Annotated in this window: 48 protein-coding genes (2 of these 48 only partly in view); 28 read left to right on the forward strand and 20 right to left on the reverse strand. The window is 60.6% G+C overall.

Annotated features, from left to right (window positions below):
- The 4 genes in view from ACQK2L_RS17035 to ACQK2L_RS17050 are tightly spaced (at most 37 nt apart) and all read left to right on the forward strand, a layout consistent with a single transcriptional unit that may run on beyond the window.
- Nucleotides 1–191 carry the 3' end of a sugar transferase gene (locus tag ACQK2L_RS17035; protein ID WP_425398232.1) on the forward strand. Its footprint begins 520 nt before the window's first position, so 191 of the gene's 711 nt are visible here — the last part of the coding sequence; its start codon lies off the left edge, out of view; the stop codon is at nucleotides 189–191.
- A gap of 37 nt (nucleotides 192–228) precedes the next feature.
- Nucleotides 229–1350 (forward strand): DegT/DnrJ/EryC1/StrS family aminotransferase, encoded by a 1122-nt coding sequence (locus ACQK2L_RS17040; protein WP_425398233.1) that lies wholly within the window; start codon nucleotides 229–231, stop codon nucleotides 1348–1350.
- A gap of 31 nt (nucleotides 1351–1381) precedes the next feature.
- On the forward strand, nucleotides 1382–2203 hold the full coding sequence (locus tag ACQK2L_RS17045) for a transketolase (protein ID WP_425398234.1): 822 nt from the start codon (nucleotides 1382–1384) through the stop codon (nucleotides 2201–2203).
- Nucleotides 2200–3153 carry a transketolase family protein gene (locus ACQK2L_RS17050; RefSeq protein WP_425398235.1) on the forward strand — a complete coding sequence of 318 codons (954 nt, stop codon included), beginning with the start codon at nucleotides 2200–2202 and terminating at the stop codon, nucleotides 3151–3153. The genes ACQK2L_RS17045 and ACQK2L_RS17050 overlap by 4 nt, the downstream gene beginning before the upstream one ends.
- Nucleotides 3154–3208: 55 nt before the next feature.
- Here ACQK2L_RS17050 and ACQK2L_RS17055 read toward each other — a convergent pair whose 3' ends face one another.
- Entirely contained in the window at nucleotides 3209–6619 is a 3411-nt protein-coding gene (locus tag ACQK2L_RS17055) for a S8 family serine peptidase (RefSeq protein ID WP_425398236.1), read from the reverse strand.
- A gap of 351 nt (nucleotides 6620–6970) precedes the next feature.
- Here ACQK2L_RS17055 and ACQK2L_RS17060 point away from each other — a divergent pair, with 351 nt between their 5' ends.
- Nucleotides 6971–7990 (forward strand): methionyl-tRNA formyltransferase, encoded by a 1020-nt coding sequence (locus ACQK2L_RS17060; RefSeq protein WP_425398237.1) that lies wholly within the window; start codon nucleotides 6971–6973, stop codon nucleotides 7988–7990.
- A 373-nt stretch (nucleotides 7991–8363) separates the two neighbouring features.
- Here the strand turns inward: ACQK2L_RS17060 and ACQK2L_RS17065 are convergent, their stop codons facing one another.
- Nucleotides 8364–9323 (reverse strand): bestrophin family protein, encoded by a 960-nt coding sequence (locus ACQK2L_RS17065; protein ID WP_425398238.1) that lies wholly within the window; start codon nucleotides 9321–9323, stop codon nucleotides 8364–8366.
- Nucleotides 9324–9449: 126 nt separating this feature from the next.
- On the opposite strand from ACQK2L_RS17065, the gene ACQK2L_RS17070 reads away from it, so the two are divergent.
- On the forward strand, nucleotides 9450–9857 hold the full coding sequence (locus ACQK2L_RS17070; RefSeq protein WP_425398239.1) for a hypothetical protein: 408 nt from the start codon (nucleotides 9450–9452) through the stop codon (nucleotides 9855–9857).
- Between the two features lie 15 nt (nucleotides 9858–9872).
- Nucleotides 9873–10934, forward strand: a complete 1062-nt coding sequence (locus ACQK2L_RS17075; protein ID WP_425398240.1) for a calcium/sodium antiporter — start codon at nucleotides 9873–9875, stop codon at nucleotides 10932–10934.
- A 34-nt stretch (nucleotides 10935–10968) separates the two neighbouring features.
- On the opposite strand, the gene ACQK2L_RS17080 is transcribed toward ACQK2L_RS17075, so the two are convergent.
- Nucleotides 10969–11664 (reverse strand): PIG-L deacetylase family protein, encoded by a 696-nt coding sequence (locus tag ACQK2L_RS17080; protein ID WP_425398241.1) that lies wholly within the window; start codon nucleotides 11662–11664, stop codon nucleotides 10969–10971.
- A gap of 203 nt (nucleotides 11665–11867) precedes the next feature.
- Here ACQK2L_RS17080 and ACQK2L_RS17085 point away from each other — a divergent pair, with 203 nt between their 5' ends.
- The 4 genes from ACQK2L_RS17085 (at nucleotide 11868) to ACQK2L_RS17100 (ending at nucleotide 15394) form a co-directional block, all read left to right on the forward strand.
- On the forward strand, nucleotides 11868–13202 hold the full coding sequence (locus ACQK2L_RS17085; RefSeq protein WP_425398242.1) for a dihydroorotase: 1335 nt from the start codon (nucleotides 11868–11870) through the stop codon (nucleotides 13200–13202).
- A 75-nt stretch (nucleotides 13203–13277) separates the two neighbouring features.
- Nucleotides 13278–14009: an SDR family oxidoreductase gene (locus ACQK2L_RS17090; RefSeq protein ID WP_425398243.1), complete on the forward strand. Its 732-nt coding sequence runs from the start codon at nucleotides 13278–13280 to the stop codon at nucleotides 14007–14009.
- Nucleotides 14010–14108: 99 nt separating this feature from the next.
- The gene (locus tag ACQK2L_RS17095; RefSeq protein WP_425398244.1) at nucleotides 14109–14684 is read left to right on the forward strand and encodes a tRNA-(ms[2]io[6]A)-hydroxylase; all 576 of its coding nucleotides are present in this window, start codon (nucleotides 14109–14111) and stop codon (nucleotides 14682–14684) included.
- Nucleotides 14685–14707: 23 nt separating this feature from the next.
- A complete protein-coding gene (locus ACQK2L_RS17100; protein WP_425398245.1) occupies nucleotides 14708–15394 on the forward strand; it encodes a DUF1643 domain-containing protein in 687 nt (228 codons plus the stop codon).
- Here the strand turns inward: ACQK2L_RS17100 and ACQK2L_RS17105 are convergent.
- Together ACQK2L_RS17105 and ACQK2L_RS17110 are read right to left on the reverse strand one after the other, a co-directional pair.
- Nucleotides 15369–16556 carry a DUF4419 domain-containing protein gene (locus tag ACQK2L_RS17105; protein ID WP_425398246.1) on the reverse strand — a complete coding sequence of 396 codons (1188 nt, stop codon included), beginning with the start codon at nucleotides 16554–16556 and terminating at the stop codon, nucleotides 15369–15371. The genes ACQK2L_RS17100 and ACQK2L_RS17105 overlap by 26 nt on opposite strands.
- A gap of 212 nt (nucleotides 16557–16768) precedes the next feature.
- The gene (locus ACQK2L_RS17110) at nucleotides 16769–18112 is read right to left on the reverse strand and encodes a BNR repeat-containing protein (protein WP_425398247.1); all 1344 of its coding nucleotides are present in this window, start codon (nucleotides 18110–18112) and stop codon (nucleotides 16769–16771) included.
- 544 nt (nucleotides 18113–18656) lie between these two features.
- On the opposite strand from ACQK2L_RS17110, the gene ACQK2L_RS17115 reads away from it, so the two are divergent.
- The 4 genes from ACQK2L_RS17115 (at nucleotide 18657) to ACQK2L_RS17130 (ending at nucleotide 22830) form a co-directional block, all read left to right on the forward strand.
- Entirely contained in the window at nucleotides 18657–19544 is an 888-nt protein-coding gene (locus tag ACQK2L_RS17115) for a UDP-2,3-diacylglucosamine diphosphatase (protein ID WP_425398248.1), read from the forward strand.
- Between the two features lie 600 nt (nucleotides 19545–20144).
- On the forward strand, nucleotides 20145–21428 hold the full coding sequence (locus ACQK2L_RS17120) for a DUF3419 family protein (RefSeq protein ID WP_425398249.1): 1284 nt from the start codon (nucleotides 20145–20147) through the stop codon (nucleotides 21426–21428).
- Nucleotides 21403–22098 (forward strand): class I SAM-dependent methyltransferase, encoded by a 696-nt coding sequence (locus ACQK2L_RS17125; protein ID WP_425398250.1) that lies wholly within the window; start codon nucleotides 21403–21405, stop codon nucleotides 22096–22098. The genes ACQK2L_RS17120 and ACQK2L_RS17125 overlap by 26 nt, the downstream gene beginning before the upstream one ends.
- A 138-nt stretch (nucleotides 22099–22236) precedes the next feature.
- Nucleotides 22237–22830, forward strand: a complete 594-nt coding sequence (locus ACQK2L_RS17130) for an REP-associated tyrosine transposase (protein ID WP_425398251.1) — start codon at nucleotides 22237–22239, stop codon at nucleotides 22828–22830.
- Nucleotides 22831–22908: 78 nt separating this feature from the next.
- Here the strand turns inward: ACQK2L_RS17130 and ACQK2L_RS17135 are convergent, their stop codons facing one another.
- Nucleotides 22909–23688, reverse strand: a complete 780-nt coding sequence (locus tag ACQK2L_RS17135) for a hypothetical protein (RefSeq protein ID WP_425398252.1) — start codon at nucleotides 23686–23688, stop codon at nucleotides 22909–22911.
- 800 nt (nucleotides 23689–24488) lie between these two features.
- Here ACQK2L_RS17135 and ACQK2L_RS17140 point away from each other — a divergent pair.
- The gene (locus tag ACQK2L_RS17140; protein WP_425398253.1) at nucleotides 24489–25598 is read left to right on the forward strand and encodes a glycosyltransferase family protein; all 1110 of its coding nucleotides are present in this window, start codon (nucleotides 24489–24491) and stop codon (nucleotides 25596–25598) included.
- On the opposite strand, the gene ACQK2L_RS17145 is transcribed toward ACQK2L_RS17140, so the two are convergent.
- The 6 genes from ACQK2L_RS17145 to ACQK2L_RS17170 form a co-directional block, all read right to left on the reverse strand.
- On the reverse strand, nucleotides 25553–26449 hold the full coding sequence (locus tag ACQK2L_RS17145) for a polysaccharide deacetylase family protein (RefSeq protein ID WP_425398254.1): 897 nt from the start codon (nucleotides 26447–26449) through the stop codon (nucleotides 25553–25555). The two genes, ACQK2L_RS17140 and ACQK2L_RS17145, sit on opposite strands and share 46 nt — an antisense overlap.
- 22 nt (nucleotides 26450–26471) lie before the next feature.
- A complete protein-coding gene (locus tag ACQK2L_RS17150) occupies nucleotides 26472–28559 on the reverse strand; it encodes a DPP IV N-terminal domain-containing protein (RefSeq protein ID WP_425398255.1) in 2088 nt (695 codons plus the stop codon).
- Nucleotides 28560–28655: 96 nt separating this feature from the next.
- A complete protein-coding gene (locus ACQK2L_RS17155) occupies nucleotides 28656–29237 on the reverse strand; it encodes a GNAT family N-acetyltransferase (protein ID WP_425398256.1) in 582 nt (193 codons plus the stop codon).
- A 134-nt stretch (nucleotides 29238–29371) separates the two neighbouring features.
- Nucleotides 29372–29872 (reverse strand): acyl-CoA thioesterase, encoded by a 501-nt coding sequence (locus tag ACQK2L_RS17160; RefSeq protein ID WP_425398257.1) that lies wholly within the window; start codon nucleotides 29870–29872, stop codon nucleotides 29372–29374.
- Between the two features lie 13 nt (nucleotides 29873–29885).
- Nucleotides 29886–30872, reverse strand: a complete 987-nt coding sequence (locus tag ACQK2L_RS17165; RefSeq protein ID WP_425398258.1) for a sugar phosphate isomerase/epimerase family protein — start codon at nucleotides 30870–30872, stop codon at nucleotides 29886–29888.
- A gap of 24 nt (nucleotides 30873–30896) precedes the next feature.
- A complete protein-coding gene (locus ACQK2L_RS17170; protein ID WP_425398259.1) occupies nucleotides 30897–32504 on the reverse strand; it encodes a hypothetical protein in 1608 nt (535 codons plus the stop codon).
- Between the two features lie 255 nt (nucleotides 32505–32759).
- Between ACQK2L_RS17170 and mtnB the strand changes: the two genes are divergently transcribed.
- The 4 genes from mtnB (at nucleotide 32760) to uvrB (ending at nucleotide 37118) form a co-directional block, all read left to right on the forward strand.
- Nucleotides 32760–33470: a methylthioribulose 1-phosphate dehydratase gene (gene mtnB, locus ACQK2L_RS17175; RefSeq protein WP_425398260.1), complete on the forward strand. Its 711-nt coding sequence runs from the start codon at nucleotides 32760–32762 to the stop codon at nucleotides 33468–33470.
- A 166-nt stretch (nucleotides 33471–33636) separates the two neighbouring features.
- A complete protein-coding gene (locus ACQK2L_RS17180; RefSeq protein ID WP_425398261.1) occupies nucleotides 33637–34218 on the forward strand; it encodes a 1,2-dihydroxy-3-keto-5-methylthiopentene dioxygenase in 582 nt (193 codons plus the stop codon).
- The gene (gene mtnC / locus ACQK2L_RS17185; RefSeq protein ID WP_425401102.1) at nucleotides 34218–34910 is read left to right on the forward strand and encodes an acireductone synthase; all 693 of its coding nucleotides are present in this window, start codon (nucleotides 34218–34220) and stop codon (nucleotides 34908–34910) included. Before ACQK2L_RS17180 ends, mtnC begins: the two co-directional genes overlap by 1 nt.
- Nucleotides 34911–35006: 96 nt before the next feature.
- Nucleotides 35007–37118, forward strand: a complete 2112-nt coding sequence (gene uvrB, locus ACQK2L_RS17190) for an excinuclease ABC subunit UvrB (RefSeq protein WP_425398262.1) — start codon at nucleotides 35007–35009, stop codon at nucleotides 37116–37118.
- Between the two features lie 5 nt (nucleotides 37119–37123).
- Here uvrB and ACQK2L_RS17195 read toward each other — a convergent pair whose 3' ends face one another.
- From ACQK2L_RS17195 to ACQK2L_RS17210, 4 genes are all read right to left on the reverse strand, one after another.
- Nucleotides 37124–38593, reverse strand: a complete 1470-nt coding sequence (locus ACQK2L_RS17195; protein ID WP_425398263.1) for a sulfatase — start codon at nucleotides 38591–38593, stop codon at nucleotides 37124–37126.
- Between the two features lie 25 nt (nucleotides 38594–38618).
- The gene (locus tag ACQK2L_RS17200) at nucleotides 38619–39182 is read right to left on the reverse strand and encodes a LemA family protein (protein ID WP_425398264.1); all 564 of its coding nucleotides are present in this window, start codon (nucleotides 39180–39182) and stop codon (nucleotides 38619–38621) included.
- A 6-nt stretch (nucleotides 39183–39188) separates the two neighbouring features.
- Nucleotides 39189–39902 (reverse strand): hypothetical protein, encoded by a 714-nt coding sequence (locus tag ACQK2L_RS17205; RefSeq protein ID WP_425398265.1) that lies wholly within the window; start codon nucleotides 39900–39902, stop codon nucleotides 39189–39191.
- 137 nt (nucleotides 39903–40039) lie between these two features.
- Nucleotides 40040–40498: a dihydrofolate reductase gene (locus ACQK2L_RS17210; RefSeq protein WP_425398266.1), complete on the reverse strand. Its 459-nt coding sequence runs from the start codon at nucleotides 40496–40498 to the stop codon at nucleotides 40040–40042.
- Between the two features lie 114 nt (nucleotides 40499–40612).
- Here ACQK2L_RS17210 and ACQK2L_RS17215 point away from each other — a divergent pair, with 114 nt between their 5' ends.
- Nucleotides 40613–41884 (forward strand): valine--pyruvate transaminase, encoded by a 1272-nt coding sequence (locus ACQK2L_RS17215; RefSeq protein WP_425398267.1) that lies wholly within the window; start codon nucleotides 40613–40615, stop codon nucleotides 41882–41884.
- A 12-nt stretch (nucleotides 41885–41896) separates the two neighbouring features.
- On the opposite strand, the gene ACQK2L_RS17220 is transcribed toward ACQK2L_RS17215, so the two are convergent.
- From ACQK2L_RS17220 to ACQK2L_RS17230, 3 genes are read right to left on the reverse strand one after another with little or no spacing between them, the layout of a single operon-like run.
- Complete coding sequence (locus ACQK2L_RS17220; protein ID WP_425398268.1) at nucleotides 41897–43165, reverse strand: tetratricopeptide repeat protein; 1269 nt, start codon at nucleotides 43163–43165, stop codon at nucleotides 41897–41899.
- On the reverse strand, nucleotides 43162–43956 hold the full coding sequence (locus ACQK2L_RS17225; RefSeq protein ID WP_425398269.1) for a tetratricopeptide repeat protein: 795 nt from the start codon (nucleotides 43954–43956) through the stop codon (nucleotides 43162–43164). Before ACQK2L_RS17225 ends, ACQK2L_RS17220 begins: the two co-directional genes overlap by 4 nt.
- A gap of 3 nt (nucleotides 43957–43959) precedes the next feature.
- Nucleotides 43960–45315, reverse strand: a complete 1356-nt coding sequence (locus tag ACQK2L_RS17230; RefSeq protein WP_425398270.1) for an AAA family ATPase — start codon at nucleotides 45313–45315, stop codon at nucleotides 43960–43962.
- Nucleotides 45316–45733: 418 nt separating this feature from the next.
- Here ACQK2L_RS17230 and ACQK2L_RS17235 point away from each other — a divergent pair, with 418 nt between their 5' ends.
- The 3 genes from ACQK2L_RS17235 (at nucleotide 45734) to ACQK2L_RS17245 (ending at nucleotide 51261) form a co-directional block, all read left to right on the forward strand.
- A complete protein-coding gene (locus ACQK2L_RS17235; RefSeq protein WP_425398271.1) occupies nucleotides 45734–47212 on the forward strand; it encodes a B12-binding domain-containing radical SAM protein in 1479 nt (492 codons plus the stop codon).
- A gap of 125 nt (nucleotides 47213–47337) precedes the next feature.
- Complete coding sequence (locus ACQK2L_RS17240) at nucleotides 47338–49056, forward strand: hypothetical protein (RefSeq protein ID WP_425398272.1); 1719 nt, start codon at nucleotides 47338–47340, stop codon at nucleotides 49054–49056.
- Between the two features lie 297 nt (nucleotides 49057–49353).
- Entirely contained in the window at nucleotides 49354–51261 is a 1908-nt protein-coding gene (locus ACQK2L_RS17245; RefSeq protein WP_425398273.1) for a hypothetical protein, read from the forward strand.
- A gap of 87 nt (nucleotides 51262–51348) precedes the next feature.
- Here the strand turns inward: ACQK2L_RS17245 and ACQK2L_RS17250 are convergent, their stop codons facing one another.
- Complete coding sequence (locus ACQK2L_RS17250) at nucleotides 51349–53685, reverse strand: alpha/beta hydrolase-fold protein (protein WP_425398274.1); 2337 nt, start codon at nucleotides 53683–53685, stop codon at nucleotides 51349–51351.
- 213 nt (nucleotides 53686–53898) lie between these two features.
- Here ACQK2L_RS17250 and ACQK2L_RS17255 point away from each other — a divergent pair, with 213 nt between their 5' ends.
- The 4 genes from ACQK2L_RS17255 to purB form a co-directional block, all read left to right on the forward strand.
- On the forward strand, nucleotides 53899–54135 hold the full coding sequence (locus ACQK2L_RS17255; RefSeq protein WP_425398275.1) for a hypothetical protein: 237 nt from the start codon (nucleotides 53899–53901) through the stop codon (nucleotides 54133–54135).
- Between the two features lie 78 nt (nucleotides 54136–54213).
- Nucleotides 54214–55620, forward strand: a complete 1407-nt coding sequence (locus ACQK2L_RS17260; RefSeq protein ID WP_425398276.1) for an HD domain-containing protein — start codon at nucleotides 54214–54216, stop codon at nucleotides 55618–55620.
- 5 nt (nucleotides 55621–55625) lie between these two features.
- Nucleotides 55626–56351, forward strand: a complete 726-nt coding sequence (locus tag ACQK2L_RS17265) for a hypothetical protein (protein ID WP_425398277.1) — start codon at nucleotides 55626–55628, stop codon at nucleotides 56349–56351.
- Nucleotides 56348–57671, forward strand: the 5' portion of a protein-coding gene (gene purB, locus ACQK2L_RS17270; RefSeq protein ID WP_425398278.1) for an adenylosuccinate lyase. The gene runs 101 nt beyond the window's last position; 1324 of the gene's 1425 nt are visible here — the first part of the coding sequence; it begins with the start codon at nucleotides 56348–56350; the stop codon falls past the right edge of the window. Before ACQK2L_RS17265 ends, purB begins: the two co-directional genes overlap by 4 nt.

The raw sequence follows: 57671 nt of genomic DNA on the forward strand, positions 1-57671 counted from the left end.
ACGTCGAGAGTCGCACGTTCGCGGCCGACCTGAAGATCATCGCGGCCACGCTGATTCGCATCTTCAAGAAGAGCTACACGCCCGCGGAGATCAAGAGCTACCCGACGTTCCGACAACTACGCGCGAGTGTCGCCCGCCTGGTCGCCACCGAGCAAATCTACCGCGACGAGCCGAACCACCACGCCGCCTAAGACCCTGCCCTCGAACTCTTCCCGCCAAGGTTTCGCCATGACCACCGCCACACTTCGCAAGATTCCCTTCTTCGACTACCCAGCCCTGTTTGCGGCGGACGAGGCCGAACTGGTTGAGATCTTCAAGGACGTCGGACGCCGTGGCGCGTTCATCATGCAGCGGGACTTGGAAGAGTTCGAGCAAAACTGCGCCAAGTTCGTCGGCGCGAAGTACGCCCTGGGCGTTGGCAACGCCACCGACGGACTGCTGCTGTGCATGCGAGCTGCCGGCATCGGCCCAGGCGACGAGGTGATCTTTGCCAGCCACACGATGGTCGCCACGGCCGCACCGATTCACTTCCTGGGCGCCACGCCGGTGGCCGTGGAGTGCGGTGCGGATCATTTGATCGATCCGGCGAGCGTAGCCGCGACGGTGACTCCCAGAACCAAAGCCATCGTGCCCACGCAGCTCAATGGCCGCACCGCCGACATGGACGCCTTGCAGGCGATTGCCGACGAGTACAATCTGTTGATCATCGAAGACGCCGCCCAGGCGTTCGGTGCACGCTACAAGGGCCGCGCGGCCGGCACGTTCGGCCACTCCAGCGCCATCAGCTTCTATCCCGCCAAAACGCTCGGCTGTCTGGGCGATGGTGGTTTGGTGCTCACCAACGACGACGACACCTACCGTCAGATGAAGCTCTTTCGCGACCACGGCCGCGACGAGTCGGGCGACGTGGTCACGTGGTGCCTGAACTCGAGGCTCGACAACCTGCAAGCGGCGTTCTTGGACTACAAACTCAAGAGCTACGACCGGGCCATCGAGCGGCGTCGCGACATCGCCCGAGTGTATCAACAAGAGCTTGGTGAGCTGGCGGAGGTCACCCTGCCGGTCGGTCCCGATGACGATGCCGATCGGTTCGACATCTTCCAGAACTACGAAATCGAAGCCGAACGCCGCGATGAGCTGAAGGCTTACCTGGGCGAGCAAGGAATCGGCACTTTGATCCAGTGGGGTGGCAAGGCAGTGCATCAGTTCCCCAAGCTGGGCGTGAGTGCCACGCTGCCCTTCACCGATGCTTTGTTCCAGAAGATGTTGATGCTGCCGCTGAATCTCGCCCTCTCGGACGACGACGTCCGCTACATCTCGCAGCAAGTTCGCACTTTTTACGGCAAGTAGCCGATCGCGTATTGGACAGGGAGGTCCAACGATGAAACCGAAAGAAGAGCTAGCCGAACTGGCCCGCCGCATCCGCGTGCACGCGGTGCAAATGGCCAACCGCGCCGGCAGTTGCCACGTCGGCAGTTCGCTGTCGATGGCCGAGATTCTGGCCGTCTTGTACGGCGGGGTGATGAATGTCGACCCGACGCATCCCGAATCGCCAAACCGCGACCGCTTCGTGCTGAGCAAAGGCCACGCCTGCGGCGCGCTCTACTCGGTGCTGGCCGAGAGTGGGTTCTTCCCGCTGGAGTGGCTCGAGTCGTTCTTTCAGAACGGCGGCCGGTTGCCGGGCCACGCGACGGCCAAAGGTATCCCGGGCATCGAAGTCTCCACCGGATCGCTGGGGCATGGGCTCCCGATCGCTGTGGGCATGGCGCTCACGGCCAAACGCGACCAGAAGCCGTACCGAGTTTATTGCGTGCTATCGGACGGCGAGTGCGACGAAGGCTCCAACTGGGAAGCCGCCATGTTCGCACCGCATCACAAGCTCGACAACCTGGTTGCCGTGATCGACTACAACAAGATTCAAAGCCTGGGGCACGTCGACGACGTGTTGCCGCTGGAACCCTTCACCGACAAGTGGCAGGCGTTCGGCTGGCAGGTGGTGGAGGTCGATGGGCACTCGATTGACGAGTTGACCTCGACGCTGCGGGCGTTGCCGCTGGCCGCCGGCAAGCCGACCTGCGTGATCGCCCACACTGTGAAGGGTAAGGGCGTCGACTTCATGGAAGACCAACTGCTGTGGCATTACCGCACGCCACGCGGCGAGGAATACACCGCAGCACTCGAGCAACTGGGGGAAGTAGCATGAGAACCACGTTCATCGACACACTGACCGACTTGGCCTACGCCGACCCGCGAATCACGTTGGTGACCGGCGACCTGGGATTTGGCGTCGTGCAAAAGTTCGCCGAGCGATTTCCCGATCAGTTTGTCAACGCCGGCGTCGCCGAGCAAAACATGACCGGCTTGGCGACCGGCATGGCGCTCGCCGGGCGGATTGTGTTTACCTACTCGATTGCCAATTTTCCCACGCTGCGCCCGCTGGAGCAAATCCGCAACGACGCGGCCTACCACAACGCCAACGTGATTGTGGTCGCCGTGGGCGGCGGCATGAGCTACGGAGCGTTTGGCATGACCCACCACGCCACCGAGGATATCGCCATCTTGCGGTCGCTGCCGCAGATGACCGTCATCGCACCCGGCGACCCGGCCGAAACGACAGAGGCCACACGCAAAGTGGGCGAAGGCATCGGACCTGCATATTTGAGGCTCGGCCGTGCAGGCGAGCCGATGGTTCACCAGGGCCCAATCAATTGGCGGTTGGGGAAGGCGTTGGTCACTCGTGAAGGGACCGACGGCACGATCATCTCCACCGGCGCGATGCTTCACACGGCCGTGGCGGCCGCCAATCAACTGGCGGAAACCGCTGGCGTGGAACTGCGTGTGCTGAGCATGCACACCATCAAACCACTCGACAGCGACGCCATTGTCGCCGCCGCCGAAGAGACCGGCGCGGTCATCACGCTGGAGGAACACAGCGTGCTGGGTGGACTGGGCGGTGCGGTGGCCGAAGTGCTGTGCGAAGCCGGAGTGCCCAGCGTGGCGTTCAAGCGAATTGGGCTGCCGTCGCAGTACATCACGGAGGTCGGCGACCAGGACTACCTGCGCGGCGTCCATGGTCTGGACGCGGACAGCGTCGCAGCCACGACTCTGCGGACGCTCGAGAAGAAAAATCGCTCGGCACGTCGCGCGGCGTGAGGGGGTCACGCGAGCCAGACTTTCGCGGACCGCGTGGCGGTCCGGCTAGCATGGTTTAGACCGACACCCAAGCTCCGTAGAGTTTGAAGACGTAGTCGATTGTGTCGCTGCTGGCTTCGTCGTTTCCGGTCTTGTCGCGCCAGCCCTCGACGCGGTCGAAGCCGCGGGCTTCGTTGTAGTAGGTGCTGCCATCGGTGCAGTAAGCACCCCAAGCGGCTGCGTGCACGTCGTCGTCGTTGTACGAATCGTGGAAGATCGCGCGGTCATTGCCATCCGAAGCGTGGGCGATCGTCGTGCCGAAGTCGCGAACGTCGTTAAAGTAGCCGCTGCCCAGCATCACCGCACGCCAGTCCCACGACGCGTAGGTGTCGTCGCCTGCGGTGTCGTAGAACGTGGCGGTGTCGTTGCCCAAGTAGGAGTAGGCCACCGTCGACTCGAAGCTCTGCGCATCGTTCTGGTACCCCGTGCCCGACAGCATGGCGCGGGGGCCCCAAGAGGTGTAGGTGTCGTCGCCGTTGGTGCCGTACAGGTAGGCGCGGTCGTAACCTCCTTCGCCGTACGCAGTGCTGCTACTGAAGTTGCGAACGTCGTGGAAGTAGTTGGTGCTGGTGAGCACCTGGCGGTCGCTCCAGGCGGAGTAGACGTCGGTGCCTGCGGTGCCGTGGAACGTGGCCACGTCGTTGCCGCCGGTCGACCGGGAGAACGTGTAGCCAAAGTCGTGGGCCTCGTTCTGGAAACCAGTGCCAGCCATCGTGGCTTGGTCTTCCCAGCCGGTGAATGTTTCGTCGCCGGAAGTGTCGTAGAAGAATGCCTTGTCGAGCCCGGTCGTCGAGTAGGCGGCCGTGTAGGCGAAGTTGTAGGTGATGTTGTAAAAGCCCGTCGACTGCATGATCGCCCGGTCGCTGTAAGCGGAGTAGGCGTCGTTGGCGACGGAGTCGTAGAAGTAGGCCGCATCGCTGCCGCCGTTGCTGTAGCCGTAGGTGGCGTCGAAGTTGCGACCTTCGTTCGTGAAGCCCGACCCTGTCATGATCGAGCGGTCGCTGTAGGCCAAGTAGGTATCGGAACCGGCGCTGTCGTGGAAGTGCGCCCGATCGGTTCCGGTGCTGGCGATGGCCAGCGTGCTGTCGAAGTCGTAGGTGTCGTTGAAGTAACCGCTGCCGAGCAATACCGCGCGGTCTTCCCACGTGGCGAAGTTGTCGTTGCCCGAGGTGTCGTAGAAGGTCGCATCGTCGTTGCCGCCCGATGCGTAGGTCATCGTACGGTCGAAGCCATTCACCTGGTGCTGGAAGCCCGCTCCAGTGAGCGTCACCTGGTTACTGTAAGCCACCAGGCTTTCGTCGCCGTTGGAGTCGTACAGCCGGGCGGTGTCGTCTCCGCTGCTGGCGTGGACGGTGACGTTTTCGATGTCGCCGGCGGTGGCCGAGTAGCCCGAGCCCGACAGGTTGGTCCAGTTCACACGCACCGTGGCGGTATCGTTGCCGCTGGTGCCGGTGAACGTGATCGCGTCGCTGCCGCTGCCGCCGTTGATGACGAAGTTCGAAACCGCACCGCTGTCGAACGAGTAGTCGACCCCGTTCACCGAGAGCGAATGCGTGCTGCCGGCGGCGAAGCTGTAGGTGTCGCTGCTGCTGGTGCCGCTTACGAACACCTGGTTGCCAACTTGGTTTACCAGATTGGTCAGCTGCACGTCGACGTCGGAGTTGGTGCCCGATACACTCAGGAAGAACTCTTGGCCCGCGGTGCCCAGGTAGTCGACACGCTCGCCGTCGGAAGTCGACGTGCTTTGGTCGACCATCTGCATGCTGCTGTTGTACAGTGCGATGTCGACGTTACCGCTGGCGTGGGCGAAGGCGGCTTCGGCGGTGACGTAGCCGTTCTGCCCGGCCACCACGCGGTACCAAGTGTCGCCCGTGTTACTCATGCCAGTATGCGACTGCTGTCCATCGACGTTGCCCCAGTCGACGTAGGTGAACGTCGACTCGATGGAGACGTCCATGTCATAGTAGCCGAGGCCATCGGACGTGGAGAGGCCCACCGTGTAAGTCTGGCCGGCGGAGACGTTCATCGTCCAGGAATTGCCATCCTGCGTGGCGCTGTGCGCGCCGAAGTCCCATGCGACGTCGAGTTCGTGGCTCTCGCTGGCGCTGAACGTGGCGACGCCGTTGGTGCTGGCGGTGAACGTGAAGTAGTCGCCGTCGGCCAGCGACGAGATCATGCCGGCGATTTGCGTATCGCCAGCGCCCAGCGTGCCGAGATTGTGAGCGGAGCTGCTTCCACCGTAGTCGTCGGTGGGCATCAGCGCGTCGATGGCGGCTTCCATGTTCAGACGCAAGTAGTTCTGACTGGTGGCCGAGTCGTAAAACGAGTCGGCCGTCGCCCGCATGTGATCGTAGATGTCGTCCTGCGTGATATTGGTATAGCCCACCAAATCCATCGCCTGGCGAATGATTGCGCTGGCGCCGGCCACGTACGGTGCGGCCATGCTGGTGCCCGAGGCGTTGCCCCAGTCGTCGTCCAACCCGTTGTTGTTGCCCACGTAGTCGGGCAGCGTGCTGCGGATGAAGCGACCCGGTGCCGCAATGGCGCTAGAGTGGCGCTGGCTGAAGTAGCTCAAGGCGCCGCCGTCGTCGGCGCTCATCACCGGCACGACAAAACTGCTGGCCGCGGGGTAGCTGAGCCCCGGCGTGTTGTACGAGGTGAAGTCGTTGCCGGCCGACACTGAGATGAAAATGCCCAGCTGCTCAATCTGGTTGAACTTGCTCTCGATGTAGCTGTAACCCGTTGGCGGCGAGTCGCTGTTCCAACTGGTGCCGAGCGACAAGTTGATCGCGGTGATCGGATTGGCAAAGCTGTCGTGGTTGTCGATCACCCACTGCAACGCACTGTTCACGTAGCCAAAGTGGCCGTAGCCGTCGTCGTCGAACACGCGGAGGCCCACCAGATCGACGCCCGGCGCGACGCCTTCGTTGTTGCCGGAGTTGTCGCCTGTGCTGCCAATGATGCCGGCGACGTGTGTGCCGTGGAAACCTTCGGGGCCGTCGTCGTACGGATCGGCGTCGTTTTCGGTGAAGTCCCAGCCACCGACCACGCGGTAGTTGGAGCCAAAGCCGCCGCCCAACGCGTAGTGGTCGTAGGCGATGCCGCTATCGATGACCACCACGGTCTGCCCGGTGCCGGAGAAACCGTAGTTGTCCCGCACCGTATCCATTCCGGTGGCGCTGTGGGCGCTGTTGAGATTCTGCTCGACCTGTTCGACGTGCGGCGTGAACTCCTGGAACGAGTCGTGCATCTCCATTGCGGGGAACTCGGAGTCCGTCGTCACGACGGGCGATTCGTCCAGGATGCTGTGATGCGAGATGCCGACATCCATCAATCCATTGAACGGATCGACGGCCATCAGTTGTCGGACTTCCAGTGATTCGACGTTGGTGCGACGAACAGGACGAGGTCGCTCTTTGCGTGACATGATCGCTTCCCCAAAGCGCGGCCGCGGTGTGCGACCCTGGCCAAGCAGCTGGCCAGCAGCAAAAAAAGGGTGTGGAAAAGTAGTTTGGACGAGTGGGCCGGGCGGAAAGCCGGTCACTCAAGCGTAGGTCACGTTTTCGCGACGGGGAGCACGGAATCCTCCGCGCCGCTGATTCACTAGGCAGCAGCACGGCGAGTGTGGACAATTCGCCTCACCCAGCACGGAACATGAGGCGCAACGCAAACATGTGGCCGCAGGGAAACACCTTCGAGCAACCGATTGGGCTCCGAATTCTTGCGAATCCGGCTACAATGGGCGGCATTCACTACCGCTCGACCCCGCTAGTCACCCATGCCCAACGCCCCTCGCCTTGTTTTTGCCGGCAGCGTGAACACCTCACGGACCGCGTTGGAGTCGATCATCGACGCCGGCGGCAACCTGGTGGGCGTGCTCGAATTGGCCCCGTCGTCGGCCAAGAACGTCAGTGGTTTTGCCCAGTTGCACGACATTGCCGCGCGGGCCAATGTGCCGGTGGTGCGGTTTGAGAAGATCAACGCACCGGAGGTCGTCGCCGCGATGGAAGCGTGGCAGCCCGACCTGATTTTTGTGGTCGGTTTGTCGCAACTCGTGGCCGACGAGCTGCTCGCCCTGCCCCGCCTGGGCTGCGTCGGATTCCATCCCACGTTGCTTCCTGAAGGGCGTGGCCGCGCTCCGATTGCGTGGCTGGCGCTAGGCCAGGGCCGCGGGGCAGCGACTTTTTTTCTGATGGATGCCGGCGCCGACTCGGGGCCGATTCTGGCGCAGCATCCGTTCGAAGTCGCACCCAACGATTACGCATTCGATATCGAAGAAAAAGTGAACCAGTCGATCCGCGCGGCGCTTGCCGAGTGGCTGCCCCGCCTGAACGCTGGTGAGTGGGATCCTCGCCCGCAAGACCACAGCGCGGCCAGCTATCTCGGCAAACGAACGCCCGCCGATGGGCACATCGACTGGCTCCGTCCGGCCAGTGAGATCGCTCAACTGGTTCGCGCGGCCAGCCGCCCGTTCCCCGGCGCGTATACCTACCTAGGCGATGCAAAACTCATCGCCTGGCAGGCCTCGGTCGTAGAGAATCCAAACATCCTCGGCGTGCCTGGCCGCGTGCTTGAGTTCGACGGTAATTACCCGCTGGTGCAAACCGGCGAAGGCGTGCTGCGTATCGACAAGATGGAGTTGCAGTGCGACGCGCCGGAGCCACCCAAGCTCCGCATCGGTTCGCGACTGGGCTACTCGGCCGAGGACGAAGTGCATCGGTTGCGGAAAAAAGTGGCGCACCTCGAATCGCAGATCGCAGAGATCTGTGAACTAGTGCACCGACGAAATGATGGGTAGTATCGGCGGAAACTACTACCTCTAACGTAGAGCGTATGCACCGCCAGCAAGAGATCTGTTTCGCATGTCCAATACGAACTTTCTTGACCTGCTGACAACGCTTGGACGCGAGACTTGCCAAGTTCTGGGTCCTGTCGTCGGACACGATGACATTGTCCCTAACGACGCTTGTGATCTTTTCATTCCGGTATGCGGAGAGGACTTCGGTGGCGAAAGACTCAGATCCCTTTCACAAAAGGACTTGCAGGCAATCCGCGATTTCGGCCGCCGCTACTTTGAGTGTAGCGAGATCGAAGTCGATCACATTCGCGAAATAGCCTCTCGCACAGCAGCTCACTGGTCGTGACAAATCGGTGATGCTGTCGGAAACGCCCTACAACACCACGCCACCCACCGGCGCCGGTTTCGTGGGCAGGTTGGGGTCGCCGGACATCTCTTTCAGGTTCTCTTCAATCGTCAGGCTGATCGCCGTGAGCGGGGTGTCGCCGGGGCGGTTTTCGAAGGGATCTTCGGCCCGCGTTCCGATCTGTTCCAGCGAAAGGAACACGAAGTTGATCATCAACGACAGCGGGATGTTCCAGATGCCGAGCTGATCGATAAACGCAAACGGCACCAGCGTGCCGTGGATGAACACGAATACCCGGCCGAAGAAGCTGTACGGCCGCGGGAACGGTGTGTTCTTGATTCGTTCGCACATGCCTTGGTGATTGTTGAACTCGTTCAAGGTCTCGTCGAGCCGCACGAAGCGATAGTCCGAAACCCAGCCCATCTCGTAACCCTCCTTCAGGTCGCGTCCCTGCAACATCAGCAGGTAGTTGGGCGGATTCTTTTTTTCCATCACTTCCTGATACTCTTCGGGAGTGATGAAACCTTCTATGTCGCTGTACTCGTTGGGACTCTCCAGCAGTTCCTGGTCGATCTCGTTGTAGGCGTGCCGCTGTCGCAGGAAGACGCGCAGCGCGTGGACGAACGCGATGTGCCGATGGATCATCTTCTGCTGCCACGCGGCCAGCTCATCGCTCACCTGGCCATCCTGGTCCATCGTGAGCGTCAACACTTCTCGGCCCCATGCCCTGCTGTAGTTCACCAGCATGCCCCACACCTTGCGCGCTTCCCACCAGCGGTCGTACGCGGCGTTGTTGTTGAACGCCAGAAAGATGGCCAGCGCCGTACTGAGCGTCGCCACGGCGTCGAACGGCACTGTCAAGTTGTCGATCACGGTGAAGTGGCGGTGCAGCACGAACACGCTCACCGTCAGCACAAGGAAGTACAGCATGCTCTTCCAAGCATAGAAGAAGATGTACTTCCACCTAAGATTCTTCGAGACAATCATCGCAGGGCCCTTGGGTACGCTGACTCGTGACAACCGAGCATGGTATATCGGGTGGAGGGACTTAGCTATGGTCAGCGGGATGGTAGAATACGCGTCAGCCGTTGAAAAGCCCTTGGGCGACGCTCCATGTTATCGCAGTTGAAAATCGCAGAGCAGTTCGCTCGCGCGCTCGACGCCGAGGACTACCAGCAGGCCGAGGTAATGCTAAGCCCGGGCTGCGAATACGTCTGCCGGGGTCGCCGATTCGTCGGGCCGGAGAGCATCATCGACTCGTACCGGCAAAGCGGAGAGGGCGCCAGTCACCAGTTCGACCGCGTCGAGTACGAGAGTAGCTGCGAACTGGTCGGCGAGGATATGGTTCTGATCCGGTTTGTCGACCGCTTGACCAAAGCCGGCCAGAGCTTCACGTTCGAGTGCCAGCAGTTGGTGCAGGTCGACCAGAACGGCCAGATTGTGCGCATCGATCACCAAGATATCCCGGGCGCACGCGAAGCCTTGGAAGAGTTTACGCGGAATACTCGCCAGCGCGAGTAGCAAGGACAACCCATCGTGACAACATTGCAGCTTATTGCCGGCCTGGTGGCATTGATCGTGGGCGCGGAACTGTTGGTTCGCGGGGCGAGCCGACTGGCCGGGGCGATGGGCGTTTCGTCGTTGGTGATCGGGCTGACCGTCGTGGCGTTCGGCACCAGTGCGCCGGAGCTGGCTGTGAGCATCAAAGCGACGCTGGACGGCCAGTCGGGCGTGGCTTTGGGCAACGTGATCGGTAGCAATACGTTCAACGTGCTGTTCATCCTGGGACTCTCGGCCACCATCGCCCCGCTGGTCGTCTCGTCTCAACTGGTGCGGTTGGACGTGCCAGTGATGATCGGCGTGTCGCTGCTCACGATCGCCCTGGCGTGGGACGGAACACTTGGCCGCCTCGATGGGGCGATCCTGTTCAGTGGAATCCTGGTCTACACCGGACTGCTGCTGTACGTCTCCCGGAAGCAGCAGCAGTCGGAGACCGAATCCACCGAAGCTCGCCCACACGGCTTGTTGTGGTCGGGGGTGATCGCGGTGGTGGGTTTCGCGCTGCTGGTGGTGGGTTCGCGACTGCTGGTTACCAGCGCCGTCTCGATTGCCGAGCACTTTGGGGTGAGCAACCTGGTGATCGGACTGACGATCGTAGCGGCCGGCACGTCGCTGCCGGAGGTCGTGACCTCGGTCGTGGCCTCACTGCGCGGCGAGCGCGACATCGCGGTGGGCAACGTGGTCGGCAGCAATATCTTCAACCTGCTATGCGTGCTCGGCGCCACGGCGCTGATAGCGCCCGGCGGCATTCCCATCTCGCCATCGGTGCTGACGTTCGATCTGCCGGTGATGACCGCCGTGGCCGTGGCCTGCCTGCCTATCTTCTTCACCGGCATGACCATTTCCCGCTGGGAGGGTCTGCTGTTGTTGGGCTACTACGTCGCCTACACCACCTACCTGATATTGGCCGCCACAAAGCACGCCGCGCAAGAGTCGTTCGGCACGGCCATGATGTGGTTCGTGATTCCGATCACTGGTGTGACGTTGGTGGTGATGTTTGCACGGGAGTGGCGAGGGAAGCGAAAAGTGGACGAGTGACGCACAGCCGCGTCGGGGAGAGGTGACTCTTACTCTACCCTAAACACTCCGGCGGAGTCGTCATCCGGATGATATGAAACGCTTCTCCGTACCCGAAGCCGGCCTGGCTGCCGCGGAATAGGGCCAGAGCCTTCAAAGCTTCGACGGAGCGTGGTTGGGGAAACTCGTGCACCTGGCTTTCGTAGCAGGCCATCGCTTCGAGTTTGGTCTCGATCGACTCGGTGATGTTGACCACCCAGTTGGGTGTGAAGTTCGGCTCGATGTGCGGGGCATTCCAGTGCGTCTCGCTGATCGTTTCGTAGGCGGCCACTACGCCGATGCCACGGCCCACGCCCACTGGTCGCGAGCAAACCATGGCCGCGTCGAAGATCTGCCGGTGGTCCACGTGGCGATCGGGGTATGGAATCAGCAGCACGTGCGGGCGGACCTGCTCGACCAACTCCATAATGCGGCCGTTGAACTCCGGCACGCGTACGTCGTCCATCAGCGCGGCCGGGTAGTCGAGGAACACCGAACGCTTGGCGCCGACCACCGCGTGCGCCCGATGGGCCTCGGCGACGGTTTGCTCGTGCACGCTCTTGGGATACAACGGAGGCATGTGAGCCGCCACGGTGAGCACGGTGAGCTCGCCCCCCGCGGCCGTGAAACGAGCCATCGTACCGCCAACGCCCAGGATTTCGTCGTCTGGGTGCGGGGCGATAACCAGCATGCGAGCAGGAGAATCGGACATCGAGAAGGTCGCTCCATCGAGGTGAAAGTTGCCAACGCCATTGATGGTACGCTGATCTGGTGGTTTAGCAACTCCCACACGTAGAAGGGTGCCTGGGGTCGAGTGCAACGAGCCCCCAGACGATCGATGAACTGGGGGCTCGCGGAGCTCGTTCCCAGCCACCCCCTCTATGCATATTCAGGAATCCAAAGGAACCCCAAACCTTGCGAACGAAAATCAAAAACGCTCAGGTGGTGCTGCCCGACGGGATCGTGCAGGTCGACGTGATTGTCGACGGTGCGAAGATCGCCGACATCGACGCCGCGTCGCAGATTGCCGCGGATGAAACCATCGACGCGGCCGGGCTGCACCTCATTCCCGGCGTGATCGACGATCAGGTGCACTTTCGCGAGCCGGGGCTGACGCACAAGGAAGACCTCGCGCACGCCTCGCGGGCTTGCGCGAAGGGCGGCGTGACCACGTTTCTCGAGATGCCCAACACCGTGCCGAACGCGATCACGCAGGAGCTTCTGGAAGACAAGCTCCGCCTGGCGGCGGCCAGCTCCATTGTTAATTATGGCTTCTATATCGGCGCGACACCTGAGAACACCGGCGAGCTGAAGCACGCCAGCCGGACGCCGGGGATCAAGATTTTCATCGGCTCGAGTACCGGCGATCTGTTGGTCGACGAGCAAGAGGCGCTGGAGCGGATTTTTGCCGAGACCACGCTACCGCTCACCGCACACTGTGAAGACGAGTCGACCGTCCGCGCAAATCGAGAGCGAATCGGCGCGACTAGCGACGTGGCCGATCATTCGCGGATTCGCGACCATCAGGCGGCCCTGATTGCCACTCGCCGCGCGATGGACCTGGCGGTGCGGCATAAGCATCGGTTCCATGTGCTGCACGTTTCGACGGCCGGCGAGTGCGACCTGTTGGCCGATCACCACAACCTGGTTACCGGCGAGGCCTGCCCGCATCACATTTTCTTTAGTATCGACGACTACCCGCGGCTCGGCACGCTCATTCAGATGAACCCGTCGCTGAAGACCAAAGCGGACAACGCGGCCATCTGGCGGGCGCTCTCGGACGGCCGGCTGCAGGTGATCGCCACCGACCACGCGCCGCACACGCTTGAAGAGAAGCAGCAACCTTACCCGCAGTCGCCCTCGGGCTTGCCGGTGGTGGAAAACTCACTCGCTCTACTGCTCAACGAAGTGAACCGCGGCCGCTGCACCATCGAGCAAGTGGTCCACTGGATGTGCGACGCGCCGGCGCGCGTGTGGGACATCGTCGACAAGGGCCGCATCGCGGTGGGTTACGACGCCGACCTGGTGCTGGTCGACATGAACAAGCGCGATACGGTGCTCAACGAGAACCAACTTACCAAATGCGGTTGGAGTCCCTGGCATGGCGTGCAGCTCACCGGGTGGCCGGTGCGAACTTGGGTGATGGGGAACGAAGTATACCGTGAGGGACAGGTTGTCGCCACGCAGCTTGGCGGCGAAGCCGTGTACGACCACGCCCGCGGCGGCTATTGGGCCACCGCGAATGCTTGAGGCCGTAGCCTGCAGACGCGCTGCAGCGTTAGAATGAGTATCGGCGGAAAGTTCACTCCCTGGAGCTAGAGAAACATGGGATTCAATGTTGAAGGTGCGGTCGCCCTGGTGACCGGCGCCAATCGTGGTATCGGTCGGGCGATTGTCGAAAAGCTCATCGAGGCGGGCGCGGCAAAGGTGTACGCGGCCGTTCGACAGATCGACTCGGCCGATCCGTTGGTCGACGCGCATGGTGCGAAGGTCGTGCCGGTGCGGCTCGACCTGACCGACGCGGATAGCATCACCGCGGCTGCCCAGGAGGCGAACGACGTTCACTTGGTTGTGAACAATGCGGGCATGCTGAAGCAATGCGATCCGCTCTCGCCGGACGCCATCGAGGCGTTCAAGGCCGAGATGGACACCAACGTCTACGGCCTGATGCGCGTTGCGCAAGCGTTCGCGCCGGTGCTGGCGGCCAATGGCGGTGGGGCGTTTGTGCAGCTCAATTCGATCGCCTCACTGCGCACTTTTCCGGCGTTCGCCACTTACTGCGCTTCGAAGGCCGCCGCCTATTCCATCACGCAGGCGCTCAAGATTCAACTCGCCGAGCAGGGCACGCAGGTGCTGAGCGTCCACCCCGGCCCGATCGATACCGATATGGGCGAAGAAGCTGGCCTGAAAGACATCGCCGAGCCGCCGCACCTGGTGGGCCAAGGGATCGTTGCCGCGCTGTCGTCCGGCGATTACCATTTGTTCCCCGACACCATGGCCAAAGACCTCGAAGCCAAATACGCCAGCTTCGCCCAAGCCGTGATCGAGGGCGAGTAGTTAGTTCCCTCTCCCCGTCGCGGGTGAGGGGCGGGGAGAGGGAACGTCGCAAACGTTCCCCACCCCCGCATCGAACTGTAATTCAAGTCCCATCATCGAATGCTCCACCTCAAAACCGAAACAGGCGCCCGCTGGCTCGCGCAAGTCGACTCGAATCTCGACGACATCCTGATCGACCACGCCCATTGCGAAAAGAAAGCGGCCGGCACGGCGCTGAATTTGATGTTCGCCTACGTGGAAGACATCGAACTATGTCGCGAGATGACCGAGATCGTCAATGAGGAACTCGAGCACTTTCACATGGTGATCGAGTTGCTGGATCGCCGCGGAGTGAAGTTCCGCCGCCTCAAACCCTCGGCTTACGGACGCAAGCTGAACGACCTGGTGCGAACCGGCGAGCCCAACAAAGCGGTCGACCGTTTGCTGGTCGCCGGCTTGATCGAAGCCCGTAGCTGCGAGCGGTTTCAGAAACTGGCCGAGCACGTCGAGGACCAGGAGTTGGCCGAGTTCTACCAAAGCCTCTTCGAATCCGAAGCCCGCCACCACACGACGTACACGCGGCTGGCCAAGCACTTCGCGCCGGAAGAGGAAGTGATGACTCGACTGGAGGAACTGTACGACGCCGAAGCGGCGATTATGGAAGTTGGTGAAGAGTTGCCCCGGATGCATAGCTAACGGATCGCAGATCGTTCAAGCACATGGCCAAATTCATCCCCGCTGGCGATCTCAAACGGCATTTCGATGTCACAGGTCACTTCTATACGTTGAGCGTCGATGGGAGCGAGCCGCTCGAGTGCCGCAGCGTGCTGGAGATCATTCACAAAGAGCTGTATCCCCCAGGCGAAGCGGACGCCGTCTTCGTGATGATGAACCCAGGTTCCTCCCAGCCTCTGGTGGAGACGCAGCACGAAATCGACTCCAAGCAAGTCTCGAATTTCAAAGCCACCACGGTTCCAACCAAACCAGACACCACACAGTACCAGGTAATGCGCGTCATGCACTGTTTCGACTGGAAGCATGTCCGCGTGCTTAATCTATCGGACTTGCGCGAACCAAAAAGCCCTCAATTTGCCAAACGCCTGAAGCAGCTGGAACCGCTCGCCTGCGGCGAAGTGCATTCCGTCTTTGCGCCGCAACGAGCGAATGAGCTGCAACGGCAGCTCAGCCGACGCAATGACGGCCCAATCATCTGCGCTTGGGGTGTCGGAGATTTTCTCGATCCGCTCATTCAGCAGGCCGAAGTCGCTCTGGCAAAGGAGCATGGGGTCACAGGACTTCCCAAGCCAGGCGAACCGGGGCGGTATTTTCATCCGTTGCCAACCCTGCAGCGGGATAAAGAGAAATGGGTGACCGAGATGGTCAAGCTGCTAGAGTCTCGTGCATGAGCTGCCTTATTCTGTAGACGTCGGAGTTCGATACACAATCTTCCGCTGCCTTATTCCGATTCTCCAACCACTCGTGATGTTTGGACAGCGGGTCTACCGGCTCCTCATAGACGACTACCCATCCACACTCAGGCTCCACGTCTTGCGTCTCTTCGTCCTGTATCACACCAAGTAGTCCACCTACCAGCCGCATGTCCCTCTTGTCGCCTCCCCAATCCACCTTTAGCGGCACGGAGGTGAAACAAGAGGGAACGGCACCCACTCCAACGCCCTGTGGATCCTTCCAGCGTTCGCGAAAGTGTTGCTCGTCGTCGATCTCCAACCGTTTCCGCCAGTCGGCGAGGTAGGGATTCGGATAGAGGTTTTCGTTGTTGTCCTCAAAGTAGGGGAACAACACGTTGACCCAACCCGTCATCACCGCAGGGCCCGACCCGCTGTGATATCGAAACATCGACTTCCAGAAGTCCACGTCTGCGTTGCCATCTTTTGCAGACTCAAACTGAGCGAGAATCGGATCCAAAGCTTCAATCCACTCTTCCAGTCCATAGTCTGCGAATCGCTGCGCTCGTGAGCGAAGGTTCCGCCAGTCTTCGATGGTTCCTTTTAGTGTGACCTTTGGTATTCCGCATCCGGCTCTCATCTCGTATTCAAAGTAGGCTTTGAATGTGTCCATAGCCATCAGGTGCGAAATCGCGCGTTCAACCGGACCGGTGGTGCTGAAGTTGGCCTCGACCAGTGAAGACAATCCACCAGTATTGTCGGCCAACTTGGTGCTGAACGTCTCAAACACCTCGGGCCAGGGATTATCTTCACCTGGGCGGAAATCTTCTCGCTGAACTACAAGCTTCCTTTTGCCCTCGTGAGTGACGAAGCGATGCCGGAGCTGCTCGGCGTGCTCATTCACGTGCAGCGCGAATCCACGCGCCAGCGTAATCCAGATGGCGTCTGGCGAGAGCCTGAGTGGCATGTGTTGATAAAACGCAATCAGGATGGCTGCAAGCAGAGAGTGGTTGTTATCACAATACACCAGCGGGCTTCTGGGAAGCCAACTGGCCTCGATCGGTCGACGCAACGCGGTTCGCAGAGCACCGATGTAGTCGACCGTCTCCAGCTGCTTTGTCGGCTTTGCCTCAGGCGAGACGTCAAACGTGGTAGCGCTCATCTGAACAAACTCCTCAAGTAAGGGGCTTCACTTCCTCTTCTGGGCAAAGGAAAGTGATACCGAATAGATTTCCCATGGGTCCAAGAGTACTGCTAACCTCCCAGTCGCTTCACCTCAGAGATCAGCCATTTCACAATAAAACGCAGGGCCGCTGCAGAGTGCAAACGAAACTTGCCGTATCCATCTTCAGTGCTGTCCGTATAATCCTCACGCTACGGAAGGTCGCCAGTGGACGAAGCGGCCGAATGGGGTGTGGCCCTGAGCTCATACAACATCAATTTGCTTGGCGCGGGTAGCGGAGGATCGCGAGGGCCGTCTTGGTTGGCTGGCAGCGATTCCCATTGGAGGAAGCAGTGTACTGCCGAGTCGGTTTGCTCACCAACGTCGTGGCTCCGTCGGATTTGCATGTCGGGGAAGGTGCTTTGGACGCGACTCAGTTCGTCGGGATACGCGCGAGGCCTGGAAATGGTCTTCTGTGAGAGCTGTAGCGTCTCTTCGTCGATCACCAGCCTGCCACTACCGTAGTCGCGGTGGCGGTAGCCTAACACGAACACGCCAGGTTGGGCGATCTCTAACCCTCCGATGCGGATTCCAATGAATCCCATTGATCCACCACCACTAAAATGCACGGGCTTGCTCCAGTCGGTGAGCTGTCGCCGTAGCCATCGGTCGTCCTCGAACCGAGCCACGTAGACCTGCATGTTCCCATCGGAGTCTGACTTGTGGTAAGCGACTACGGGGCGATTTTGACTGTCGAAGTTCAGCCTCGCTCCACCATTGATGATTCCACCGCCACTTGGAATCGGGTCTACCCACAGAGATTGGTCACCAAGCTTCATGGGGAGCTCTACCTCCTCGCCACCAACTGACTCCCAATTGAGCAGATCATTGCTCCGCGCGTAGGAGAGGTGATGGTTCGTGGCACAGTCGGGCGTGTCGCGCCAAACCCATAGCAGGTGGAACCGATTGTCCGGCCCGAGTACCGGACCAACGGGGTACGCATTCCGCTCCCCCTCTCCGTCTAGTATCGGTTCGTTGAGCAGACGCGACCAGGTGCGCGTTCTCGTATCGTATTTGTTGTAGATCCGCACTCCTTCGCCGGACCGCCCATCGCGGTAGTTGAACACCAGCCGCCCCAGATGATCCTTAAAAAACATCGGGTACGTAACACTGCTCTCCCGCTCCCCGGTCATGGGGGCTGCCTTGAGCGTGCCAATGTCGCCGGGAGTTTCGGTCCGAAAGTATATTAACTCCGCGCAGTGCATGTTTCCCGATATGTGCAACTGTCCGTCGGAATCTACCGCCATTACGATGCCGTTGTGCGAATCCCAACCTACCTGTGTTGGCAGGAACTGGTACTGCCACTGATCGGAATCTAGCCGCCGAGCGGCAATCTTCATCCTGCGGTCCTGGTCGTAATACGCCACATATTGCTGGTCATGGTGTGTCAGCAAACAGAATCCAACGGGGAATTCAGACAGCGCCAGACCGATTTCCAAAGCTCTCTCCACTTCGAACCGAGATGGTTCGCCTGCCGCCATGGTAGGGGTGAGCATTGCACAGAGGGTCGCTATTCGCAGGACTTGATTCATAGAACTCATTACCACTCTGATGGACTCCAAAGATTGGATCTGCATGATAAGTGCTGCGCCGGGATCGCAATCGGCCTGCAACGCAATTGTCGCTCCAAAATACCCTCTTCACCAGCCGGCAGAAGCACACAGGGAATCTCGTCTCCATCGCCATGAAACTCCTTGGGGGTTGCAACTCACCTGTTGCCATCACATTACCCAAGATCCCCCCGCTCCCGTCGAATTCCCCAAAAACGCAGGGCCGCTGCAAAACGCATGCGAAACTTACCGCAACCGCGGCGGTTCGGCTGTCCATGGCCCACGGAATTGCTATAATGTGCGGGATTCTGCTAGCACTTAACCGAAACTGAACCATAGTTTAACCAAGTTCCCACCTCCGGTTAGTCAAACCACAACGAACCGAACAGATACTTCCTCTAGAGATGAGGAGCTGTCCGGTTCGCCATGCGGGGTCGGTCGTATGGAAGCGTCCGCCGCGGCGAACGCACCCGTTTGTGAGGGAAACGAAGTGACCACTCGCCCCAACATCGCTGGCAACAAGCTCAACGTCGGGATGCTCCCGGCGCAAGGTCTCCGGCGTACGCCGCCCGCTGCCCAGCCGGTTCGTTCGCTGTTCGCGAGCGACGTCCACCTCGGCTCGAAACACACGCAGGCCGAAGCATTCCTGGAGCTGATTGAACGCTACGAACCCGAGTATCTTTACATCGTTGGCGACTTTATCGACGGCTGGAAGCTGAAGCGTCGTTGGCGGTGGAAGCCTTGCTACGACCAGATCCTGCACCGGTTGATGACGCTCAAGCGGTGCGGCACCAAACTGTATTACGCCCCTGGAAATCACGACGAATTCCTGCGCAACTTCATCGCGGACTATGGCATCGTCGACATGCGGAACGAGTTTGTCCACCAGGCGGCCGACGGGCGTCGCTACCTGGTGACGCACGGCGACAAGTTCGACAAGGTCGAGCAGTCGATGCCGTGGCTCAGCCTGATCGGTGCGTACGCTTACGACCTGCTGCTCTCGGCCAACTACTGGCTCAACTGGGCTCGTGGCAAGAAGCACAATCGCTACGCCTTCTGCGGCATGATCAAGCGCAACGTCAAGCGTCTCGTGAAGCATGTGAGCGACTTCGAAGGCCAACTGATCGAAGCGGCCGCCGAGCAACGCTGCTTCGGCATCATCTGCGGGCACATCCATACGCCCCGCATCATGCAACTCGACAACCTCGCCTATCTGAACACGGGCGACTGGGTCGAGAACTGCACCGCCCTGGTGGAGTACGACGACGGCAGCTTCGAGCTGAACCGCGCCGACGGCCGCATCCTGGCTCAACTGCCGGCCGCTAAGGTCGAAACGCCCGAGCCGGACGAATCGACGGCCGGTGTCTTGATTGCGTAGGTTCAGGCTGACGGGGCCAGTCGAAAAGATATCCGTCGCGGATCTGCGCGGATTGAAGCTGATTAGCGCGGATCCGGTTCTGCTACGGTGGCGCTGTCCGCAGGTTCTGGGGCTGTACCACGCGGAGAACACCCGCGCTTGAATGCCAAGATTCCAAGCCGCGAAGAGAAGTCCTTATAGAGGATCGAGGCGGTGGAAATGTCGCTTGTATCAGCGAATATCCGCTTCAATAGGCGTGATTCCGCGACCAACTGTGTAGAAGGCATGTTTTGCGCCGGAGCTACATGCCAAAAGCCCCCAGTTTAACGTTTTTTGCTCCAATTCCAGGCCTTCGGTCCGCGCCGACCCTTGCAATTTGCAGGTAAAACGGGGACCATAACGCGATTGGTGAACACACCATGAGGGTGTCGATGCGTACGGCTTCCCAGCGTTTGAAGCTGTGGATAGTCGCCTGGCGGGAAAATCTCCATACGAACCAGCACGATCATCGGTCGCCGGCGGCAGTGCACAGAAGCCGCGAGGTTGGCCACCGCCGTCGGCGGATAAGCCCCCGATCGCCCCCCTCGCCTGCCCCCCTACCATCAGGCCACAGGAACATGCATGCTCGCCGCCACACTAAGCCGAGCCGTCTTTAATTTCACGCACGGCAAGAACCTCGTTTACAACACTTGCTGGGAAGATCCGAAGCTCGATCGCGTCGCACTCAAGCTGGGCCCCACCGATCGACTGCTGGTGATCACCTCCGCGGGCTGCAACGCCCTGGATTACGCGCTGGACGAACTCGAGCGGATCGACACGGTCGACGTGAATCCGCGCCAGAACGCCCTCTTGGAACTCAAACTGGCGGGCATCCGCCAACTCGACTACGAGACGTTCTTCGAGATGTTCGGCCGCGGCCGTTTGGCCGACTGGGACACCGTGTACCGCGATTCGCTTCGCGAATCGTTGCCCCACGCGGCCCGCGAGTATTGGGACAAGAACGGCAAGTTCTTCTACGGCAAAGGTCGTCGCCCGAGCTTCTACTTCCGCGGCTCGGCGGGCTTCTTTGCCTGGAGCATGAACGTCTACATCAACCGCATCGCCCGCATCCGCCCGCAGATCGAACGGCTGCTCGAAGCGCAAACGCTCGAAGAGCAACAGAAGATCTACTACGACGAAGTGAAGTCGGCCTTCTGGGGATCGAAGATCGAATTCCTGTTGCGCCGCGACGCCACGCTGTCGCTACTCGGCGTGCCCAGGGCGCAGCGGCGTCAGCTCGAGAAGTTCTATCCCGGCGGCATCGCCAAGTTCATCGAAGACCGCCTCGACGCGGTGTTCACGAAACTGCCGCTCAAGGACAACTACTTCTGGCGCGTGTACCTAACGGGTGAGTACACCCATGAGTGCTGCCCCGAGTACCTTCGCGAGCAGAACTTCGCGCGACTCAAGGGCGGATTGGTCGATCGCATTCACACGCACACCACCACGATCCTCGACTACCTCGAGTCGACCGAACAGACCTATTCGCGGTACGTGCTGTTGGATCACATGGACTGGCTGGCCGAGCACCATGCCGACATCTTGCAGCGGCAGTGGCAGGCGATCGTGGATCATGCCGACGATCGTGCGATCCTGCTGTGGCGCAGTGCGGCCCTGGAGGTTGAGTTCATCAACTCCATCGAGGTCGGGCTCAACGACGAGACGCACTCGCTGGGCGAGCTGCTGGAATACAACAACGAGTTGGCCGACGAACTGCACGCCCAGGACCGGGTGAACACATACGGCAGCTTCGACATCGCCACGCTTCACAAGACGTCACCCTACGCCGCGTCGGACGACAACAATGAGCGCACTGGGTCAACTGAAGACTCTGTATCACATGGTTCTCTCGCCCATTCGGGGTGAGTCGCACCAACAACGCCTCGATAGCTTTTACGCCGGGCAAGCAGAACACTACGACGCCACGCGGCAAAAAATGCTGCACGGGCGCGACGAGTTGTTCGCCGATCTCCCTGCGCCCGAGGGTGGTGTGTGGGTCGATCTGGGCTGCGGCACCGCGCGCAATGTGGAAGCGTGGGAAGGCCGCCAAGAGACGTTCCGCCAGGCGACGCTGGTGGACTTGAGCGAATCGCTGCTGGCGGTGGCCCAAAAGCGCGTGGACGACAAAGGCTGGCAAAACATCGAGCTTCGCCACGCCGACGCCACGACGGTGGACATCGAGCCGGGCTCCGTCGACGTGCTGACGTTCTGTTACTCGCTGACGATGATCCCCAACTGGTACGACGCGGTGGACCACGCCCTCACGCTCTTAAAGCCCGGCGGTACGATTGGTGTGGTCGATTTCTACGTGGCCAAGAAGTACCCCACCGAAGGCCGCGAGAAACACTCCTGGTTCCGCCGCACCTTCTGGCCCATCTGGTTCGCCAACGACAACGTCTTCCCCAACCCGGACTTGCTGCCATACCTCGAACGAAGGTTCGAGACGGTGAGCGTGAACGAACACGCCGGCAAGATCATGATGATCCCGATGCTCAGGATTCCGTACTTTCGGTTCGTGGGTCGGAAGCGGGGGTAGTTTGTAGGGTGTAGGATGGGTCAAGGAGCCTAAGCGACGCGGACCCATCATGGCAAATCAGCAATGCAATTCATGATGGGTCCGCGCGAGCTGCGACTCGCTTGACCCATCCTACGGCTTATCAAAGGGGGCAAAAAAATGCCCAACTACCGGCGACGATACGTCCCGGGAGGAACGTATTTCTTCACGGCAGTGACGCACGAGCGGCGGCAGTTGTTTCTCCATGAATCGGCTCGGCGTTTACTCCGATGCGCGATTGAGACGGTCCAAGAGTCTTATCCGTTTCACATGTTCGCCGTTTGTCTTCTCCCGGATCACTTGCACTGTGTGTGGACCCTTCCGGAGGGTGACACCAACTACTCCATGCGGTGGCGACGCATTAAAGACGAATTCACAACGCAGTGGGTAGCTCGACGTGGCGAGGAGGGAATTCGGTCTGAGTCCCGGCTTGCCAAGAAGGAACGCGGAATCTGGCAACGCCGGTACTGGGAGCATGCTGTGGTTGACGAAGACGACTTGAAACGCTGCGTAGACTACATCCACTGGAACCCTCGAAAGCACGGACTTGTTGAGAACGTGAAAGACTGGACGTGGTCCTCGTTCCATCGTTTCGTCGCAGCCGGAGAGTACGAGGCAGATTGGGGGCGTGCCAATCCCACCCCGGATTGGGATGATCCCGAATGGGGGGGAGTAAGGAAGCGAGATAGACGTAGGATGGGTCAAGGAGCCTAAGCGACGCGGACCCATCATGGCATATCGGCAACGCAATTCATGATGGGTCCACGCGAGCTGAGACTCGCTTGACCCATCCTACGATGCAACCATTGGTACGCTCATGCCGCACCCAAGGCACTTTACGGTACCGAAGAGCATTCGCACTTGTCGCTCGGTTGACGCATGCCCCGAAGATTCCGCGAGTCCCAGAATTTGTTCTAACAGCTGTTCGTCTTCGAACTCTAGGTCCTCATCGGGAGTAACCGCGGAGAGGTCGGATGGGACCACATCAATGGGGATGATCCTTTCCACTACGCGTTCTCCAGTCGCGTGAGTAGTCTCGATCGCTTGCCTAGGACCACCATCGTGCCAGAAAACCTCTCCCTGAGTATCACATTGGGCGCACTGGAAACCAACACTATGACCACAGCACCAACGATCCAAGGTCTCCCCAAGCGACCATTGGCCGGACAGGTTGAGCAGAGCCGATATCAGCAGTACCGCGTAGGTCTCTGAAACTTGTCCGGCAATCAAGCGATCAAGGATCAGTTGACGGGCTTCCTCCTGCGCATCTTCCCAATCTTCTTCAATCCAGTCAGGTACTTCTGGGCCGCCGCGTGCAATGCGGCCGACTTGGTATAGCATTGCATCGGACTGTTCTCCCGGCCCAATGTCCTCAGCACAAGCAACCAGATGAGACGCCGCAGCGTAAGCTGCTTGATAGACGTCGCCCTGATGGAGGATCTCGTTTACCAATTCATCCCACACGAGTTCCCAGTCGTCGGTCCATAGCTTATTCAGCATTGGTGGCAGGTCGGTGGCGACGCCGTAAGCGTGGCGAAGACGAGCCCAGTCGGGGGAGTCAAGAGGTGGCATAAAGTTCAAAAACGCGCACGCTGTGGGATTTCAAGTACTGTCTGAATTGCTTGCACTTAGACGTCTCAGACGAGAATGCTCTACAGAGTGAGCTAGCGCCCGTGTCTGTGATTCTTCAAGATAGGCACGCAATCGCCTCTCCTGGTGGTAGCGGTTCGCAGGCCCTTGAAGCCAGGGTGATCCAATGGCTCCCAGCGTGAGCAACACCAACAGGGCGCGCATTGGATACTGAAACCGCCAGCGTGTCATGTATGGCAACATCTAGTCGCTCCGTAGGAGTTTTGCACCATGTGACCATTCTAGGGCGAATGGTAGTACGCTGCTGAACTTTCTCCAAAATCGCCTCTGTAAGAATATCGCCGTTGAACCGCCGAGGTGGGGTGGTCTAATGGTGGTGGGACAATCCGTTCGTACTAACCACCGTACTTCTGTAAGGCCGAGTCGGCTCGTGCTACTGGTGCGCGCTGGCCGCGGTGACGTCTTCTTCGTAAGTTCTTCCCTCGAGTTTTGTCCCCTTGGGTCACAACCAGGGGACAAAACTCAGGGTCGCTCGCCAGGGAAATCCGTCGTAAGTTGCTTGCAAGAAAGGGGTTATAGTAAGTCTCGGCTCGCGTCGGTGTGGAGTTTTGGGCCAATGGATCGATATCGGGGGGATTGGGACAAAACGGACAAAACGCCGGCGGGGCCGACTAGGTTCGCGACACTGCCGAGCCTGGCGATCCGCTGGTAAGATTGGCGCGAAAGTCGGGAGCCTGCTTCCCGGTAACGCCTGCCCTCGCCGTAAACCACCGCACCTACGCATGTCTACCATCTTCTACAGCATCATGGGCGAAGGCCGCGGGCACGCCGCGAGGGCGCGGACCATAGTCGAGGAGATGCGCGCCCGGCATCGCATTGTGTTGTTCACTTCGCACGACGCGCTGGAGTTCCTTGGCAAGCAGTATGACGACGCGACCGACGTGGAGGTCCGCGAGATTCCGGGGCTCAAGTTTCATTACAGCGAGAAGAAGCTCAACCTGATTAAGACGATCAATCACGGGCTCGGCATGTGGTGGAACAAGGAGAAGCTGATTGCACCGCTGGCCGAGGTGATACGCAACGAAAAGCCGGACCTGGTGATCAGCGACTTCGAACCGCTGGTAGCTCGAGCGGCGCACCGCGCGGGGGTGCCGGTGTTGAGTTTCGACCATCAGCACTTCCTCGTGGCGTACGACTTGTCGTCGCTGCCGTCGCGTTTGCAGTGGTGGGCCAAGAGCATGAGCGTGGCGGTGTGGATGTTCGGTATCGGGCAGCAGAAGACCGTGGTGAGCGCGTTCTACAAACCGCCGCTCCGCCGGGGTTTCGAGGATGTGGTGCAGGTCGGCCCGCTGTTGCGGCCGACGATCCGCAACCGCGAGACGACGACCGGCGATTTTGTGCTGAGCTACCTCCGCCGGCAAACGCCGGAGCGAGTAGTCGACATGCTGGCGGACCTGGGCGTGCCGATTCGCATTTACGGTTTGGGGCCGCGAGAGGCGCGTGGCTCGGCCGAGTTCTGCGAAATCGACGAGGATACGTTCACCGACGCGTTGCTGAACTGTAGCGCGGTGATCGCCGCCTCAGGCAATCAACTGTGCGGCGAGGCGTTGCATCTGGGCAAACCGTTCTTCGCGATTCCCGAAGGCAAGCACTTCGAGCAGTGCATCAACGCCAGCTTCGTCAAGGAACTCGGTGCCGGCGATTGGGCGGCGGTCGAGGAGGTAAAGCGCGAGCAGTTCGAGAAGTTCCTGGCCGACAAGGAGAAGTACCGCCAGAACCTAGCCGGCCGACGCGAAGAGTTCGACGGCACGCCAGAGGCCGTGGCGGCGATTGAGGAGATGCTAGGTCAGTCGGAGACTTCGGCGACTTCCGCAAGCGTCGTGACGCGGTAGCCTTCGGCCGCGAGCGCCGGCAGGATGCTGTTGAGCACTTCGACGGTTCGGGTGCCGCGAGCACCGCCGTCGTGCAGAACGATGATCGATCCGGGCCTTACGCGGGCGCGGACGAAGCGGGCGGAGAAGTCGGTCGACGATTGGTGGCTGTCCCACGGATAGACGGAACCGAGCACAAGCTGGAGCTGCTCGTCCTCGGCGGTGCGAGCCATCGACGAAGTAAACAACCCGCCGCCGGGACGAAGCCACGGTACGGAGGCGAACTCGGCGAGTCGCTCCTCGGCCTGCTGTACGTCGGCGGCGAACTCGCCCTGCGACATCCGCCAACCGGGGCGGTCGCGGGTTTGGTGGTTGCCGAGTTCGTGCTCGGCGGCGATGCGCTCGATCACCGCGCGCGACGCTTCGTCGTCCGCGATGGTGTCGGTCATGACGAAGAATGTTGCTTTGGCAGAGTGCGAGTTGAGGACGTCGAGGATGCGAGCCGTCGTGTTGGGATCGATGGCGTCGTCGATGGTGAGCGCGACGACCTTTTGATCCGTGTCGAACTGGAACCGCGCGGAGGAAAAGTGATCGACCACCGAGAGCAACCAGAAAGGAGGGAACACCACCACGAGAAACAGAGCAGCCGCGAGACCCGCGACGGCGACGAGCAATCTGCGCCACCACGCGTAGCGACTGAAGACCAGCCAACCCGCGCCGAACAAGAGCGACCAACCGGCGAGCGAACCGATGCCCAGCAGGCTGGAGCGCAGCGCCCAGTCGCCACCTAGACCGCATACGGCGGCCAGGAATCGCAGCCCACTGGCGGCGAGCAGCGCGGCGGCGACGTAGCCGAGCGAACGAGCGATCATCGTACCCCCTGCGATGGTCCGCCTACTTGGCGAGCGACTCGGCCTTGGTGTCGAGGAACTTCGGCTCGTCGGCGCCGAGGTGTTCGATCAGGAAGTCGCGTTTGCGTCGGTCGACGTAGGGCGTGAACGTGTTGTGGCCGCGGCCGGGGACGACCAGCAGGTCGAAGTCCTTCTCGGCTTTCACCAGTGCGTTCACCACCTGCATGGTCGACGCGGGATCGACGTTTTTGTCGACCTCGCCGACGATCAGAAACAGCTTGCCGCTGAGGCGGTGGGCGTTAGTGACGTTCGACTGCTCGGCGTAGTGCGGGCCGATGGGCCAACCCATCCAGAGTTCGTTCCACCAGATTTTATCCATGCGATTGTCGTGACAACCACAACTGGAGACCGCCACCTTATAGAATTCGCCATGCCACAGCAGGGCGCCCATCGCGCTCTGCGCACCAGCGGAGTGCCCCATCACGCCGACGCGCGAAAGATCGAGCTGCGGGTACTGCTGGGCCGCGGCTTGCATCCAGAGCTTGCGGTCCGGCAGCCCGGCGTCGGCCAGGTTTTGGTGACACACATCGTGAAACGCCTTCGAGCGATGCGAAGTGCCCAGCCCGTCGATCCGTACCACAATGAACCCAAGCTCCGCCATGCGCTGCTCGTTATGAATCAGATAGAACCGCTTCGGTACGAACGCTCCCTGCGGCCCAGCGTACAGGTCCTCGATCACGGGATACTGGCGATTGGGGTCGAAGTCGGTGGGGCGGAAAATCACTCCGTAGATGTCGGTCTCTCCGTCGCGGGCTTTGGCGACGAACCGCTCCGGCGGCCGCCAGCCGAGGTCCTTGAGCGCACCGAGGTCCGACTCGGTGAGCTTCGTCACGAGACTGCCGTCCGAGGCGCGGCGCAACTCGGTAACCGGCGGCAGGTCGACGCGCGAGTAGCTGTCGATCAGCAGATCGCCATTGGGCGAGTACTGCACGCGGTGCGTTCCATCGCCTTCGGTCAGCTTCACCAGGTTTTCGCCATCGAACCCCACGCGGCAGTAGTGCACGTAGTAGGGATCCTGCTCGGGATAGATGCCGCCGGCGCGGAACCAGATCTCACGCTTCTCAGGGTCGACGTGCTCCACGCCGCGGACGATCCACTCGCCGGTGGTGATCTGATTCTTCACCTCGCCGGTGTTCATGTCGATGAGGTACAGGTGGTTCCAACCGTCGCGCTCCGACATCCAGATCAGCTCGGCCGTGTCATCCAGGTAGTAAGCAAAGTGCTTGTGGGCGTAGTCGATGAACGTTGGTTGGTGCTCGTCGACGAGTGTCTGAACTTCGCCGGTTTTCGCGTCGACCTTGATCACGCGAGCGACCTGGTGGCCGCGCTGGTTGTAGTAGAAGATGAAGTAGCGGCTCTCAGGATTCCATCGCAACTCGTCGATCGCCCACGGGTTGTCGAACAGTTCGTTGGAGACTTCGATCTCCGGCTCGTCGCCCACCGCGAACAACCGCGGCCGGCGGAGCGCGATCTCGTCGCCTGGCTTCAGGTAGTGGTACGAGTCGAGCTTCGGTTGCAACTGGTCGTCGGGCGACGACTCCACCAGGTACACGCGGCGGTCGCCTTCGGCCTTGGTCTGCATGGCGACGAACCGTGTAGAGTCGGGCGACCAGTAGACGCGGGCGTCGTAGCCGTGCCCTTTGACGCCGTCGGTGGTCTTTTGTACTTCTTCGTCGGTCTCGCGGTTGATGAGCCAAAGGTTGTGATCGCGCACGGCGACGCGCCACCGCTCATCGGGCGAGGTCCGCGTCGGCCGGGCGTGGCGCTGGCGGGCGTTGGGCCGCCAAGGCTCGGCGTTCTGTTTGGGCAGTTCGTCGGGCTTCTCGGCTTCCACGTTCGTTCCTTCGGCAGCGTTCACCAGCATCCGGATCGGCTTCTCTCCGGCGCGCGGCGCGTCGTACCAGAATTCGTTGGGCGAGATCCAATGCGGAGTGACTTCGGCGCTCGACCACTTGCCGCGGAACCGCTCGTCGATGCGGTGCGCGGCCGATTGATCGAAGGCTTGCAGCACGCTGGCGGGAAGCAACATCCACAGCGCGAAGCTAGCGCTGGCGAGACGGAAAGGGAACATAGGCGACACAACCACAGGCAGGAACATGAGCGGGGGAGCCACCCATTGTACCCACCCGCCGCCTCACGGGACCACCGTGCCGCTTCTAGCTATCCGCTAGTAGCCGGGACCCCGCAGGTCGATCGTTCCGCTGGGCCACTCACGGCCGGAACCGGGGTAGCGGACGATGTGATCGTCCTTGAACGGCGAGCGACTCGGATCGTCCGACGTCGAGTCGATGATCTGGTTGTCGACCAGCAAGCAGCCAAAGCGATCGTAGAACTTCTTGGCAAGCTGGCTGGTTTGAAACAGCGAGAACGGAACGCGGCCTTCGTCGACCCATCGCCACGCTTCGCGAACCAGGTACTCCCCAATCCGCTGGCCGCGATAGTCGGGGTCGGTGCAGACCGAGCCGAGGGCGGAGATCATCATGTCGCCTGTGGTGGTGCCCACGGTGCGAATGAAGGCCGATGCGTGGCCGATGACCTTGTCGCCGTCGCGAATGAGGATCGAACGACTTTCGAGCCCCGCCGGCACGGTCGCGTCGCCGCGGTCTGTTTGCAGCACGTCGGCCCGGGTCTCCGGCGTTACGCCCAGCTTGGGCCAGACACGGACCAGCAACTCGCCGATCGCCACGGCGTCGGCGCGTGTCATTTCGCTGCTGCGAATGGTCTCGAGTTGTGGTGGGTGGTCCGACATCGTGTGAGAGTTCCCATACGGTCGACTATCGGCCTGGATCTCCTCTTAACTCCAGCAGTAGTCAACTATAGGTCCAATCGGCGCACGACCGTGAAGAAACTGAGAAAACGCTGCGCTCAGCGCCTAAAACCGGCCTATTTGTCGACTCCCATCACCCCGCAAACCGGCGGCTGCCAGGACAGTTGATCGTGCTGAGCCGCCATTTCCGCAAAGGCGCTTGCGATCTCCGGCGGCATCGGCGCGCTGCGTCGTTCGGTCAGATTCACGTGCGCCGAGACAGTTTCCATGCTCGACGCCAGCTGTTCGGTCGTGTCGTTCACCATGAATTGCAACAAGTGATAGCGTACTCCGTTACAGCCCACCACGCGCGTGTAGACCGAGACTTGCTGCCCCACGCGGACCTCGGCAAAGTATCGCAGGTGCTTCTCGAGCGCAAAGGTGCCATGTTGCTCGCGCTCGATGTACGCCCGATCGAGCCCCAGCCCGGCGAGCAGGTCGCGAATCGCCAGACCGTACAAGTGCGTGTACCACATGACATTCATGTGGCCCATCTCGTCGAGATAGTCCTCAGGGATCGTTGCGCGGTAACTCAGCGGAAGCTGATAGACGTTTTCGAGCGGAGGCCTGCGTGACATGAAGCTGCCGACCTCAACTCGTATGACCGAAGGCCGAGCGGAGCAGCGCCAGGCTCTTGGGGATCGCTTCCTTCCAGGAAGCCTTGCCTTCGAACTCCAGCGCGATGTAGCCGCGGTAGTCGTGCTTTTTCAGCAGCTTCGCGATCCGCGGGTAGTCGAGGTCGAGCGAGTACCAGACCCCGTCGCCGTAGTAGGTCTTCGCCTGCACGTAGACCGTCTTGGGAGCGAGGATCTCCAGGCGGTCGTAAGGATCCTCCAAGAAGTTGCCGGTGTCCATCGTGACTTGCAGCCAGGGCGAGTCGACCGCGTCGACGATTCGCATCACGCCTTCGGCCGTGCGACCAAGGCCCCAGTGATTCTCCAATCCCAACAGTACTCCGTACTTCTCGGCGGCTGGCAGCAGCTTCTCGAAGCTGTCGATCACCCAGCCGTAACCATCCTCTTCAGTGTAGCCTTCCAAGGTGGGTTCGATGCCGCGGTTGGCCATCAACTCGTCGAAGTCCTTCGACGTGCCCCAACGGCCAGTGTTCACTCGCATGGTGGGAATGCCCATCTCGTGGGCCAGTTGCATGCAGTGAATGGTGTGGTCGATGTTCTTCTGTCGCTCGTCGGCGTCGGGCGAGACGAAACCTTGGTGGGTGGAGAAGCCACACAGGTCCAGGCCGTTGATCAAGGCTTGCCGCTTGAGCCGTTGCAACCGCGCGGGCGACTCTTCGCCGAACATCTGGATGTGGAGAATCTCCACCGCGTCGAAGCCCATCCGTGCCGACTCGTCGATACACTGCTCGATCGAGAGCTTGTCGGCCGGGTCGTCGCTGAAGCGCCAGAACGAGTAGGTCGAGATGGCAATCGGGTTGGGGCGAGTCGAGGTGGCGGATGTTGCTCCGGTGGCTTCGTCCGCACGAGCGGCGCTACCGGCCATCAGGGCCGCTGCACTGCCCAAAACGGCCCGTTTGCCAAAGCCTCGGCGGCTTACTTCGCTATTGTCTTTTCGATTCATTTGTTGCAACTCAATGGTTGGAGGTTACTTCGAGAGGGGTTGGCCTGGTTGTTGAGAGATTTCCTCGACGGTGACATCGCCGTACTTGTCGTGCAATCCGCCGGACTCGAGCGACAGCAGTTGTTCGTAGCGGTCGATCACTTGCGGCGAAGCCACATGGCGAAGATTGGCGGCCAGCACCACACGTTTCAGTGTGTGTTCCAGGCGGAACACGAGCGCTTCGTCTTTCTTGGCATCGAGCGCCGCGCCGCGCTTCTTCAGGTCGTCTTCACGCAGCTTGACCAGCGATTGGTAGCTCCGCAAGCCCTCGACCTTCGACTCGAATTCGTCGGATCGTTCGGCCATCAACGCTGCCAAGGTGGGGGAAAGGTCTTCGTCGAGTTCGGGCCATTCCTTCTGCACTTCGTTCCGCACGCGATCGCGGCCTCGACGGTAAGCGGAACTGGCTCGTCCCGAGTCGCGACGCGTTCGTTGCACGAGTTGCCGAGCGCGGTTCAGGGCTTTGTCGACCTGCGAGACATCGCCGTTGGGGTTGACTTGAAGCTTGTCGCACAACTGTTGGACGATCGACCGATCCACCACGTCGGCCTGGCGAATCAGGTTGGCGATGGTGCCATCGAGCTGCACCAATTCGGCTGCAGGCAGCCGTCGGGGCTCGGAGTCTTTGCGATCGCGATGGTAGGGCGACTCGCTGGTGGTGCCATCGGTGCTGAAGTACTGCAGGAACGCATCGGAGGTGCGCACCGGAACGTCGACCGTTTCGCTTTCACAAACCGCGTAAGCGTGGGCCTCGGCGAACGAGGTTTTACCGTCGCCGTCGATGTCGACCTTGGGGATTGCCCCGCCGGTGCGATCGTGCCCGGCGATGGCGGCCCAGAAGAACGAACTGTACTCCTGGTACGACTCCTCGTTCACATCCGGCGTGCAGCCGGCGGCCGGTTTGTCGTGCACTTGCGCGAAGAAACCGGCGCGAAGCTGGCGGGCGAGGCCCTTGCTGGAGTCGGCGTCGTTGAAAATGGTATGGGCGAACCCGCCGGCGTAGCACTGCACCATGACCATCACCACTGGGGTGGACTGGGGCAGCGTGTCGAGCCAGTCGGAAAACTCCGCAGCCCGGAAGCTGCGATGGTTCCAGGTGTAGAGCGAAGTATTGAACGGCGTTTTGTCCTCGCCCGACCCGCCATGCGCGGTGGCATAGATGAGCAGCCGGTCGTCGGCGGTCATCTGCCGCCCCAGTTCGCGGAGTCGATTGCGGATCAGTCGAGGCGACGTGGCGTCGCGGACCCCACCCAAGGTGTGGTTGCGGTAAGAAATGTCGATGTCGTCGATGTCGGCAAACAACTCCATCGCCATGTGGCGCGCCGGGGAGCACTCGAACTGCGGATCGCGAAACTGCAAGTCGCGATGGTTGTCGTTGCCGTCGGCGAAGTAGATGTCGTGCGATGGCTTGTCGGACCGCTGCTCGGTAAGCAACGTGCGGAAGAACTCGACATTGCGTTCCAGCGAAATCTGGTTGCCCTGGGGGTTGTAGCCACCGCCAATGGTAAGGAAGTAGTCGGCAGCCCGCGAGCCGCCCGCCATCGTCAGTCCGGCGCACAGCAGCGTGGCCAGACAAAGTCGCCCATTCGACATGCTCTCCCTCATATTCTTGGTTTTCGCCAGCTTGCCCGAACCAGTCCCTTTCAGTGTAGCAATCCGCTGCAGCCGCGTGCAGTCGAAAGATCGCTAGATTCCCAAACCCCCGCTTGGTCCGCAGGTTTCGAGGCGGTTTATGACAGCCAGGGTAGCTTTGGCAGACCAAGCAAAAGTCGTATAATAGGCGACTCGAAGATACCCGAAGTCATCCCCTCGCCTGTCCGCGGCCCCCCAATCCCTCGGCCAACACGCATGACTGGACGCACAACGACCGTTGATATCGACCCGGCTCAACTGGAGCGCGAACTCGCCGCCAGCGCAGAAGCACTGCGAACGAGCGTCGACGCCCTGCGAGATACCGGGCGGATGCTGCACGGTCGTGGTTGGTCGCTCGGCACCAGCAGCAATTACAGCGTGGTGCTGGATCGCGACCCGCTGGAACTACTGCTCACCGCCAGCGGCAAGGACAAGGGGCGGCTTGAGCGGAGCGACTTTGTGCGCGTCGATCCCCGCGGGCATCGCATCGAGCGGCCCGATGACCGGTTCGGCGCGGACAACAAACCATCGGCCGAAACGCTGCTGCACATTGCCTTGGCCGAATTGCCGGAGACCGGCGCGGTGTTGCATACGCACTCGGTGTGGGCGACGTTGCTTTCGGACCGCTACTTCGAGGAGGGCGGGTTGGAGATCGAAGGCTTCGAGATGCTTAAGGGCCTCGAAGGCATCACCACGCACGAAACCAAGAAGTGGGTGCCCATCTTCGACAACACGCAAGACATCGCCGCCTTGGCCAAACAGCTACGACCACTACTGCACGACCCGGACAACCCCCTGGAACACGGCTTCCTGATTCGCAAGCACGGACTCTACACCTGGGGCCGCAACCTGGCCGCCGCGCGACGACACGTGGAAGTGTTTGAGTTCCTGTTCGAGTGCTTGGGGCGTCAGGAGTTTGGTGCTTAAGCAAATATGAAGGGATGATTCAAGAATAGCTTCCTCCTATCTTCCCTCTCCCCTTTGCGGGGAGAGGTTAGGAGAGGGGGCAAAGATAAGCAGCGGAAGCTATTTTTGAACCATCCCCAAGCAAACGTTCCTCGACCAACACCACCCATATAACTACCAGATAGCCATGGCAACCATCACCGTTGCAGACACCAAACAACGCATCGACGAGCCGCAGGCCATAGAGCAATACCTCGCCCCCTTCGGCATCTGGTACGAGAATTGGCCGGTTGCTGGTCGATTGACCGAAGACGCCACGGCCGAGGATATCCTTGCCGAGTACGCGCCTGAGATCGAACGTCTGAAAGAGCGCGGCGGCTTTGTCACGGCCGACGTGATCAACGTCTCGCCCCAGACGCCGAACCTCGATGCGATGCTCGCCAAGTTCGATAAGGAGCACACGCACGACGAGGACGAAGTGCGGTTCACGGTCGAAGGGCGTGGCGTGTTCTGGGTCCGCCCAGACGAAGGGAGCGTGTTCTCGATCGAAGTCGAGTCGGGCGACCTGATCAACGTGCCGCGGGGCACCAAGCACTGGTTCCACTTGTGCGACGACCGCCAGATCCGCTGCATCCGCTTGTTCGAAGACCCAGCCGGCTGGACACCGCACTACAGTGAAGACGGAGTGCATGGCGCGCACCCGCCCGTCTGCTGGGGACCGAGCTACGTCGATGGTCAGTCGAAGGTCAAACCGGTGGTTGAGCTGTGATGGAGTTCACCGGCCGCGGCATACTGCTCGACGTCGAAGGAACCACCTCGGCCGTGGCATACGTGTACGACGTGATGTTCCCCTTCGCCCGCCGCGGTCTCACGGCGTACCTCGACGCCCACTGGGACTCCCCTGCCCTTGCCGGCGTGCGCGAGCAAGTCGCCAAGGATACCGAAGTGGCCACGGTCGCCACGGATCGCGACGTGTTTGAGCAAGAGATCACTCGGCTCATGGACGCCGATGTCAAAGCGACCGGGCTCAAGCAACTGCAAGGTTTAATCTGGGAGGCGGGATTCAAGAGCGGCGAACTGGTGGCCCACGTCTTCGACGACGTCCCGCCGGCGCTCGAACGCTGGCGCGCCGCCGGCATCGACCTGCGGATCTACTCGTCCGGCAGCGTCCACGCCCAAAAGCTGTTCTTCGGCCACACCACCGCCGGCGATCTGCTGCCGCAGTTCAGCGGACACTACGACACCCAGATCGGCGGCAAACGCGAAGCAGACAGCTACGCACGAATCGCCAACGATTGGGGCCTCGCCGCCGATGAGATTCTGTTCCTCAGCGACGTCGTGGCCGAACTCGACGCCGCCCGCGAGGCGGGTATGCAAACGGGTTTGTGTCTGCGCCCGGGCAATGCGGAAGTTGAAGCGGGGCACGGGCACGCAGTTCTAGAGACTTTCTCCGCGGATTGATTCCCACTTCCCAGTCAGGCTCTGCTGGCTGATTTCCACCCCGCGCGGTAGAATGCGGGACTGGACATAGCCCTCAAGCCTCCAGCGGGTAGCATCATGCCGCAGTTTCAACTCACGAGTGAATTCGAGCCCGCTGGCGATCAGCCCGCCGCGATCAAGCAGTTGGTCGAGGGGCTCTTGCAGGGGCGCCGCGAGCAGTGCCTGATGGGCGTGACCGGCTCGGGCAAGACGTTCACCATGGCGAACATCATTCAGCAGTTGCAGCGGCCCACGCTGGTGCTGTCGCACAATAAGACGCTCGCCGCGCAGCTCTACGGTGAGTTCAAGGAGTTCTTTCCGCAAAACGCGGTGAGCTACTTCGTGAGCTACTACGACTACTACCAGCCCGAGGCGTACATTCCGCAGCGGGACATTTACATCGAGAAGGACGCGTCGATCAACGAGGAGATCGACCGCATGCGGCTGGCAACCACCAGCTCGTTGGTCAGCCGCCGTGATGTGATTGTGGTGGCCAGCGTCAGTTGCATCTACGGACTTGGCTCGCCGGAAGACTACAAGCAGATGATGATCGGGCTGGCGGTGGGCGACGTGGTGGAGCGCGACGATGTCTTGGCCAAGCTGATCGACATTCAGTACGAGCGGAAGGATTTCGATCCCGAGCGCGGCAAGTTTCGGGTGCGGGGCGATTCGGTTGAGATCTGGCCCAGCTACGAGGAGTTCGCCTACCGGGTGGAGTTCTGGGGCGACGAGGTCGAAGCCTTGTCGATCATCGACCCTACGAGCGGCACGGTGATCGACAAGCTCCAGCAGATCTACATTTATCCGGCGAAACACTTCGTGCTGCCCGAGGAAAGGATCGAAAACGCGGTCGACCAGATTCGCAAGGAGCTGTCGGCGCGGCTGCAGTTGTTCAAAGAGCAAGGCAAGATGCTCGAGGCACAGCGGCTCAACGCTCGCACGCGGTACGACATCGAGATGATGATGGAGATGGGCTACTGCCCTGGCATCGAGAACTACAGCCAGCCCTTGAGCGGCCGTCCTCCTGGATCGCCTCCGAACACGCTGTTCGACTTCTTTCCAGACGACTACTTGCTGTTCATCGACGAGTCGCACGCCACGATTCCGCAGATCGGCGCGATGTACAACGGCGATCGGGCGCGCAAGACCACGCTGGTGGAGCACGGTTTCCGCCTGCCTAGTGCACTCGACAACCGCCCGCTGAAATTCGACGAGTGGCACGGGCGTGCAAAGCAAGTGGTGTACGTCTCGGCAACGCCCGGCAATTGGGAACTCGAGCAAACCGGCGGCGAAGTAGTCGAGCAAGTCGTCCGTCCGACCGGGCTCTTGGATCCAGTGATCGAAGTCGTCCCCGCCCGCGGGCAGGTGCCGCATTTGCTGGAGCAGATCAAGGAGCGGGCGGCGGCCAGCGAGCGGGTGCTTGTCACCACGCTCACCAAGCGGCTGGCAGAGGACCTTTCGACGTACCTCAATGAGCAAGGCGTCTTGTGCAAGTGGCTGCACAGCGAACTGGACGCCTTCGAGCGCGTGGAGCTGTTGCGCGACTTGCGACAAGGTCGCTTCGAGGCGTTGGTGGGCGTGAACTTGCTGCGCGAAGGTCTCGACCTGCCCGAGGTGTCGCTGGTGGCGATTCTCGACGCCGATAAGGAAGGCTTTCTGCGGAGCGAAACCTCGTTGATGCAGACCATCGGCCGCGCCGCGCGTAATGTGAACTCGAAGGTCATCCTATACGCCGACAAGATGACCGACAGCATGCAGCGCTCGATCGATGAGACGGAGCGACGCCGCAAACTGCAGCAAGAGTACAACAAGGAGCACGGCATCACGCCGCAGACCATCAAGAAGGCGATCCGGGCGGGCATCGAGGCTGAGCAGCAGGCCCACGAGGCCGCGAACGCCAAGGTGGGCCGCAGCGACGAGACGCAGTACATCACCGAGGAGTACATTGCCGAGCTAGAAAAGGAGATGTACGAAGCGGCCGAGGCGATGGAGTTCGAACGCGCCGCGGCAATTCGCGACCGCATCGGCCAGATGCGGGACAGCATCGGCGAGCCAGTCGACTCGGTGAAACAGCGCAAAGGCAAAGCGAAACGCGGCCGCCGGGGTTCCACCCAACGCAACGCCCCCGACGGTGAGGGGGGCTCCAGGCGGGCCACCGGGCGGATTCCCAAGCCGAAGCGCGGGGTGTGACACGCTCAGTTCTTGCGAAGATAGGGTTTCGTCGCCTGGCTTTCGAGTTGATGGTCGATCGCTGCTGAATCTATTGGTTGCATGTTGTTGCGGTTGTACCACACGTCGGCTTTCTCTTCGTTGTAGTCAGGATTCTTGGTTGGCATGCGAGCGCCGACTTGAGTACGCCACGCGGAAAGCTGGTCCCGCAACTGGCTTACCTTCTCCGGCTCGGTCGACGCCAGGTTGTTGGTTTCGCCGATGTCACTCGCTAGGTCAAAAAGTTCCACGGAGTCGTCTTCGAGCCACTCGATCAACTTGTAGTCGCCTGACCGAATCGCACTGGCGGGCCGGCTGTGGTGATAGTGGGGGTAGTGAAAGTAGAGCGCGCGGCGATCAGGCGAACTGTTCTGCTGGCGAAAGAGTCCCGTCAATTCGTGTCCATCGATCGTTTGGCGGGGTGGATCGACACCTGCGATAGCGCAAAACGTGGGCAGCATATCCCAAGTGGCGGCTAGTTGGTTGCAGGCAGTTCCTGGCGGGGTAACTCCAGGCCAGCGGACGATCATAGGAACGCGGATGCCGCCCTCGTACAATGTGCCCTTCTCGCTCCGCAAGGGAGCGTTGGTCGAAACGACCTGCCCTCTCCCAGTGTACACTTGCCGCAGCCCACCATTATCGGACGTGAGAATCACGACTGTGTTGTCTGTCAGTTTTAGTCGGTCGAGTTCGTCGAGCAGCCGGCCAATCTGCACGTCAAGATCCTCGATCATGGCTGCGTAGACGGGGTGGTTCACCCCTTCGTTGGGTTTCTCTTTCTTTTCGTACTTGGCGACGGTTTCCTTCTTCGCCTGAATCGGTATGTGCACGGCCTTGTGCGACAGATGAAGGAAGAATGGCCGCTCGCTTCGGACCTGTTTCCCTAGGAACCAATTCGCTTGATCGGTCAGTCGCACCATGCCCTTGGGACCGCCCTTTCGCCCTTTTCTTAACTGCTCAAACTCCGCGCCCAGATTTCCAGCCGTTGTTTCGTACCCATGGGCCGAGGGGCCGTGCTCCGGCCCGCGTCCAAGGTGCCACTTTCCAAAGTAGGCCGTGTTGTAGCCGGACCGACCGAGCACTTCGCCTGGTGTCGTGAGCTGATGATCCAAATGATCTGGCATGGCTGGTACAACGAGCTTGGCGAACGGCTTCCAATGCCCCGGAAGAAAATCAGTGATACCAACCCGCGCCGAATTCTGCCCCGACTCTATCGTGGCCCGCGTCGACGAGCAAACCGGAGTCGCATAGAAGTCGGTGAAGCGAACACCTTGCTGGGCCAATTGATCGATGCGAGGGGTTTCGTGAAATGCGTGCCCGTAACAGCCGAGATCGGGCCAGCCCATGTCGTCGATCAGAATGAAAACGATGTTCGGCCGCGTTACCTTGCCCTGCAAGTCCGCAGAGCAAAAGAGTAGTACAACGACAGTCAACGCACTAAGTAAGGTTTGAATCATGAATGGTGCTCTTGGTGTTCTTCGCCTACTTTAGGGCAATTCTCACGGGGCCGGGTTCGGCGGTGCTTTCAAAATACTCGCCGCCATCGAAACCAGACATACTGGCGACGATGCTCGTAGGGAACGACTCGCGCAGTTGATTTAGGTCGCGAACGTTGCCGTTGTAGAAGCGACGTGCCGCCGCGATGCGATCTTCGGTGAGCGAGAGTTCCTGCTGCAATGCGAGGAAATGGACGCTTGCTTTGAGGTCGGGATAGGCCTCGGCCACCGCAAAGAGTTTCCTCAGTCCGAAATCCAGATTGCGTTCGTCCTTTCCCTGACTGCTCACTGAACCGTGATTGGCCGCCGCCCGGTTACGCAGCTCCGTCACTTCGTGGAGCACGTCACGCTCGTGCTTGGCGTAGCCTTGTACGGTGGCCACCAGGTTGGGTATCAGCTCGTATCGCCTTTGCAGTTCTACTTCGATATCGCTCCAGCTTTCGCGGAGGTGCTGCCGGAGTCGCGTGAAGCGATTGAACACCGCCAAGTACCAGACGAGCGGCACGAGCACCACCATGGCAAAGACGACCAATGGTATTACGGATTCCATAGGGTGTTAGTTGGCTGATCGGGACTGGAGGTCGGCGAGTAGATGGGGCGGCCACAAACCAAACCAATGCTTGCACCAGTTTACTTCCTGCTCGATCTCCGACAACTCCCAGCAACTATTTGCGCCTTGAAGGCAAAAGACACCACGCTCGATTTCAAAGGTGGGAGGCGCCGAGGCGAGCATGAATTCCATCATTCGAGGGTGGAGCAGGTCGTACGCGAAGCGTTTGTCCGAAGACTTCACATGAAACTTGCGACTAAACTCCTCTGATTCGAAGTCGATGTCGTCGAAACCAACCAGCGACGCCAAACCATCAAAGAAACCTTCGGGCCGGACCGCCAGTTGCGGTAGTCCCACGTAAGGTAGTTCGACGAGCAGGAAGCTGAAGCTGTAGGTAGTAGTGCGACGGTTCTTTCCCGACCCACTCGTCACTTTGTAAGTGTAGTCGCCCACGGTGCAGGGCCGCGACTCGCCGCCTAGCTGCAACGCGCCGTCCAGTAGGTTGTAGGCGTAGCGGGAGTGTCCCTGGGTAAAACAGCTGAACTGCGAGTACCTGCGGTCCCAGCGAGAGTCGTGCCCGGGAGCGAATCGCCATCCCCTCTGCTGTGCCCATGCGGCGAGCGCTTCGCGTCGCTTCTTAGCCTGCAAGTGCGAATAGTACGCCAGCAGGCAGAACACCACGATGATGATGGGAACAACGATGAATAGTAGTTCGGGCAAGCTTCGAACCTGGGGAAGATCGCACTAAGTTGATAGCACGCAGGAGTATTCGCCAGTCGCGATGATTTCTTGGCTCACGCAGTCTCCAATCTACCAGAATGTCGGACTTCCGTGTGCCATAGACATGGTTGCAGAAGTTACCGTCGCACCCACCGCCGGAATAAGTAGCGCTCCTCGTTTCGCTCCTCGGCGACCTGCCACTCGAAGGCGTCGAACTCCGGGAAGTGCGTGTCGCCCTCGTAGTCGCCTTTGATGGTCGAAAGCAGCATTTCGGTGGCGAGCGGGATTGTCTGCTCGTAGACCTGAGCACCACCGCAACTGTAGATCGGCTTGCCGAACGCCTTGGCCGCGTCGAGCGCTTCGGGCAGGTTTTGACAGATCACCGCGCCGGGTGCTGGCTGAGGGGAGCGGCTCAGCACCACGAAGTGGGCGGCCGGTGTGTCGAAGCCGAATATCTCGTAGGTGGGCCGGCCCATCAGCACCGTGGCGCCGCGGACAAACTCCACGTAGTGTTCGAACTCCTCTGGCACGTCCCACGGCATGCCATCGCTGTGTCCGATGACCCGCGTTTCGCTCATGGCGGCAATGATCTTCATGCTTTTTGAGATTCCTGGGGCGAACCTTGACAACTATCGCTGGCTCCATGGGATAATGGGGGCTGCTCAGTTATCGTGTGCTTCCTTGTTAGTCATATTCGATCTTCGCCATTCATGCACCTCCAACTTTCGAAGACAGGTCACAGGCTCTCCGGTCACAGCGGTATTGTGGAGTTGATGGACGACTTGGGCGCAGCCCTGGCCGGGGCGGGGGTGGCCGACATGCGGATGCTGGGCGGCGGCAATCCGGCACACGTGCCCGAGGTGCAAGCCGTCTGGCGCGAGCGGCTGCAGGCGATTCTCGAGGACACCGACTACTGCGACCGCATGCTGGCCAATTACGACGGGCCGGCGGGCAATCCCCGGTTTCGTGAGTCGTTCGCTGGCGCGCTACGGGAAATCTACGGCTGGGACGTTGGGCCGGAGAACATCGCGGTGACCAATGGTGGGCAGACCGCGTTCTTCTTTCTCTTCACCCTGCTGGCGGGAGAAATGCCCGACGCGGGTTTTCGCAAGGTGCTGCTGCCGCTGGTGCCGGAATACATCGGCTACTCGGACCAGGGCGTCTCCGAGGGCATCTTTCAAAGCTATCACCCGCGAATCGACCAACTCGACGACCATACGTTCAAGTACCGAATCGACTTCGACGCGTTGGAGGTGACCGATTCGACGGCCGCTATCTGCGTAAGCCGTCCCACGAATCCGACCGGCAACGTGCTGACGGACGACGAAGTGGCGCACCTGGCCGCGCTGGCCGCCGAGCGCGAGATTCCACTGATCATCGACAACGCCTACGGCGAGCCGTTCCCCGCTGCGGTGTTCGAGCCGATTGAGCCGGTGTGGAACCGCGGCATGGTGATGACCTTCAGCCTGTCGAAACTCGGCCTGCCCGGCACGCGGACCGGGATCGTGCTGGCCGACGAAGAGATCGCCAGCCGGTTGCGTACGATGACCGGCATCGTCGGCCTGGCGAACAACAACATCGGTCAGGCGCTGGTCGAGCCAATGCTCCGCAGCGGCCAACTGCTGCAGCTATCGCGCGAGGTGATCCGTCCCTACTATCAGGCAAAGTCCGCCGACGCGCAGCGGATGGTGGCCGAACACTTCGGCAACGACTTCCCGTACCTCGTGCATCGCAGCGAAGGGGCCTTCTTCCTGTGGCTCTGGTTCCCCGAACTGCCGATCGCCACTCGCGAACTTTACGCCCGGCTCAAGAAGCGCGGCGTGCTGATCGTGCCCGGCGAGTACTTTTTCTTCGGCCAGGACAACGCGGACGATTGGCCCCACAGTCGTCAGTGCATCCGGCTAACGTTCTCGCAGCCCGAAGGCGTTGTAAACAGCGGTATCCAGATCATCGCCGATGAGCTGCGCAAACTGCACGGGTGAACCACGCAGCGTTTACCGCTTCCACCGCTGTGTGGCCAGGATGTTCGTGCCGATCAGCGTACCCGGGATGGAAAACACAAGAATCTGAAAGAGCAACGAGAGTAGCCCTTCAGGCAGGGAGAGCGGCGTGAATTCATGCAGGCCGGCTAACAGGCTAGCGAGTGCCAGTCCCGCCGCAGCGCCCTGCAGGATGCGCCTTGGTTTGGTGGGTTCGAACTTGAAACTCATTGCCAGCGCCAATCCCGGCGAGCCGATGAGAATTGCGAACAGCGCATACACATCTTGCCCAGTGCTAAAGTAAGCGCCGAGCAATGCCGTTACCAGCAGCACCAGAGTCGTTACGATGGCGCCCTCGCGCTTCTCCTGCCCCGTGAGCGCCAGGCGGCCAAAGGGGTGCAGCAATAGCGCCGTATCGGCCAGCGGCTTGGCAAACCAGGTAGCTAGGGCGAATAGGGAGTACAGAATCAGAAATGGCGCAATAAACGGTGCAACCGAAGGATTATCGGCCGCCACGCCGCGCAGCACGCGGTAGATCACATACAAGCCAATGATGATGCCCCACTGCGCGCCGGCCGCCTTGGTTTGCATCCAGATGAAGTAATTCAGCACCCAGCGGTAGAACGGCACCTTGGCTTTGAGTGTCTCGAGCACACCCACTCGCGCGATTTCCAGTTCCGGATCGAGCCGCAGCGCTTCGCGGAAGTGCAACTCCGCTTCCTTTAACTCACCCCGCTGCAGATGCGTCCAACCCAGGTTGGAGTGGGAGTAGGGATCGTCGGGATCGAGTTCCAAGGCCTGCCGCAACTCTTGCGTGGCCGTGTGCGTATCGCCTTTGGCGCGGCGGGCGTGCGAGCGAACGTTGATCGCTTCGACGTGCTCCGGATCGATCGCCAGGGCCGCCTCGCAATCGGCGAGCGCCTTGTTCCACTTCTTCATTTGCGAGTAGATCGTCGCCCGCGTCGCGTAGTAGTCGGCGTTATGCGGAGAGAGTTCGATGGTCTCGTCGATGGTCTTCAGCGCGGTCGGCAGGTCGTTCCGCGCCAGCTGGATGCGGGCCACTAGATGCCGGATATCGGCGGAGTCCGGCGCCAAAGCCAGCGCCTGCTGGCCCAGCTCCTCAGCCTTGGCAAAGTCGTCCTGCGCGGCCTTGCAAGCTCCGAGCAACGCATACGCCCACGGCTCGTGCGGATCGACCTGCAGCGCCATCCCCAACTCCCGCTCCGCATCGGCGTAGCGAGAGCGTTGGTAGAGCATCTGGGCGCGTTGGATGTGTGGGTTCACCGAAAGTAACTGTCCTTTATAACCAGGAAGGCTAGGGTAATAACTGCAACCCAAAATAGCCAATACTGAAGAAGCACCTTGTAGAATACGAATTCCGGAACACTGCGATAATACTGCCAGGCTTCTCGCCAACTGGAATTAAGCAGCAATTCGCGAGCTGAACTATAATTCGCATCAACCCTCAGTGCGGTTTTGAGAGTGTTTACTGCCGACTTTCTTCTCCCTGAGCCTCTTTGAACCAGCCCAAGGTTAGTGAGACTTTCAACATGCTCAGGCATAATGGCCAATGATTGGAGATAGCATTGCTCTGCCTCGGCATTACGCGAGAGCCTGGAGAGTGCATTACCCTTGGCATTCAAAGCATTTACATTCCTCGGATTCAAAGCAAGGGCCGCGTCCGCGGCCTCAATCGCCTCTCGGGGTCGCAGTGCATACACAAGCAAATACGCCAGTACTGCATGTGCTCCACTGTTGGTAGGCGCTAGTTCAATCGCGGAGTTTGCAGCCTCAACTCCCTGGTCGTAAGACTTCAATTCAAGGTGAACATAGGCCAAGCCAACAAAGGAACTGGCATGGCAAGGATCAAGTTCCAGGGCACGGCAGAAGTGGGGCAGCGCATCACGCTCACGATCCAGTTGCCTGAGGCTTTCTGCCAGGTAGTAGTATGCAAGTGCGTTATTCGGTTCTGCGGCGATGCCGTTCTCTGCACATCTCACGGCCCGTTCGTAATTCCCTGCGCTCATCGCCACGGATGCCTTGTGAAACCACGATTGGATAGAGCTGCTCGACATACTCTACTTCTCCAACCACTTCAGCACGTCGTCGTACAAACCGCCTTGGTTGGCGTAGAGGGCGTAGTTGCGGGCCGACGAGAACCACTCCTGGGTTGTTGGGCGGTGCGACTTGGCGGCTCGTTGTAGGTCCTTGCCGGTGATCGGCTGGGGTGGACCGCCTTTTTTGATCGACTCGGTGAGCTTCGCTTCGATCGCCAGGTCGAGGATCGCCTTCAGGTCGGCGCCTGAGTACTTGGGCGTTTTTTTTGCCAGGTAGTTGTAGTCGATGTCGCGCGTCGGTTTGTCCTGGCAATGCAGCTTCAGAATGTCGGCGCGGGCGGGCTCGTCGGGCGGAGGGACGAACAGCACGCGGTCGAACCGCCCCGGTCGGCGGAATGCCGGGTCGACGTGCCACGGTGCGTTCGTCGCGGCCAGCACCAGGACTCCGTCGTTGGAATGTTCGGCGCCGTCAAGTTCCGCCAGGAACTGATTGATCAATTGCCGGGCCGAGCCGCTGTTCATGTCGGATCGCTTGCCGCCCAACGCGTCGACTTCGTCGAAGAACAGCACGCACGGGGCGTTACTGCGTGCTTGCTCGAACACCTGGTGCAATCGCTTCTCGCTGTTGCCAATCCACATGTCCAACACGTCGTTGATGCCGATCGAGATGAAACCTGCGTCGATCTCGCCGGCGGTCGCCCGGGCCAGGTAAGTCTTTCCGCAACCGGGCGGTCCGTACATCATGATGCCGCCGCCGAGCGACTTGCCGTACGCCTTGTAGACCTCGGGGTGCTCGAGCGGATAGATGATCTTGACGCGGATTTCCTCCTTCAACTGCGACATGCCGCCCACGTTGTCGAAGCGAACTTTTGGGCGTTCCAGTTCGGTGTCGAACTCGTCGTCGCCACCTACCGCGCGGCCGCGTACCCGACCTTCGAATACTTCGTCTTGCGGTTCCTGATACCCGCCAGGCGAGACGCCCAGTCGCGTGGTGAGTTCGTCGTCGGCCGCATCGGGATCGATCTCGAGCGCCTGCTTGTACCGCGCCACTGCGTCCTCGATATGCCCTTCACCGAGCAGCAACCGCGCGTACAGCACGCACGCGGTGGCCGGCGGGCTGGGCCGATCGACAAGCGATTCGAGAATCACCGCCGCCTGACTAGGTCGGCCCGACTGGTAGTAGGCATCGGCCAGAGCAAGCTCGAGGTCCGCGTCGCTGGACGCACCTTCCAGCAGCTTGCGATATTCGTCCACGGCTTCGTCGTACCGCGCAAGGCTGGCCAGCGTGTCGGCCAGATGGCGGCGCAGGGGAGCGTTGTCGGGCGTCACGGCCAGGGCCGCGCGGAGCGGGGCGACGGGATCGGATTCGGGGGGCATCTTCAGCGGTTCCGTAACAGATAGCGTGATGAAAACACGTCCGATTCTACCCGCGCGCAGCGGCAAATGCGAACAGGGACCCGCACGTCCATAATTGCAAGGACCTGGTGCAAGTTGCTGGAGTGTTCACCGCGGATTTTCCTGGGCCGAGTCCCCCACCTTGCGCAGTTGCAGCGACTTCTCACGCCGAGGGGACAAGTGTGCTGATTTGCAACACAAGGTTCCGTTGTGTTGTGCGTCGACGACACAGGTTGTGTGCGAGTTGGCGCTTGGCGATTGAACGCGCTTGACAAGGCAAACCATTCTCTCTCGCTCCACTTCATAGGCAGCGGTAGACTCGAAGTTTGGCCGCTTCGAATGCAACTCAACTCGATGTGCACGGACGGCAGCAAGGAAGATCACGCCTGAGGAACAGTCCATGCGAGCATTGCTCATAGCACCCGAGTTTCCCGACACGTTCTGGTCGTTTCGATACGCTCTGCGCTTCGTGCGTAAACGAGCGTCGTTTCCGCCATTGGGACTACTCACGGTAGCCGCCATGTTGCCGCGCGAGTGGCAGTTGCGAGTCGTCGACACGAACGTCGGCACACTATCCGACACCGATCTTGCGTGGGCCGACACGGTGTGGATTGGTGGAATGACCATCCAGAAAGAGTCGGCGCTAAAGATTCTCAATCGCTGCCAGGAGTCGGGGGTGCGGACCATTGTTGGTGGGCCGATGGCCACATGTGAGCCGGAGTTGTTTGCCGCGGCCGATCACCTGGTGCTGAACGAAGCCGAAGTGACTTTGCCCCCGTTCCTCGAGGCACTCGAGGCGGGCAAGGCGGAGCGGGTATACCAGAACGAAGCGAAGCCCGATCTCACCACGTCGCCTACACCGCGGTGGGATCTGATTCAGATGAAGCACTACGCCTCGATGAGTCTGCAATTCAGCCGAGGCTGTCCCTACGATTGCGATTTCTGTAACGTCACAGCTCTGTTAGGAAAACGGCCACGCACAAAGCAACCGAGGCAAGTGATTGCAGAACTCGACGCGCTGTACGACGCCGGTTGGCGCGGGGCGGTGTTCTTTGTGGACGACAATTTGATTGGCAACCGCCGCGAGGTGCGCAAACTGCTGCCCGAAGTAACCGCCTGGCGTCAAGGCAAACGCCCGCTGCCACTGTACACCGAGTCGACCATCAACCTGGCGGACGACGAGCCTTTGCAGCAGGCGATGGTGGACGCCGGGTTCGATACGATCTTCGTCGGCATCGAAACGCCCGACGAGGTGGGCCTTTCGGAGTGCAACAAGGCGCAAAACTGTAAGCGAGATCTCGAGGCCGATGTCCGCAAACTGCACCGCGCCGGCCTGCAGGTTCAAGCGGGCTTTATCGTTGGCTTCGATACCGACACCGCTTCGATCTTCCAGCGGCAAATCGACTTTATCCAGCGCAGCGGTATCGTTACCGCGATGGTGGGGCTGCTGCAAGCACCGGTCGGCACCCGGTTGTACGAAACGCTGCAAGCCCAAGGGCGGGTGCTGACGAACATGACGGGCGACAACGTCGATGGCTCGACTAACGTGCTGACCAAGATGCCCATCGAACTCCTGAAGAGCGGTTACCGGCGGATTATGGACACGATCTACTCGCCGGAGACCTACTATCAGCGGGTGAAGCAATTCCTGAGCGACTACAAGCCGCCGGCCACTCCGCCACGGTTCGGTTGGTCGCAATTCACCACACTGCTGCGCAGCATGTGGGGCTTGGGCGTGGTAAGCCGCGGCCGCTTTCACTACTGGCGGTTGTTGGGTTGGACCGTCACTCGGCGGCCCCAGCACTTCGCCCTGGCGGTACGGCTGTGGATCTATGGGCACCACTTCCGCGAAGTCTGCCGTCTACGGCTGACAACGTAGAGTGGTCGTGGAGGCGAGTGTGCCTCCGAGGGTGTTGCTATATTTTCGTCATATTGGACGACAGCATGGGGATGCGCCTATAATTCGAACCGCGTAGGACAAGCAATCTGGACCGCGGGAACTATATGGCCAACCGCAAATCGCTTGGGGGTGTGATCCACACCTACCAGAAATACGACCCGGTGCGGTTCCCCAGTCCCACCGAACCGCCGCCCGACCTGGTGAGCAGTGCCTTCGAGCACATGCTGATGTTCGGCGAGCGGCGCGAGCTGACCGAGGCGGAACTCGCCCGCGCGGTGCGTCTCGACCCCAGCCAAATCGCCAACCTGGGGCCCAGCATCGACGCGCTGCGCGCGATGCTTGAAGAGCGCAAGCGGAAGATTCTCGCCAAGTACGAAACTCGCAAAGTGCTGAAGCGGGCGCGCAAAGCGTTTGCCAACGCGGCCGCCGACGCCCGGCCTCCCAGCGAGCACGCCGAACGATTCCACCAAGCTGTGTTTACGGAGCAACTTCGCGACTTGGAACGTCTGTGGTACACGGCCGAAGGCGACAACTCGCCCTTCGCCCGGCAGATGATGCACCTGATCGAGCGCTTGGGCGACAAGTACCAGGTGGACGAACTCGCGTCGAAGTACGAATTTACCGGCCACGAGACAATGACCGTGCCGCAGGCGTTGGAGGTCAAGGACGAGCTGGAGAAGATCGACGAACTCTTGCGCCAGCTGGAGGAAGCCGCCGAGACGGCGCAGATTGGCATAATCGACCTGGAGATGCTCAGCGAGTTTGCCGAGCCGGGCGACGTGAGCCAATTGAGCGCACTGCAGCAGCAAGTTCAGGACTACCTGCGCGAGATGGCCGAGCGGCAAGGACTCGAACAGTCGGGTGGCACGTTCCGCCTGACGCCGCACGCCTATCGCGTGTTCCAAGGCAAGTTGCTCGAGCGGTTGTTCAGCGAGATCGATGCCTCCCGCACCGGGCGTCACCAGGGCGACATCGTCGGCGAAGGTGCCGTTGAACTGCACAGCACCAAGCCGTTCGAGTTCGGCGATTCGGTGGCGAACATGGATGTCGTCGGAACTTTTACCAACGCGCTACTTCGCCACGGATCGCAGCAAGGCAGCGAGCTAAAGAAGACGCTGCGCCTGAAGTCTGAGGACATCGAAATTCACAAGACTCGCAACACACCGAAGTGTGCCACGTGTGTTGTGATGGACATGAGCGGCTCGATGCGCTACGACGGTCAGTACATCAACGTCAAGCGGATGGCCTTGGCCTTGCAGGGACTGCTGCGGAGTGAGTACCCGGGCGACTACTTATCGTTCATCGAGATGTACAGCTTTGCCAAGACCGTCGAGCCGGGCAAAGTGGTGAACCTGATGCCCAAGCCGGTGACGATCAGCAACCCAGTGGTGCAACTCGGGCTGGATATGAGTCGCGAAGACATCAGCGAGCAAATGGTGCCGCCCCACTTTACGAACATCCAGCACTCGCTGTCGCTCGCCCGCAGGCTGCTCGCCGCGCAGGACACGCCGAACCGTCAGGTCGTGCTGATCACCGACGGATTGCCGACGGCACACTTCGAACAGGAAGTCCTCTACCTGCTCTACCCGCCCGACCCCCGCACCGAAGCGGCCACGCTGCGCGAGGGACTCTTATGCAAGCGTGAGGGCATCACGATCAACCTGTTTCTGCTACCCAGTTGGTCGCAGACCGAAGAGGATGTCCGGTTCGCCTACCGGCTGGCAGAATCGACCACTGGGCGGGTGTTTTTTACCGCCGGCACCGATCTCGACCGGTACGTGGTATGGGACTATTTGTCCCGCAGGCGGGAGATTCTGGGCTAATTGCGACTGGGCGGCCGCCGGGGCAATACGAATTCCGCAATCGCTATGGTTACGCTATATTGGGCACCTTACCATGGCGGCGTCGTGTCGGAGGATGGTGGAACCAGGTAATCCGGTTAACCCAGCGCGATTCGTAGAGAAATGGCAATCTTTCAGCAGCTATCAGCCGAAATAAATGAAGAGGCGGAGGTCTATATGGATCGCGGCGTTCAGTCGTCTTCGCCTACCAGGAACAGAGCATCGGGAAGCGGCATCCCGGTGAGCGGAGCAACCCAATTCGGCGGGAGGGGTTCGAACGTGAATCGAGCGATCACCATTGGTACGACATTAGTAAGCGCTTGCCTCTTAATCTCAACGGCGTGCGACTTGCACGCGGCGGTTCCCAACAGCGAAAAGTTGCTGCCAGCGACAACGGTCGCTTATGTCAGCATTGCCGACCCAGTGCAGCTGGAAGATAAGTTCGATCGCACGCAAGTCGGGCAGTTCGCGCAGGACCCAAGCCTCAAGCCATTCATCGACCATCTGAAAGAGACCATTCCCGAGCGGTTGGGCGACATCAAGAACCGCGTGGGCATTTCGCTGGATGATCTCAAGGCGGCCGCCGGTGGCGAAATGGCTTGGGCCATTGTCGCTCGACAGCAGGGACGCGCCGCGTCGGTGCTGTTGGTCGACACCACGGGCAAAGCAGCCGAGCGTGATGCAGTGATCGCGAAGATTGACAAGTACCTGCTGGAACTCAAAGCGAAGAAGTCGACACAGGACACCGCGGGCGTAGCCATCACCAAGTACGACATCCCGCCGCAGGACGACGACCAGGCGCGCACCGCTGCATACTTTGTTCATGACGACCTGTTGTGCGTTGCCGACAACAGCAATGCCGTGGCCGAACTGGCTGGCCGTTTGGTTGCCGCGCCACAGGACGACTTGGGCTCTTCCGAAGCCTACACGGCTGTGATGGGCAAGTGTCACAACGAAGCGACTGGTAGCGCCGACATTCGCTGGTACATCCAGCCGTTCCCGCTGGTCGATGCCCTGCGCACCATCCGCCCGCGTCAGCGGGAAGGGGAGGATCGGGCAATGCAGCTTCGCGGGCAGGGATTCGACGCCGTGAAGGGCATCGGAGGGCTGGTTCAGGTGGCCGCCGATCCGAAGTACGACTTCATCCACCGCACCGCCATCTACGCCCCGCCAGTGCCGGGCGCGCCGGACGGCAAGCGTTACCGCCTGGCGATGAACATCTTTCAAACACCCAACCGCGCGCCACTCGATTTGCACGGGTGGACACCGCGGATGATCGCTCGCTACTCGACGGTCAACATCGATCTGTTAAACGCGTTCGACAACTTTGGCACGCTGTTCGACACGATGATCGCCGGCTACGAAGGGGCATTCGAGACCGCGATGAAGCGGTTCAAAGAAGATCCGTTCGGCCCGGAGATTGACTTCCGCAACGAGATCATCGCCTGCCTGGGGTCCCGCATTTGTGCGATGACCGACTACACGCTGCCGATCAACACCGATAGCGAGCGGTTCCTGGTCGCGATAGAGGTCAAACCCAACAAGGAAGAGACGCTTAAGGCTGCGCTCGGCAAGTACCTGGAGAAGGACGACTACATCTTGAAGCCGATGGAAAATCGCGACGTCTGGGAGTTTCAGCCCGAGGAAGAAGAGGTATTCGACCTCGACGGTCTGCAGGATGGTGGGTTGTTGCCCCCGGACGCCGTGGAGGAGGAAGAAGAGCGATTGCTCACTCGTTCAGCAGTGTGCGTCGATGGCGGCCAGTTGTTCATCGCCTCCGACGTGGAGTTCTTGCGTCTGGCGTTTAAGCAAGCGGCCGAGAACGAGTCGTTGGCCAACAGTTACGACTACAAGGCCGTGGCGGCTGCTCTGTCGAGCCTGGCGCCGAATAAGGAGTGCAGTTGGTCGTTCACTCGCACCGACGAAACGCTCCGCCCGACCTACGCGTTGTTGCGCGAAAACCGTTTGCCGCAAGGCGAGTCGTTCTTCGCTCGCCTACTCAACGAACTGTTGACCCCGCCCGAGGATCAGAAGAACCAGTTGCTCCGCAAGCAAAAACTCGACGGCAGCAACCTGCCCAGCTTCGAGCTGGCTCGCCGCTACTTCGGTCCTTCGGGCCGGAGCATTCGCGCCGACGAAGACGGCTGGCTCATCACGGGTGTGTTGCTGAACAAGGGCGAGAACTGAGCCTGGTACCTGTGACAAGCTCCGCGCTCGTTTTGGCAGGAACCGCGCGCCGTAACTGCACAAGCTTGTTACGGCCTACGTAAGCGGCTACGGCGAGGTGATCTTCGCCCAGTACGGGCGTTGGCGGTCGCCGCGGGTGCGGGCGTCTTCCAGCAGTACTCCCAGGTCGGGGCGTACCATGCGATCGCGAGGGCCGATCCGCCGGCCGTTGAGTTCTACCTGGATGGGCTTGTCGAAATCGATGATCTCGGGGCTCAGCCACACGGTGGTTCGCTCCGCCTGATGGAACACGGCGAGCTTATTGTTGTCGTATTCGCGGCCGCGAATTTGTGTCGCCCTCTTCCGCCGCTTCAAAGACCAGACGGCCGGATCGACCATCGAATGCTCTGGCAAACCCTCCAGCTCGATCCACCAGAAGAAGTTGTCCCATGGCCGCATGCTGCGGCACTCGATCTCTTTGGGCGGTGGTCGGCGCTTGCGACGATTCATCCAATCAAACAGTCGCAGGATCTCGTCCTGGTAGGGCTCGTACCCGCGTCCTCGGTACTCCACCAGCGTGGCGGGGATGCTTGGCCGCAGGTAGAGGTCGTATTGCGTGGCATTGTGCTCGATGTTGTCTCCATCGAGTTCGCCATCGACGAAGTACCAATCGACGTACTTGGCGTGGTCGCGGTAGTGCTTGACGTACTTGTCGGCCCTGGCAAGGAACGGAATCACGCCGGCCCACATGTCGGGGTGCGACAGGCCAATATCCCAGGCCGCATCCCCCCCTGCCCCATGGCCCGTCAGGAACACGCGATCGGTGTCGATCGAGAATCGCCGCATGGCGTCGCGTAGCGTGCCGAGCACTGCCTGGTGCTCGCGGAGCGTGTACTCGTAGTCGGCCTGGTGCGGCTCCATCCAGTCCAAGGCGATTACTATGTAGCCATGCCGCATCGCATGCCCGATGCGCCCCACGGTAGGATGCTCACCGCCGGCCCAGTAGTCGAGTTGAAGCTCGGGACGATAGCCGTGGCCATTGAGCGTGAGGATCGTGGGATAGCTCCGCAATGGATCGTAGTCGGGAGGCAGTTGCACGAGGTAGCGAACCGGGCCGCTGGGTGGCGCGAGTTCCACACCAATCTCGTAGTACCGCACGCCGCGCTGGGCCCCTTCGGGCACGGGCTGGGGCGGTTTCACCAGCTTCAGAATCTGTGCCACACGCTCGGGCGTGCCCCCTTCCAGGTCGCGAATCTCCGCCAGGATTTGCGCTCGACGAGCGGCTTGTTCCTCGCGCAGGTACTCGAGCACTTTGTTGCGCACCTGCATTAGCGACGACGCCACTGCGAAATTGTCGGTGGCTTCCGTTGCTCCCAGCAGCCAGCCGCTCATCGCCAGGGACACTTTGTCTTCCGGCGTCAGTGTGTCGTCGTTCACCAATTGCAGGAATGCAGCGCCGCGATCGAGCGTGCTATAGGACAAGTCGCTCTTCACTTCCTCCATGAACACCTTGGCCAACTCGGCGTGCCCGGCGTCTTCGATCTTGCCGACTTCTTCTTCGAGTCGGGTGAAGTACAACTCGCGCCGGGCGGCCAGTTGCTCGTACTCGTTGAGCACCTGACGCACCTGCTGCAATGTCTCGCCAGCGACTTCTTCGGCGGGGAAATTCGGCAGCAGCGTCTGCACCAGATTGTCTTGCCCCGCCTGGCGTCGCATCTCCAACTCCTTCAAGATGCTTCTGGCGGCCAGCTGTCGCAATTGGCGAAGGTTGTCCTTGAGTTCGTCGCGATCCGGGAAGTCGGCCAGTACTTCTTGGAGTTCCTTGCTTGCCTCGGGGTAGCGTTTGGCCTGCAGGTAGAGCTGCACGATCTGCAGCCGCCCTTCGTAGTCGTTGTCGTCGATCAGCTGGTGCAGCATGGCCGTAAGCTGATCGCGAGGAACCGAGCTGGTCGCCAGCCGCATGTCCCACTGCACTGGGCGCCGTGCCCCGGTGAGCCCTTCGATGCGAACATACAGCGGAGTGATTTCCGTGATGCCCTGGATGATCGACAGCGGACCATCGGGCGATTGCATGTGGAACGTCCGGCGTCCGAACGGGTCCCACGGTTCGGCGCCGAGCCGCGGTCCTACGCTGGCCAGGTAGCCACCGTGGTCGGCCACGTTTTGCCACAGGCGGAACCTGACCGTCTTCTCTTCTTCGGTTGGCGGCGTCGGCTGAAGGTCGCGCGTGGCGACGTAGGTCCGCCGCAGTCCGTCGTCGACGATCAGAATGGGCGTTACCTTCACCTCGCCCGCCAGCGGGTTGGGGTCGGTGGGGTCCTCGGCCACGCCTGCCACTTGGACCACTTTGCCGGTGAGCACCCTGCCATCGTTCAGTTGAATGATGGCGCTCCACGCCGGCGAGGCCGACAGTAGCAGGGCGAGCGTTAGCAGGCGGAGTGGCACGGTGGACTTGGGGTTAGGAAACTGGGCACGCCCCGAGGGACGGAGGGGATGCTTTATTCTCGCCCACCGTCGCGGGGGGTCAAACCACAGAATACCACCGGAACTCGTTTGCGGGGCGGGCCGCACCGATTGTGCAGGTTTTCGCGACCAGGGCCGATTATGATAGACTCGGACGTCAGTAGGCAAAATATTCCGCACCCGAGGCCCGCCCCCATGAATCTGCTGCCCACCATCCGCTGGCTGCTCGTGCCGGCGCTGCTCCTGCCCATGCTGGTTGCCGTGTTGTTCGGCCTGATGGGACTCTTGTCCGCCATCGACGACCCAGCCGGCGAAGCGGTGGTCCGTGGCATCGGCATTTTCGTGCTGGCGGTATGGATGGTCAACATCGCGGCGCTAGCCATCGCCGTGGCGGTGCAATTGGTGGTGCGTAACGAAGACGGTGACGAGTAGTCGCCCCGCGCTTGTGTCTTCGCGGCAAGAATCTGCGGGGCTATCCAACCCCAACCTTCATACGCCACAATATGGCTTATGAAGGATCTGCAGCGCGAAAGTTTGTGTCACGACCCTATCCATGGGTACATCCCGTTCCTCTCGGTAGTACCCGAGGGCGAAGTGGCCGAGCGGACGTTGCTCGACCATCCGTGGGTCCAGCGGATGCGGCAGATTCACCAACTGCAGACCGCGTGGTGGGTCTATCCGTCGGCCGAGCATACGCGGTTTCAGCACATCGTCGGCGCGATGCACATGGCCAGTCGCGTGATCGAGCGACTGTACGACAGCTTGGAGGACACCTGCGGTGGCGATGTTCCCAGCCGCGGGTACGTCGAGTGCCTCACCCGCGTCGCCGCACTTCTGCACGACGTCGGGCATGGGCCGTTTGGGCACTTTTTCGACGCCCACTTCCTGAAGGACTACGGGCTGACGCATGAAACGCTCGGCGCGCGGATCATCACCGACCAACTGGGCCAGTTGATCGCCGGAATCCGCGAGTGCCCCAACAGCCGCATGGCCGAAGGCGAGCGGCTGGATCCGCAGCAGGTGGCCATGCTCATCCAGCGGCCCAAAACCAACGACGCCGACCAGCATCCGCGGTGGCTGGTGCTGCTACGCAGCCTGTTCTGCGGTTTGTACACGGTCGACAACATGGACTTCGTGATGCGCGACGCCTACATGTCGGGCTACAGCAATCGCGCGTACGATCTCGATCGACTGCTCCGATACAGCTTCTTCAGCGAGCGTGGCCTCACCATTCACCAGAAAGGCATGAATGCGCTGGTCAAGTTCATGCAAACGAAGAGCGAATTGTTCCGTTCGGTTTACTTCCATCGCACCGTGAGGGCGATCGACAAGACGCTGGGGGATTTGTTCCGCGATAGCCGCGATCTCCTGTTCCCAGGCGATCCGCTTTTGTACCTGGACGACTACCAGCAGTTCACCGAATGGTCGCTGCTGATCGACGTCTCGCGGTGGAGCAAGTCGGATAACCCGCGGGTGCGCGACCTCGGCCATCGGTGGGACAGACTGCTGGAGCGGCAGGTCGACTGGATCACCGTCGAAGACCGCAATCAGACCATCAAAGAAGGCGATAGCGAAGCAGCCAGCGTGTTCAGCGACTCCGGCATTCTCGAGCAGGCCATTCGCAGCAAGTTGCCCGCGGCAATGCAGGAGATCGAGATGCAAATCGACCTGCCGCGACACATCTACCGCCCCGACGCCCTGGCGGCCACCGCGGGACAGAACTTCCAATACAACCCGTCGACCGACAAGGTCTACCCGCTGACCGACGACCAACTGTTCGCCCAACTGCCCATCGCCCACCGCGCGTGCCGCATCTATTTGCGGAAAAACCACACGCCCGACGAAGCTCGAGCCGTTGGCGCGGCGCTCGATGCGATTGTTGGTAGTCGCAGCGAAGATGATCTGACTAATATGTAAGGACAGTGCCACAAGCAATCCGCTACTCCCTGAAGAACTTCCTACTGTTCACCGGACTGGTGGCAGCCGTGGCTGCATTGTACGTGTCTCGCCGGCAGTTGCTGGAGACTGAATCCAAAGCCAACCTGCTCGCCGCGGAAAATGCGAAATACATCGGCCAGCTAAGCATCGAGGATCCCAAGAAACCGCACGCGGTTGCGATTCCCGATCCTCTGCATAACACTCTGCGCTGGCGCTGGAGAGTCTACCTTCCGCCTGAGCGTCAGTACCAAGTCCATTTTCTCGCTTACAGCATACCCGAGAACGGCGACTTCAAGGCCCCTGTCGCCGAGAGTTACCCACGGGGGCGCCTGCAATCGCAAACCATGCCACGGCCTGTAGAACATTCTGGCGAACTTCTCGTGGACCTCGCTATCACTCATTGCTCTGGATTAGACTCACAGGGAAGAGGGTGGTGGCTTGCAATTAACGGCGAGCAGCAAATGGGCGGTGGTTTCAGAGTACCCGAGTTCAGAGGTTTCCCAGACTACGATCTTTCGTTGCAGTCCACCGACACCGCCAAATTCGAAGTCGGCGAACCGATTCCCTTGTTGGTGGCTCGTTACACGAATCACAGTGACAAAGATCGCCCTGGAACCGTGCCTGGATTCGCCCTTGTCCTAGAAGATACAGGCCTTCGCCGGCCACTCAATCAAGACCCGTCAGCACTTACAAATAACAGCAACCCATGAATCACGAACTCTATTCCAACCCCCTGATCACCCGTTACGCTTCGCGGCAGATGGCTTCGATCTGGGGCGACCAGAAGAAATTCAGCACGTGGCGGCGACTGTGGGTCGCGCTGGCCGAGGCTCAGGCGGAATTAGGCCTGCCAATCGCCGAGGCACAGCTCGACGAACTGCGGGCCAAGGTGGACGACGTTGACTTTGTCGCCGCTGCCAGCTACGAGAAAAAACTACGGCATGATGTGTCAGCTCACATTCATGTCTACAAAGACCAATGCTTGCGAGCGGGGGGCATTATTCATCTGGGAGCGACCAGCAACTTCGTAGTCGACAACACCGATCTGATTCTGATTCGCGAGTCGCTCGAATTAGTCCGCGGCCGTCTAGTGTCGGTGATCGACGCCCTGGGCACATTCGCCGCCGAGCACCGCGACTTGGCCACGCTCGGCTTCACGCACCTGCAACCGGCTCAACCGACCACTGTTGGCAAACGAGCCACACTGTGGGCTTACGACTTGGTGCTCGATCTTGAAGAGGTGGAGCATCGACTAGCGACGCTTGCCGCTCGTAGCACCAAGGGAACCACAGGCACGCAGGCCAGCTTCCTGGAGCTTTTCGACGACGATCATGAGAAGGTCGTCAAGCTGGAGAAGCTGGTAGCGGAGAAAATGGGATTCGAGAACATCTACGCGGTCACCGGGCAAACCTACCCGCGGAAGGTCGATCATCAAATCCTCAGCACCCTTTCGGGCATCGCGGCCAGTTGCCACAAGGCGGCCACCGACATTCGCATCCTGGCGCATCGCAAGGAGTTGGAGGAGCCCTTTGAAGAGAAGCAAGTTGGCTCTTCCGCGATGCCCTACAAGCGCAATCCGATGCGCAGCGAGCGTATCTGCGGTATAGCCCGCTTTGCCATGAGTCTGGAATCGAGCGGCGCCGACACACACGCTACGCAATGGATGGAAAGGACCTTGGACGACAGCGCCAATCGTCGCTTGACGCTACCGCAAGCGTTTATGGCCGTGGACGCAATACTATCGATTTATCACAACGTAGCGAGCGGTCTAGTGGTGTACCCGAATGTGGTTGCCAAGCACCTGAACGAAGAGTTGCCGTATATGGCTACCGAGAACTTCATGATGCAGGCTGCCACTGCTGGTGGGGATCGTCAGGAACTGCATGAGAAGATCAGGCAGCATGCCAAAGCAGCGGCTGACGCAGTAAAGAAAGAAGGGAAGGAAAACGACCTCATACAGCGTCTGAAGCAGGATGAGATGTTCTCCGCAGCTGACCTGGATACTCCGATCGATGCCCAAACGCTTGTCG

It is taken from the genome of Aeoliella sp. (assembly GCF_965227375.1).
In the GTDB taxonomy this organism is placed as follows: Bacteria; Planctomycetota; Planctomycetia; order Pirellulales; family Lacipirellulaceae; genus Aeoliella.

Bases quoted from the DNA above. Each gene is read 5' to 3' on its own strand.
- ACQK2L_RS17200 (WP_425398264.1), bottom strand. From the start codon at position 39,182: ATGGAATCCGTAATACCATTGGTCGTCTTTGCCATGGTGGTGCTCGTG.
- ACQK2L_RS17170 (WP_425398259.1), bottom strand. From the start codon at position 32,504: ATGTCGAATGGGCGACTTTGTCTGGCCACGCTGCTGTGCGCCGGACTG.
- ACQK2L_RS17040 (WP_425398233.1), top strand. From the start codon at position 229: ATGACCACCGCCACACTTCGCAAGATTCCCTTCTTCGACTACCCAGCC.
- ACQK2L_RS17165 (WP_425398258.1), bottom strand. From the start codon at position 30,872: ATGAATCGAAAAGACAATAGCGAAGTAAGCCGCCGAGGCTTTGGCAAA.
- ACQK2L_RS17105 (WP_425398246.1), bottom strand. From the start codon at position 16,556: ATGAGCGCTACCACGTTTGACGTCTCGCCTGAGGCAAAGCCGACAAAG.
- ACQK2L_RS17145 (WP_425398254.1), bottom strand. From the start codon at position 26,449: ATGATCGCTCGTTCGCTCGGCTACGTCGCCGCCGCGCTGCTCGCCGCC.
- ACQK2L_RS17120 (WP_425398249.1), top strand. From the start codon at position 20,145: ATGCTCGCCGCCACACTAAGCCGAGCCGTCTTTAATTTCACGCACGGC.
- ACQK2L_RS17045 (WP_425398234.1), top strand. From the start codon at position 1,382: ATGAAACCGAAAGAAGAGCTAGCCGAACTGGCCCGCCGCATCCGCGTG.
- ACQK2L_RS17090 (WP_425398243.1), top strand. From the start codon at position 13,278: ATGGGATTCAATGTTGAAGGTGCGGTCGCCCTGGTGACCGGCGCCAAT.
- ACQK2L_RS17130 (WP_425398251.1), top strand. From the start codon at position 22,237: ATGCCCAACTACCGGCGACGATACGTCCCGGGAGGAACGTATTTCTTC.
- ACQK2L_RS17255 (WP_425398275.1), top strand. From the start codon at position 53,899: ATGAATCTGCTGCCCACCATCCGCTGGCTGCTCGTGCCGGCGCTGCTC.
- mtnC (WP_425401102.1), top strand. From the start codon at position 34,218: ATGGAGTTCACCGGCCGCGGCATACTGCTCGACGTCGAAGGAACCACC.
- ACQK2L_RS17070 (WP_425398239.1), top strand. From the start codon at position 9,450: ATGTTATCGCAGTTGAAAATCGCAGAGCAGTTCGCTCGCGCGCTCGAC.
- mtnB (WP_425398260.1), top strand. From the start codon at position 32,760: ATGACTGGACGCACAACGACCGTTGATATCGACCCGGCTCAACTGGAG.
- ACQK2L_RS17125 (WP_425398250.1), top strand. From the start codon at position 21,403: ATGGTTCTCTCGCCCATTCGGGGTGAGTCGCACCAACAACGCCTCGAT.
- ACQK2L_RS17140 (WP_425398253.1), top strand. From the start codon at position 24,489: ATGTCTACCATCTTCTACAGCATCATGGGCGAAGGCCGCGGGCACGCC.
- ACQK2L_RS17225 (WP_425398269.1), bottom strand. From the start codon at position 43,956: ATGTCGAGCAGCTCTATCCAATCGTGGTTTCACAAGGCATCCGTGGCG.
- uvrB (WP_425398262.1), top strand. From the start codon at position 35,007: ATGCCGCAGTTTCAACTCACGAGTGAATTCGAGCCCGCTGGCGATCAG.
- ACQK2L_RS17260 (WP_425398276.1), top strand. From the start codon at position 54,214: ATGAAGGATCTGCAGCGCGAAAGTTTGTGTCACGACCCTATCCATGGG.
- ACQK2L_RS17180 (WP_425398261.1), top strand. From the start codon at position 33,637: ATGGCAACCATCACCGTTGCAGACACCAAACAACGCATCGACGAGCCG.
- ACQK2L_RS17110 (WP_425398247.1), bottom strand. From the start codon at position 18,112: ATGCTCACCCCTACCATGGCGGCAGGCGAACCATCTCGGTTCGAAGTG.
- ACQK2L_RS17065 (WP_425398238.1), bottom strand. From the start codon at position 9,323: ATGATTGTCTCGAAGAATCTTAGGTGGAAGTACATCTTCTTCTATGCT.
- ACQK2L_RS17210 (WP_425398266.1), bottom strand. From the start codon at position 40,498: ATGAAGATCATTGCCGCCATGAGCGAAACGCGGGTCATCGGACACAGC.
- ACQK2L_RS17060 (WP_425398237.1), top strand. From the start codon at position 6,971: ATGCCCAACGCCCCTCGCCTTGTTTTTGCCGGCAGCGTGAACACCTCA.
- ACQK2L_RS17095 (WP_425398244.1), top strand. From the start codon at position 14,109: ATGCTCCACCTCAAAACCGAAACAGGCGCCCGCTGGCTCGCGCAAGTC.
- ACQK2L_RS17135 (WP_425398252.1), bottom strand. From the start codon at position 23,688: ATGCCACCTCTTGACTCCCCCGACTGGGCTCGTCTTCGCCACGCTTAC.
- ACQK2L_RS17230 (WP_425398270.1), bottom strand. From the start codon at position 45,315: ATGCCCCCCGAATCCGATCCCGTCGCCCCGCTCCGCGCGGCCCTGGCC.
- ACQK2L_RS17055 (WP_425398236.1), bottom strand. From the start codon at position 6,619: ATGTCACGCAAAGAGCGACCTCGTCCTGTTCGTCGCACCAACGTCGAA.
- ACQK2L_RS17195 (WP_425398263.1), bottom strand. From the start codon at position 38,593: ATGATTCAAACCTTACTTAGTGCGTTGACTGTCGTTGTACTACTCTTT.
- ACQK2L_RS17150 (WP_425398255.1), bottom strand. From the start codon at position 28,559: ATGTTCCCTTTCCGTCTCGCCAGCGCTAGCTTCGCGCTGTGGATGTTG.
- ACQK2L_RS17050 (WP_425398235.1), top strand. From the start codon at position 2,200: ATGAGAACCACGTTCATCGACACACTGACCGACTTGGCCTACGCCGAC.
- ACQK2L_RS17100 (WP_425398245.1), top strand. From the start codon at position 14,708: ATGGCCAAATTCATCCCCGCTGGCGATCTCAAACGGCATTTCGATGTC.
- ACQK2L_RS17155 (WP_425398256.1), bottom strand. From the start codon at position 29,237: ATGTCGGACCACCCACCACAACTCGAGACCATTCGCAGCAGCGAAATG.
- ACQK2L_RS17235 (WP_425398271.1), top strand. From the start codon at position 45,734: ATGCGAGCATTGCTCATAGCACCCGAGTTTCCCGACACGTTCTGGTCG.
- ACQK2L_RS17160 (WP_425398257.1), bottom strand. From the start codon at position 29,872: ATGTCACGCAGGCCTCCGCTCGAAAACGTCTATCAGCTTCCGCTGAGT.
- ACQK2L_RS17080 (WP_425398241.1), bottom strand. From the start codon at position 11,664: ATGTCCGATTCTCCTGCTCGCATGCTGGTTATCGCCCCGCACCCAGAC.
- ACQK2L_RS17215 (WP_425398267.1), top strand. From the start codon at position 40,613: ATGCACCTCCAACTTTCGAAGACAGGTCACAGGCTCTCCGGTCACAGC.
- ACQK2L_RS17240 (WP_425398272.1), top strand. From the start codon at position 47,338: ATGGCCAACCGCAAATCGCTTGGGGGTGTGATCCACACCTACCAGAAA.